This window comes from Tessaracoccus sp. MC1627 (genome assembly GCF_014164725.1).
GTDB lineage: Bacteria > Actinomycetota > Actinomycetes > Propionibacteriales > Propionibacteriaceae > Arachnia.
Genome location: NZ_JACJGA010000007.1, coordinates 229398 through 276581 on the forward strand (window position 1 = coordinate 229398; position 47184 = coordinate 276581).

General features: G+C 69.4%; 51 protein-coding genes and 2 tRNA genes (1 of these 53 cut by a window edge). 39 read left to right on the top strand and 14 right to left on the bottom strand.

From position 1 onward, the window contains the following. The 6 genes in view from H5399_RS14650 to H5399_RS14675 are tightly spaced (at most 32 nt apart) and all read left to right on the top strand, a layout consistent with a single transcriptional unit that may run on beyond the window. Positions 1-172, top strand: the 3' end of a protein-coding gene (locus H5399_RS14650) for a ParA family protein (RefSeq protein WP_370585788.1). 752 nt of this gene lie to the left of the window's left edge; 172 of the gene's 924 nt are visible here — the last part of the coding sequence; its start codon lies beyond the left edge, outside the window; it ends in the stop codon at positions 170-172. Then, positions 169-516, top strand: a complete 348-nt coding sequence (locus H5399_RS14655; RefSeq protein ID WP_182784042.1) for a hypothetical protein — start codon at positions 169-171, stop codon at positions 514-516. Before H5399_RS14650 ends, H5399_RS14655 begins: the two co-directional genes overlap by 4 nt. Next, positions 513-1340, top strand: a complete 828-nt coding sequence (locus tag H5399_RS14660) for a ScpA family protein (protein WP_370585789.1) — start codon at positions 513-515, stop codon at positions 1338-1340. Before H5399_RS14655 ends, H5399_RS14660 begins: the two co-directional genes overlap by 4 nt. After that, entirely contained in the window at positions 1337-1930 is a 594-nt protein-coding gene (scpB, locus tag H5399_RS14665) for an SMC-Scp complex subunit ScpB (protein ID WP_182783916.1), read from the top strand. Before H5399_RS14660 ends, scpB begins: the two co-directional genes overlap by 4 nt. Next, complete coding sequence (locus H5399_RS14670) at positions 1923-2660, top strand: pseudouridine synthase (protein WP_182783918.1); 738 nt, start codon at positions 1923-1925, stop codon at positions 2658-2660. Before scpB ends, H5399_RS14670 begins: the two co-directional genes overlap by 8 nt. Before the next feature lie 32 nt (positions 2661-2692). Beyond that, positions 2693-3694, top strand: a complete 1002-nt coding sequence (locus H5399_RS14675) for an FKBP-type peptidyl-prolyl cis-trans isomerase (RefSeq protein WP_182783920.1) — start codon at positions 2693-2695, stop codon at positions 3692-3694. Here H5399_RS14675 and gluQRS read toward each other — a convergent pair. Next, positions 3678-4592: a tRNA glutamyl-Q(34) synthetase GluQRS gene (gene gluQRS / locus H5399_RS14680; protein ID WP_182783922.1), complete on the bottom strand. Its 915-nt coding sequence runs from the start codon at positions 4590-4592 to the stop codon at positions 3678-3680. The two genes, H5399_RS14675 and gluQRS, sit on opposite strands and share 17 nt — an antisense overlap. Before the next feature lie 68 nt (positions 4593-4660). On the opposite strand from gluQRS, the gene H5399_RS14685 reads away from it, so the two are divergent. The 15 genes from H5399_RS14685 to H5399_RS14755 all read left to right on the top strand — a co-directional run bounded on the left by H5399_RS14685 (position 4661) and on the right by H5399_RS14755 (position 20307). After that, entirely contained in the window at positions 4661-5593 is a 933-nt protein-coding gene (locus tag H5399_RS14685) for a YafY family protein (protein WP_182783925.1), read from the top strand. Continuing rightward, positions 5590-6522 (top strand): WYL domain-containing protein, encoded by a 933-nt coding sequence (locus H5399_RS18645; protein WP_182783927.1) that lies wholly within the window; start codon positions 5590-5592, stop codon positions 6520-6522. Before H5399_RS14685 ends, H5399_RS18645 begins: the two co-directional genes overlap by 4 nt. 10 nt (positions 6523-6532) lie before the next feature. Further along, positions 6533-6718: a hypothetical protein gene (locus tag H5399_RS14695; RefSeq protein ID WP_182783929.1), complete on the top strand. Its 186-nt coding sequence runs from the start codon at positions 6533-6535 to the stop codon at positions 6716-6718. A 64-nt stretch (positions 6719-6782) separates the two neighbouring features. Continuing rightward, positions 6783-6989, top strand: coding sequence for a twin-arginine translocase TatA/TatE family subunit (gene tatA, locus H5399_RS14700; RefSeq protein ID WP_255422341.1), 207 nt, complete (start codon positions 6783-6785; stop codon positions 6987-6989). A 2-nt stretch (positions 6990-6991) separates the two neighbouring features. Further along, positions 6992-7864 (top strand): twin-arginine translocase subunit TatC, encoded by an 873-nt coding sequence (gene tatC, locus H5399_RS14705; protein ID WP_370585790.1) that lies wholly within the window; start codon positions 6992-6994, stop codon positions 7862-7864. Next, a complete protein-coding gene (locus tag H5399_RS14710; protein WP_182783932.1) occupies positions 7861-8775 on the top strand; it encodes a diacylglycerol kinase family protein in 915 nt (304 codons plus the stop codon). The genes tatC and H5399_RS14710 overlap by 4 nt, the downstream gene beginning before the upstream one ends. 211 nt (positions 8776-8986) lie before the next feature. Beyond that, positions 8987-11734, top strand: a complete 2748-nt coding sequence (locus H5399_RS14715; RefSeq protein WP_182784048.1) for an RNA helicase — start codon at positions 8987-8989, stop codon at positions 11732-11734. A gap of 10 nt (positions 11735-11744) precedes the next feature. Next, a complete protein-coding gene (gene hisF / locus H5399_RS14720; RefSeq protein WP_182783934.1) occupies positions 11745-12506 on the top strand; it encodes an imidazole glycerol phosphate synthase subunit HisF in 762 nt (253 codons plus the stop codon). A 15-nt stretch (positions 12507-12521) separates the two neighbouring features. Further along, the gene (locus H5399_RS14725) at positions 12522-12920 is read left to right on the top strand and encodes an HIT family protein (RefSeq protein WP_182783936.1); all 399 of its coding nucleotides are present in this window, start codon (positions 12522-12524) and stop codon (positions 12918-12920) included. Positions 12921-13036: 116 nt separating this feature from the next. After that, the gene (locus tag H5399_RS14730) at positions 13037-13528 is read left to right on the top strand and encodes an aromatic ring-opening dioxygenase LigA (RefSeq protein ID WP_182783939.1); all 492 of its coding nucleotides are present in this window, start codon (positions 13037-13039) and stop codon (positions 13526-13528) included. A gap of 258 nt (positions 13529-13786) precedes the next feature. Beyond that, positions 13787-15529: an acetolactate synthase large subunit gene (locus H5399_RS14735; protein WP_182783940.1), complete on the top strand. Its 1743-nt coding sequence runs from the start codon at positions 13787-13789 to the stop codon at positions 15527-15529. Next, positions 15526-16032, top strand: a complete 507-nt coding sequence (ilvN, locus tag H5399_RS14740) for an acetolactate synthase small subunit (protein WP_182783941.1) — start codon at positions 15526-15528, stop codon at positions 16030-16032. Before H5399_RS14735 ends, ilvN begins: the two co-directional genes overlap by 4 nt. A 20-nt stretch (positions 16033-16052) precedes the next feature. After that, a complete protein-coding gene (gene ilvC, locus H5399_RS14745; protein ID WP_182783943.1) occupies positions 16053-17081 on the top strand; it encodes a ketol-acid reductoisomerase in 1029 nt (342 codons plus the stop codon). 194 nt (positions 17082-17275) lie between these two features. Next, positions 17276-19252: a PTS mannitol transporter subunit IICBA gene (locus H5399_RS14750; protein WP_255422342.1), complete on the top strand. Its 1977-nt coding sequence runs from the start codon at positions 17276-17278 to the stop codon at positions 19250-19252. Positions 19253-19260: 8 nt separating this feature from the next. After that, positions 19261-20307: a zinc-dependent dehydrogenase gene (locus H5399_RS14755; RefSeq protein ID WP_182783945.1), complete on the top strand. Its 1047-nt coding sequence runs from the start codon at positions 19261-19263 to the stop codon at positions 20305-20307. Between the two features lie 62 nt (positions 20308-20369). On the opposite strand, the gene ptsP is transcribed toward H5399_RS14755, so the two are convergent. Next, positions 20370-22034 carry a phosphoenolpyruvate--protein phosphotransferase gene (gene ptsP, locus H5399_RS14760; RefSeq protein ID WP_182783947.1) on the bottom strand — a complete coding sequence of 555 codons (1665 nt, stop codon included), beginning with the start codon at positions 22032-22034 and terminating at the stop codon, positions 20370-20372. A gap of 124 nt (positions 22035-22158) precedes the next feature. Here ptsP and H5399_RS14765 point away from each other — a divergent pair, with 124 nt between their 5' ends. From H5399_RS14765 to H5399_RS14775, 3 genes are all read left to right on the top strand, one after another. Then, positions 22159-22929, top strand: coding sequence for a DeoR/GlpR family DNA-binding transcription regulator (locus tag H5399_RS14765; protein WP_182783949.1), 771 nt, complete (start codon positions 22159-22161; stop codon positions 22927-22929). 85 nt (positions 22930-23014) lie between these two features. After that, positions 23015-24001 carry a 1-phosphofructokinase family hexose kinase gene (locus H5399_RS14770; RefSeq protein ID WP_182783951.1) on the top strand — a complete coding sequence of 329 codons (987 nt, stop codon included), beginning with the start codon at positions 23015-23017 and terminating at the stop codon, positions 23999-24001. A gap of 37 nt (positions 24002-24038) precedes the next feature. Beyond that, on the top strand, positions 24039-24305 hold the full coding sequence (locus tag H5399_RS14775; protein WP_182783952.1) for an HPr family phosphocarrier protein: 267 nt from the start codon (positions 24039-24041) through the stop codon (positions 24303-24305). Between the two features lie 18 nt (positions 24306-24323). Here H5399_RS14775 and H5399_RS14780 read toward each other — a convergent pair whose 3' ends face one another. After that, entirely contained in the window at positions 24324-25379 is a 1056-nt protein-coding gene (locus tag H5399_RS14780) for a 3-isopropylmalate dehydrogenase (protein ID WP_182783954.1), read from the bottom strand. Positions 25380-25509: 130 nt separating this feature from the next. On the opposite strand from H5399_RS14780, the gene cimA reads away from it, so the two are divergent. Genes cimA through H5399_RS18650 form a run of 3 tightly spaced genes read left to right on the top strand, consistent with a single transcriptional unit; the run spans position 25510 to position 28859 of the window. After that, positions 25510-27093 (top strand): citramalate synthase, encoded by a 1584-nt coding sequence (cimA, locus tag H5399_RS14785; RefSeq protein ID WP_182783956.1) that lies wholly within the window; start codon positions 25510-25512, stop codon positions 27091-27093. Positions 27094-27132: 39 nt separating this feature from the next. Continuing rightward, positions 27133-27936: a fumarylacetoacetate hydrolase family protein gene (locus tag H5399_RS14790; protein WP_182783958.1), complete on the top strand. Its 804-nt coding sequence runs from the start codon at positions 27133-27135 to the stop codon at positions 27934-27936. Then, the gene (locus H5399_RS18650) at positions 27933-28859 is read left to right on the top strand and encodes a type II CAAX endopeptidase family protein (protein ID WP_182783961.1); all 927 of its coding nucleotides are present in this window, start codon (positions 27933-27935) and stop codon (positions 28857-28859) included. Before H5399_RS14790 ends, H5399_RS18650 begins: the two co-directional genes overlap by 4 nt. A gap of 226 nt (positions 28860-29085) precedes the next feature. Here H5399_RS18650 and H5399_RS14800 read toward each other — a convergent pair whose 3' ends face one another. Next, positions 29086-29937 carry an endonuclease domain-containing protein gene (locus tag H5399_RS14800; protein ID WP_182783963.1) on the bottom strand — a complete coding sequence of 284 codons (852 nt, stop codon included), beginning with the start codon at positions 29935-29937 and terminating at the stop codon, positions 29086-29088. A gap of 503 nt (positions 29938-30440) precedes the next feature. On the opposite strand from H5399_RS14800, the gene H5399_RS14805 reads away from it, so the two are divergent. Both H5399_RS14805 and H5399_RS14810 read left to right on the top strand, forming a co-directional pair. Next, positions 30441-30512 (top strand) — tRNA-Gln (locus tag H5399_RS14805). A 28-nt stretch (positions 30513-30540) separates the two neighbouring features. Next, a tRNA-Glu gene (locus tag H5399_RS14810) sits at positions 30541-30613 on the top strand. A gap of 127 nt (positions 30614-30740) precedes the next feature. Here the strand turns inward: H5399_RS14810 and H5399_RS14815 are convergent. Together H5399_RS14815 and H5399_RS14820 are read right to left on the bottom strand one after the other, a co-directional pair. Then, positions 30741-31628: a carbohydrate kinase family protein gene (locus tag H5399_RS14815; RefSeq protein ID WP_182783965.1), complete on the bottom strand. Its 888-nt coding sequence runs from the start codon at positions 31626-31628 to the stop codon at positions 30741-30743. Between the two features lie 5 nt (positions 31629-31633). Further along, positions 31634-32359 carry an IclR family transcriptional regulator gene (locus H5399_RS14820; protein ID WP_182783967.1) on the bottom strand — a complete coding sequence of 242 codons (726 nt, stop codon included), beginning with the start codon at positions 32357-32359 and terminating at the stop codon, positions 31634-31636. Positions 32360-32466: 107 nt separating this feature from the next. On the opposite strand from H5399_RS14820, the gene leuC reads away from it, so the two are divergent. The 3 genes from leuC to H5399_RS14835 all read left to right on the top strand — a co-directional run bounded on the left by leuC (position 32467) and on the right by H5399_RS14835 (position 35767). Then, positions 32467-33873: a 3-isopropylmalate dehydratase large subunit gene (gene leuC / locus H5399_RS14825; protein WP_182783969.1), complete on the top strand. Its 1407-nt coding sequence runs from the start codon at positions 32467-32469 to the stop codon at positions 33871-33873. Between the two features lie 2 nt (positions 33874-33875). Next, positions 33876-34490, top strand: coding sequence for a 3-isopropylmalate dehydratase small subunit (gene leuD / locus H5399_RS14830; protein WP_182783971.1), 615 nt, complete (start codon positions 33876-33878; stop codon positions 34488-34490). Between the two features lie 137 nt (positions 34491-34627). Continuing rightward, positions 34628-35767: a N(5)-(carboxyethyl)ornithine synthase gene (locus H5399_RS14835; protein ID WP_182783973.1), complete on the top strand. Its 1140-nt coding sequence runs from the start codon at positions 34628-34630 to the stop codon at positions 35765-35767. Between the two features lie 26 nt (positions 35768-35793). On the opposite strand, the gene H5399_RS14840 is transcribed toward H5399_RS14835, so the two are convergent. Next, positions 35794-37266 (bottom strand): serine hydrolase, encoded by a 1473-nt coding sequence (locus H5399_RS14840; protein ID WP_182783975.1) that lies wholly within the window; start codon positions 37264-37266, stop codon positions 35794-35796. A gap of 9 nt (positions 37267-37275) precedes the next feature. Further along, positions 37276-38520: an MFS transporter gene (locus H5399_RS14845; RefSeq protein WP_255422343.1), complete on the bottom strand. Its 1245-nt coding sequence runs from the start codon at positions 38518-38520 to the stop codon at positions 37276-37278. 37 nt (positions 38521-38557) lie between these two features. Here H5399_RS14845 and H5399_RS14850 point away from each other — a divergent pair, with 37 nt between their 5' ends. Then, a complete protein-coding gene (locus H5399_RS14850; RefSeq protein ID WP_182783977.1) occupies positions 38558-39142 on the top strand; it encodes a sugar O-acetyltransferase in 585 nt (194 codons plus the stop codon). A gap of 5 nt (positions 39143-39147) precedes the next feature. Then, positions 39148-39723 carry a TetR family transcriptional regulator gene (locus tag H5399_RS14855; protein WP_182783979.1) on the top strand — a complete coding sequence of 192 codons (576 nt, stop codon included), beginning with the start codon at positions 39148-39150 and terminating at the stop codon, positions 39721-39723. A 36-nt stretch (positions 39724-39759) separates the two neighbouring features. On the opposite strand, the gene H5399_RS14860 is transcribed toward H5399_RS14855, so the two are convergent. Together H5399_RS14860 and H5399_RS14865 are read right to left on the bottom strand one after the other, a co-directional pair. Continuing rightward, positions 39760-40152, bottom strand: a complete 393-nt coding sequence (locus tag H5399_RS14860) for a nuclear transport factor 2 family protein (protein ID WP_182783981.1) — start codon at positions 40150-40152, stop codon at positions 39760-39762. Positions 40153-40402: 250 nt separating this feature from the next. Further along, entirely contained in the window at positions 40403-41401 is a 999-nt protein-coding gene (locus H5399_RS14865) for a putative sulfate exporter family transporter (protein WP_220491032.1), read from the bottom strand. Positions 41402-41471: 70 nt separating this feature from the next. On the opposite strand from H5399_RS14865, the gene H5399_RS14870 reads away from it, so the two are divergent. The 4 genes from H5399_RS14870 to H5399_RS14885 all read left to right on the top strand — a co-directional run bounded on the left by H5399_RS14870 (position 41472) and on the right by H5399_RS14885 (position 44649). Then, positions 41472-42404 carry a LysR family transcriptional regulator gene (locus H5399_RS14870; RefSeq protein ID WP_182783985.1) on the top strand — a complete coding sequence of 311 codons (933 nt, stop codon included), beginning with the start codon at positions 41472-41474 and terminating at the stop codon, positions 42402-42404. A 315-nt stretch (positions 42405-42719) separates the two neighbouring features. Further along, positions 42720-43352, top strand: coding sequence for an NAD(P)-dependent oxidoreductase (locus tag H5399_RS14875; RefSeq protein ID WP_182783987.1), 633 nt, complete (start codon positions 42720-42722; stop codon positions 43350-43352). After that, positions 43352-43792 carry a MarR family winged helix-turn-helix transcriptional regulator gene (locus tag H5399_RS14880; RefSeq protein ID WP_182783989.1) on the top strand — a complete coding sequence of 147 codons (441 nt, stop codon included), beginning with the start codon at positions 43352-43354 and terminating at the stop codon, positions 43790-43792. Before H5399_RS14875 ends, H5399_RS14880 begins: the two co-directional genes overlap by 1 nt. Next, positions 43789-44649 (top strand): SDR family oxidoreductase, encoded by an 861-nt coding sequence (locus H5399_RS14885; RefSeq protein ID WP_182783991.1) that lies wholly within the window; start codon positions 43789-43791, stop codon positions 44647-44649. Before H5399_RS14880 ends, H5399_RS14885 begins: the two co-directional genes overlap by 4 nt. Positions 44650-44657: 8 nt before the next feature. Here the strand turns inward: H5399_RS14885 and H5399_RS18350 are convergent, their stop codons facing one another. The 4 genes from H5399_RS18350 to H5399_RS14905 all read right to left on the bottom strand — a co-directional run bounded on the left by H5399_RS18350 (position 44658) and on the right by H5399_RS14905 (position 46293). Beyond that, a complete protein-coding gene (locus H5399_RS18350) occupies positions 44658-45236 on the bottom strand; it encodes a sugar O-acetyltransferase (protein ID WP_182783993.1) in 579 nt (192 codons plus the stop codon). 15 nt (positions 45237-45251) lie between these two features. Beyond that, on the bottom strand, positions 45252-45647 hold the full coding sequence (locus tag H5399_RS14895) for a cupin domain-containing protein (RefSeq protein ID WP_182783995.1): 396 nt from the start codon (positions 45645-45647) through the stop codon (positions 45252-45254). Positions 45648-45730: 83 nt separating this feature from the next. Further along, positions 45731-46045 carry a CopG family transcriptional regulator gene (locus H5399_RS14900; RefSeq protein ID WP_182783997.1) on the bottom strand — a complete coding sequence of 105 codons (315 nt, stop codon included), beginning with the start codon at positions 46043-46045 and terminating at the stop codon, positions 45731-45733. Positions 46046-46050: 5 nt separating this feature from the next. Further along, the gene (locus tag H5399_RS14905; protein WP_182783999.1) at positions 46051-46293 is read right to left on the bottom strand and encodes a hypothetical protein; all 243 of its coding nucleotides are present in this window, start codon (positions 46291-46293) and stop codon (positions 46051-46053) included. A 90-nt stretch (positions 46294-46383) separates the two neighbouring features. Between H5399_RS14905 and H5399_RS14910 the strand changes: the two genes are divergently transcribed. After that, positions 46384-46914: a hypothetical protein gene (locus H5399_RS14910; RefSeq protein ID WP_220491033.1), complete on the top strand. Its 531-nt coding sequence runs from the start codon at positions 46384-46386 to the stop codon at positions 46912-46914. Positions 46915-47184 lie beyond the last annotated feature (270 nt).

A 47184-nucleotide genomic window follows, 5' to 3' on the forward strand; every position in this document is an offset into this window, starting at 1 on the left:
GGTGCAGGCGTTCGGCGACGAGGTGTTCCACACGGTCATCCGCCGCACCATCAAGTTCCCCGAGACCACCGTCGCGGGAGAGCCCATCACCACCTATGCGACGGCCTCGCCGGGAGCGGAAGCCTACCGCCAACTCGCCCGGGAGGTGCTGCTGCGATGCCAGGACCAGTGAAGCGACGCGCCTCACTGCCCGGAGCATCCGAGCTGTTCCGACCCACCCGCGAGCCAGTGCAGGCGGAGACGCAGCAGAACGCCGCTGCCGAGCCTGAGGCCCGGGACGACGGCGAGGCCACGCCCCGTGCCACTGGACGGGTCCGGCACTCGCAGAAGATCACGGTTTACTTCAGCGATGATGAACTCATCGCCCTGGAGGACGCCAACGGGCAGCTACGCCGCGAGCACGGTATCCGGGTGGACCGGGGGCGGATCGTCAGGCTGGCGGTCTCGCGGGCCATCGCGGACCTGACTGCCAACGGCGGCGACAGCTTCCTGGTGAGCGAGCTCACACAGCAGTGAGCCGCGCCACTGCGATGGAGCGCCACGATGGGGTGGACGGCTTCGAGGTGCACCTGAGGAACTTCGAAGGGCCCTTCGACCTGCTCCTGCACCTGATCTCGCGCCGTGAGCTGGACGTCACCGAGGTGGCGCTGTCACAGGTGACCGACGAGTTCATCTCCCACGTGAAGCTGGGGGGCGCAGTGTGGGACCTGGAGAAGACCAGCGCATTCCTCGTCGTGGCCTCGACGCTGTTGGACCTCAAGGCGGCTCGGCTCCTGCCCGGCGGCGAGGTGACCGACCCGGAGGACTACGCGGCGCTCGAGGCCCGGGACCTCCTGTTCGCCCGGCTCCTGCAGTATCGGGCGTTCAAACAGATCGCGACGTGGCTGGCCGAAACCATGACGGCCGCCGACTCCATCCACTGGCGCCCGGGAGGCCTCGAAGACAAGTTCCGCGGCGTGATGCCCGAGGTTGAGCTGGGCCTCAGCCCCGCCGACGTGGCACGGCTGGCCGCGGCGGCCATGGCGCCCAGGCCAGAGCCCGTGGTGGAGCTGGCCCACCTCCACGGCTCCACGGTGAGCCTGGCCGAGCAGGCCAACCTCCTCGCCGACCGGCTCCGCCGCGACGGTTCCGCCTCGTTCCGGGTGCTCGTCGGCGGCTGCGACCGACTCACCGTCGTGGTCCGCTTCCTGGCGATCCTCGAGCTGTTCCGGGCCCAGCAGGTGTCCCTGGACCAGATGTCACCGCTGGGCGAACTGACCGTCCGGTGGACAGCCGGCGATCAGGCCGCCGTCGAGGTTACCGACGACTACGGCCCACAACCCGAACTGGAGGACGCATGAGTATCGCAGCCGCGCTGGAGGCCATGTTGCTGATGGCCACCGAACCCGTGCCGGCCGACGAACTGGCAGCCGCGCTGGAGGCGCCGTCGGCGGAGGTGCAGGGCGAGTTGGAGGCCATCGCGCGGTTCTACGAGCTGCACGGTCGCGGGATCCAGCTGCGTGCCGTCGCCGGGGGCTGGCGGTTCGCCACCAGGGAGGACCTCTCCGATGTGCTGGAGGCATGGCTGGTCTCGGATCAGCGGGCGCGCCTCACGCAGGCCGCGCTGGAGACGCTGTCGGTCATCGCCTATCTGCAGCCCGTCTCCAGGGGTCGGATCTCGGCTGTGCGGGGCGTCAACGTCGACGGCGTCGTGAAGACGCTGCTCGTGCGCGGCCTCATCCGCGAGTCGGGCGAGGACCACCTGACCGGAGCCATGACCTTCGCTACCACGCCGCTGTTCCTGCAGAAGTTGGGGCTCAACTCGCTGAAAGAACTGCCCGACTTGGCGCCGCTGCTGCCGGACGCCGTAGCCTTGGAGGCTGAGCTTGGTCAGCTGGCCGCCGTTGAGGCCGCCGGGGCCGGGCCTGAGAGCGAGGGCAGCGATGACTGAGGAGACCGAGGGCACGCGGTTGCAGAAGGTGCTGGCGGCGGCGGGAATCGCGTCGCGCCGCGCCAGTGAGATTCTCATCGACGAGGGCCGCGTCGAAGTCAACGGCAAGGTGGTCACCGAACAGGGCCGTCGGGTCAACCCGGAAACAGACCAGATCCGCGTCGACGGCTCCCGGATCCCCCCGCCCCGCAGGCACCTCTACCTCGTCCTGAACAAGCCCAGAGGCGTGGTCTCCACGCTGGAGGACCCCGAAGGTCGCCCCACGCTGAGCGACTACCTGCCGGCCACCAAGGAACGGCTGTTCCACGTGGGCCGCCTCGACACCGACACCGAAGGGCTGATCGTCCTCACCAACGACGGCGACTTCGCGCACCGCCTGGCCCACCCGAGCTACCAGGTCCCCAAGACCTACACGGTGCAGGCCGCGGGCGTGATGGACAACAGGATCATCCGGCGCCTCGAGAAGGGCGTCACCCTCGAGGACGGCCCGGTCCGCCCGGACAAGGTCAAACTCATCTCCCGTGGCCAGGACCGCACCCTCCTGGCCATCACGTTGCACGAGGGCCGCAACCGCATCGTCCGCCGCATGATGGACACCGTCGGCCACCCGGTCGACAGGCTCTCACGCACCGAGATCGGCCCGATTAGGCTCGGCAACCTGCGCCCGGGGGAGACCCGCGACGTCACCCGCGAGGAGCTGGGGGCGCTGCTCGACCTGGTGGGGATGTGAACAGGTTTGGGGCGCTGGGTTAACATTCCGGCGTGACATTCTCCGCCCGCACGCTGCGCCGCGCCGTCCTGGCCACGGCCACGGCGTCCCTGATCGCCCTCACCGCCTGCACCAGCCCGGAGGGCACAGACTCGCCCTCGGCTTCGCCGTCGGTGGCTTCCGCAAGCGCTTCTCCGAGCGCAAGCGCCAGCCCGGCCGTGTCGGTGAGCCCGTCGGCTGATCTCAGCCTGATCGAGGTCAGCGACGGGGACGTCCCGGAGATCACCGTGCCGGCCCCGTGGGGCATCTCCTCCACCCAGTCGCAGGTACTGCGGGAGGGCGGCGCGCAGAAGCTGTCCGCCAGCTCGGTGGTCACGCTGAACTATGTGGGCGTCAACGGCACCACGGGTGAGGTCTTCGACAGCTCCTACGAGCGCGGCGAGGCCGCCACCTTCTCCCTCGAGGGGGTCGTGGCGGGCTTCCAGAAGGGACTCGAGGGACAGGCGGTGGGTTCGCGAGTGCTCATCGCGATGCCCAGCGAGGACGGCTACCCCGACGGCACCCAGGACGGCAGCATCTCCGCCGGTGATTCGATCGTCTTCGTCGTGGACATCCTCTCGGCCAACTTCGACGACGCCACCGGCGAGGCTGTCACCCCGGCCGCTGGTCTGCCCACCGTCACCATGACCGACGGCAAGCCGGAGCTGACAGTGGTGGACGGGGTCGCGGCCCCGGCTGAGCTGACCGTCGCGCCCCTGATCAAGGGTCCCGGGGCGGCCATCACCGAGGCCTCCACCATCCAGGTGCGCTACCGCGCCTGGACCTACGCGGACGGACAGCTCTGGCAGGATGCCTGGCAGCCACAGGAGGGCCCCCTGGCCAATCTGATCCCCGGCTGGACCGAGGGCCTGCTGGGTCAGACCGGCGGCTCCCGCGTCATGCTGGTGGTGCCCCCGGCCATGGCCTACCCGGACGGACTGCCGCAGGCGACGCCCACACTCGCACCCGCTCAGACGCTGGTCTACGTGATCGACATCCTCAACGTGCAGGGCTGAGTGGGCGGAGCATCCCGCCTCCCCACACAGCGGACGAGAAGAAGCGCTGGTCGCCTGGCATGGCGGCCAGCGCTTCCTGCGCCGTGCGGCAGCCGTCCAGCCCCAGCGATGTGCACAGAAGGGCCATCACGTCGGCCGGGGTGTGGTCTCCCAGGTCTGCCAACGACACCGCACCGTCGCGTTTGGCGAGACGGCGGCCCTGCTCGTTGGTCACCAACCCCACGTGCGCGTACCGTGCGGGGCGCGCACCCAGGCGTTCGGTGAGCCAGGCCTGACGTGGCGCGGACGCCAGCAGGTCCTCGCCGCGGGTGATGTGCGTGACGGCAGAGCCGATGTCGTCGACCACCGAGGCGAGGTTGTACGCGAACTGCCCGTCGTTGCGGACCAGGACGAAGTCGTCGACCAGGCCGGTGACAGATCCGGCCGTGGCGTCCTCGACGGTGTAGCTCTCCCCGCGCGAGTCCAGCCGGATGGCAGGCGGGCGGGCTCTCCTTCGCTCGGCCCGCTCAGCGGCGGTGAGCCCCCTGCAGGTGCCGGGATATGGTCGATGGGCCCCGTGCGGCGCCGAGGACGCCTCCGCGATCTCGCGGCGAGTGCAGTAGCACTCGTAGGTGGGCAGCGACGCCACCGCGTCCCGGTACAGGTCCAGGCGCTCCGACTGGCGGAGCACCTCTCCGTCCCAGGTGAGCCCCAGGACACGGAGGTCGGCAAGCTGCCGGGCCTCCACGCCGTCGGCGGCCCGCACCCGCTGTGCGTCGAGGTCCTCGATCCGCATCAGCCATGACCCGCCCGCGTGACGGGCCAGCAGCCATCCAGCCAGAGCTGTGCGCAGGTTGCCGACGTGCAGGTCCGAGGTGGGGCTGGGCGCGTAGCGGTCGACGTGGGGCACGTCGTCCATGCTGCCACCCCTAGGCGGGTTGACGCCTCCGAGACCCCGGTGCAGATAGCCTGGGTGGCGGAGGTGTCATGTCGGCGAGGAAATCCGAGCGGTTGCTGAACCTGCTCATCGCGCTGCTCAGCACCCGCCGTTACCTGACCAAACGCGAGTTGCGTCACATGGTGGAGGGCTACCGCGGCGGGACGGTGGTGGGCTTCGAGCGCCAGTTCGAACGCGACAAGGAGGACCTGCGCGGATTGGGCGTGCCCATCGAGACGGGCTCGAACAACCCCGACTCCGACGAGGAGAGCGGCTACCGGATCATCCGCAGCGAGTTCGAGCTCCCCCCGCTGACGTTCACCCCGGAGGAACTGGCGTCCCTGGGGGTGGCGGGGCAGGTCTGGCAGGACTCCGTCGCCGCGGAGCACACCGCGCAGGCGTTCGAGACTCTCCAGGCCGGCGGGGCGGCCCCGGACCCGGCTCTGGTCCCCACTGTGGCGCCGCGCGTGGCGGTCCGCGACCCCAACTTCGACGAGGTCTACGAGGCGGTCCTCACCCGTACCGAGGTGAGTTTCGGGTACGGCGGGGCGCCGCGGCGGCTCCAACCCTGGAAGCTGATCCAGCGGCGCGGACAGTGGTACGTCTTCGGCTTGGACCCGGATCGGCAGGCTGACCGCTTCTTCAAGCTGGGCCGGATGACGGCCCCGGCCGGCCGCACGGGGAAACCCGGCTCCTTCGTCGTGCCCGACGACGTCGACGACAGGGCGGCCCGCCTCGAACCCACCTTTGAGGTGACCGCGGTGATCGGCCTCCGGAATGACGCCGCGCACGCCTGGCAGGCGATCGAGCCGGTCGAGTGGCCTGCCGAACTGCCGCCGGGTTTCAGCGCCCACCGGATTCGACTGAGCAGTGAGAGCGCCATCGTCGACGAGGTGGCGGCCTCCGGGACAGATGCGATCGTGCTCGCGCCCCCGGACCTGCGCCGCCAGGTCATCGAGCGGCTGAGGAGGATGGCGTCGTGAGGGCCGAGGAGCAGGTTGCGCGGATGCTGCGGATGGTGCCCTACCTGTCCGCCCACCAGGGCGTGGCCGTGGCGGAGGTGGCACGGGTCTTCGGCACGACACCCGCCCAGGTGGTCAGGGACCTGGAGGTGTTGCAGTTCTGCGGGCTGCCGGGGGGCTACTACGACGACCTGTTCGACGTCGACATCGAGGCCGCTCGGGAGGAGGGGCACGTCTACTTCCGCAACGCCGAGGTCCTCCGTCGACCACTGCGCCTCCGGCCCGTCGAGGCAGCGGGCCTGCTTGCCGCGCTGCGCCTCGTGGTGGAGGTGGCGGGGGAATCGGACGCCGCCCGTTCCGCCCTGGCCAAGCTCGAGGCCGCAGTCGGAAGGGAGGGGCAGCGGGTCCAGGTGGCCGTGGCCGCGACCGACCCGGGCCGGCGCTCCGAGTTGGCCGCCGCCATCGCGGCGCGCCGTGCGGTGCGCCTGACCTACCGCACCCCGGGGCGCACCGGGCCATCGGAGGCCGTCGTCGAACCGGCCCGGCTCCACTTCGTCGCAGGCTTCACCTACCTCGACGCGTGGAGCAGGCCCCGCGAAGCCTGGAGGTCCTTCCGGCTGGACCGCATCGAGGGTGTGGACGTGCTCGACGACAAGGCGGACGATCGAGGCGAGCCCCCGTCGGCCTGGTTCGACGACGTGGCGAGGCGGCTGACGATCACGGTGGCCCCGAGCGCCCGCTGGATCACCGAGTACTTTCCGACCACGTCGGTCCAGGAATCGGAGGACGGGATCGAGGTCACCTTCCCCGTGGCATCGACCCAATGGGCGGTCTCGCTGCTCCTGCGCCTCGGCGACAAGGTCCGATCCGTCTCGGACGACGCGATGAGCGCGGCGGCGAGGGCCACGGCCGTTGAGGCCCTTGCCCTCTACCCCGACGCGGTCGGGTAGCATCGGCCCGGTGATCTGGGTAGCGGTAGTGGGCGGAATCGCCGTGCTGGGGTTCGTCGCCGTCGCGGTGTACGCCGTGATGCTGAGGCACAAGATGGACGACGTGATGGCCGAGGTCGCAGTCGTCAGGAAGCGCGTCGAGGAGATCGGCGTCCTCATCGGGCAGCTCGATCTGCCCTCGAGATCACTGAAGTAGACTGAACACCATCACTCGCAGTGGCGCGCCGCTGCAGACAGGAGAATCATTCATGCCCGGAGGGATGGAATGGCTCATCATTCTGGCCGTTGCCCTGCTGCTGTTCGGAGGCTCGCGTCTGGCGGGCCTGGGCAAGGGAGTCGGCCGTTCGATCCGCGAGTTCAAGGAAGAGGTCAAGAGCGTCGAGGAGCCCAAGACCACCACGGATGAGGTCGTCGACGCCGAGATCGTTCAGCCCGAGATCGATCGCAAGCCCCCCGCCGAAAGCTGATCGTGTCCGCCGCACCCACTGAGCCGGCGACGAAGCCGCGTCGGCTCGCCTGGCTGCGGCCCCCGGACGGCGGCCCCGGCGGCACGATGTCGCTGACGGACCATCTGCGGGAGCTGCGCTACCGCGTGACCGTCTCCGCGTTGGCCATCACCATCGCCGCCCTCTCCTGCATCCTGTTCTACACCGAACTGATCGCCATCATCATGGCCCCGTACTACTCGGCGGTCGACGAGCTCAAGAACCTGCGGCCGGACGCGCAGACCATGATCGTCAACGACGGCGTGGTGTCACCGTTCACGCTCGCGGTCATCGCCTGTGTCGCCGGTGGCATCGTGCTGTCCAGCCCCGTGTGGCTCTACCAGGTGTGGAGCTTCGTCGCACCTGGACTGGTATCCAAGGAGAAGAAGTACGCTCTCGGCTTCGTCGGCACGGCCCTGCCGCTGTTCCTCAGCGGCGCGGCTCTGGGCTACTTCGTGTGGCCCAAGGGCATCACGGTGCTCCTCAGCTTCACGCCCCAGGACATGGACATCGTCAACCTGCTCGAGATGAGCAGCTTCCTTGCCATGGAGCTCAAGGTCATCCTGGTCTTCGGCCTGTCCTTCCTGCTCCCCGTCATCCTGGTGGGGCTCAACATGGCCGGCGTCGTGCGCGGCTACCAGCTGCGGCAGGCCAGGAAGTTCGTGATGTTCGGCAGCGTGGTCTTCGCCGCCATCGCGACCCCGTCAACAGACCCGTTCTCCATGCTTGCGCTGGCGGTGCCGCTGTCGGTGATGTTCCTGATCGCCGAGATGATCTGCCGTGTCTGGGACCGCAGGCGGGGCATCTCCGAGGAGACGGCCGGCGAGTTCGCAGTGGACCTGGACGACGGGAAGTGAGCCGCGAGCTCGCCAAGCGACGGCTGGTCACCGTCGTGTGCAACCAACAATCCGGCGGCGGACGCGCCGGACGGGCCCTCCCCAAGGTGGTCCGTCGCCTCCAGGCGGGCGTCACCGACGCAGAGCTGCACGTCGTCACGTCGACGTCCTACGAGCAGGCCCGGGACCTCACCAGGTCGGCCGCGCTGATCGCGCGCGAGGGTGACGTGGTGGCCGTCATGGGCGGAGACGGCATGGCCCATCTTGGTCTCAACGCCTGCGCAGACACCGACGCCACCCTGGCCGTCATCCCGGCCGGGACGGGCAACGACTTCGCCCGGGGCGCCGGTGTGCCCGGCTCGATCAAGGAATCAGTGGAGGCACTGGTGCGGGGAAAGGTGCGCGTGATGGACCTGTCCCTGCTCACCAACTCCAGCGGCTCCCGCTACGTGGGCGCCGTGGTCTCCAGCGGCTACGACGCGCGCGTCAACCGGGCCACCAACGACATCCGTCTCCGCCTGGGCCCCCTCAGCTACGGCTACATCGCGCTGCGTGAGCTGGTGCACTTCTCCCCGCTCACCTACCGGCTCGTCATCGACGGCGAGCCCCGCGAGGTCGAGGCCATGCTGGTGGCCGTGTGCAACACCGGCGTTTTCGGCGGCGGGATGCAGATCTCCCCGGACGCGGACGCGGCCGATGGGCTGCTCGACGTGACCATCATCCACAAGGCCTCACGCGGGAAGCTGCTGCGCCTGCTCCCGCTCACCTACAACGGCAGCTTCGTGAACTCACCTGTGGTGGAGCGCCTGAGGGCGCGCACCGTCGAGGTTGACGGGAACGACCTGTTCCTCATGGGCGACGGCGAGGAGATGGGCGACGTGCCCGCCAAGGTGGAATCGCATCCAGGGGTGCTGCGCCTCATCGTCGCCTGAACCGGGCCGGGAGGAAGCGCTGCTAGTGTCCTGCGTCAGGGGTTCGTTGATGAGTGCCGGTGTCCCAGCGGATGGGTCGCAAGGCCGACGAGCGAAGTAGCACTTGGTTGTTCGTCGAGCGACGAGAACGCGGCGAGGCGCCGCTGGGGCGCCGGAAATCGCACGAACTCTTGACGCAGGACACTAGGTTTGATGGGTGAGCACTGACGCCCTGCCAGACGAGGTGCGCGAGTTCGCCGCCCTCTATCCGTTCGGCCTGGACGAGTACCAGATCGACGGCTGCCGCGAGCTTGGGCTAGGCCGCGGGGTGCTGGTCGCCGCTCCCACTGGCGCAGGTAAGACCGTGGTGGGGGAGTTCGCCGTCCACCTCGCGCTCACCAGGTCCCGCAAGTGCTTCTACACCACCCCCATCAAGGCGCTTTCCAACCAGAAGTACCACGACCTGGTTGACCGCTACGGCCCGGAACGGGTCGGGCTGCTCACTGGAGACATCTCGGTCAACTCCGAGGCGCAGATCGTGGTGATGACCACCGAGGTGCTGCGGAACATGATCTACGCGGGCTCGCCCACGCTCGGGAACCTCGGCTTCGTGGTGATGGACGAGGTCCACTACCTGGCGGACCGGTTCCGTGGGCCGGTGTGGGAGGAGGTGATCCTCGGTCTGGCGGACTCGGTGCAGATCGTGGCCCTCTCGGCCACCGTCAGCAACGTCGAAGACTTCGGCGAGTGGCTGCGCACCGTGCGGGGTGAGTTCTCCGTGGTGGTCTCCGAACGCCGCCCCGTGCCGCTCTTCCAGCACGTCCTGGTGGGACGTCGCCTCCTGGACCTGTTCGACGGGGTGGCCCCCACCGCCACGGAACTGCCCGCCGAGCGGATGGCCAGGGTCAACCGCGAGCTGCTGCAGGTGAGCAGGAACGAGGCATCCCGGGTGCGCGACGACTCGCGGCGCCCCCGCGGCCGGAGCGGGCGCGGCAAGACCGGACAGGGCCAGGGCTCCGGACAGTACGGCGGCGCCACCCATCCGCGTTTCGCGGGGCGTCCCACGAGCCGCGGCGAGGTGGCGATCGCCCTGGAGGGCGGCTCCCTGCTGCCCGCCATCTACTTCATCTTCTCCCGGGTGGGCTGCGACGCCGCGGTGCGGCAGGTCCACGACGCCGGGATCAGGCTCACCAGCCGCGGGGAGGCCGCCCTTCTCGGGAGCATCGCGGACCGTCACGTGGCGGGGCTCAGCGCCCAGGACCTGGAGGCCTTGGAGTTCGAGGCCTTCAGGGACGCGCTGCAGGCGGGTGTCGCGGCGCACCACGCGGGGCAGCTGCCCGCCTTCAAGGCGATCGTCGAGGAGGCCTTTGCGACGGGGGCACTCAAGATCGTCTTCGCGACGGAGACGCTTGCGCTGGGCATCAACATGCCCGCCCGCACCGTCGTGCTGGAGAAGCTGGTCAAGTACAACGGCGAGAGCCACGCGGATATCACCCCGGGGGAGTACACGCAGCTGACCGGCCGCGCGGGGCGTCGTGGCATCGACGTCGAGGGGCATGCGGTGGTCCTGTGGCAGGCGGGCATGGACCCCCGCGCCGTGGCCGGCCTCGCCTCGCGGCGCACCTATCCGCTGCGCTCCAGCTTCGCCCCCACCTACAACATGGCCGTCAACCTGATGGCCACGCTAGGGCGCGAGCGTGCCCGGGACCTGCTCAACCAGTCGTTCGCGCAGTTCCAGACCGACAAGTCCGTGGTGACCGCGGCACGCGTCGGGAGGCGGCGCCAGGCCGAGCTGCGAGACGCGCAGGACGCAGCCCAGTGTCACCTGGGCGACTTCATGACCTACGCGCGGCTGCGCGACCAGATCTCCAGGCTGGAGGCGGCCTCGTCGAAGGCTCGGAGAGCCGAGCACGACGAGGCGGTGGCCGACAGCATCACCACCCTGTTCGCAGGGGATCTGGTCCACGTGCCGCGGCAAGGATGGTCCGTGGTGCTGAAGGTGGGGCAGAGGGCGCATCGGGGCGCGGACCCGTGGGTGCAGGTGATCAGCGCCGATCACACCGTCCTCAAGCTGGAGCCACACGATCTCCCCGGCCCGCTGCTCCCCGTGGGCCGCGTCCGGGTGCCGCGCGACTTCTCCCTGCGGGAGCGCAAGGACAGGCGTTCGTTGCTGACCGCGATGGAAACCAAGCTGGAGCAGCTCGACCCGAGCATCCCGGACACCGCCCTCCCGAGCGACGAGGCGGTGGCCCGGGAGATCAGGCAGCTGAGGGGCGAGCTGAAGGCGCATCCGTGCCATCAATGCCCGGAGCGGGAGGAGCACGCGGTGGAGGCGGCCCGGGTGCTGCGCCTTGAGCGCGAGGCCGAGCGCACGGATGCCGAGGTGACCGGCCGCGCGAACTCGCTGGGCACCCAGTTCGACAGGGTCACGGCGGTGCTCGAGGCGCTGGGTTACCTCGACGGCGATGAGCTGACCGACGCCGGCAGGATGCTGCGACGGATCTACAACGAGCTGGACCTGGTGGCCGCCGAGTGTGTCCGCCGCGACACCTTCGCCGGCCTCACCCCACCGCAGCTCGCGGCCGTGCTCTCGACGCTGCTGTACGAATCGCGCCCCACGCGCGACGCGGCGCCGCCCCGGATGCCCGACGCGGCGTCCGAAAGGGCCCAGTCCGAGCTGCGCGCCGTGTGGCTCGAGGTGGGACGGCTGGAGCGGGTCCACCACCGGGACCGCGGGCGGGAGCCGGACATCGGGTTCGCAGAGGCGGCCTGGAGGTGGGCCAGCGGGCAGGACCTGTCCAAGGTGCTCCGGCACACCGGCCTCTCGGCGGGAGACTTCGTCCGCTGGGTGCGCCAGGTGATCGACCTGGCCGGGCAGTTGGCCACCGCCACCGGGCCCGGCGATCTCCGGCGCACCTGCCGTGAGGCGGCCGACGCCATGCGTCGCGGCGTGGTGGCGGCGGACCTGACGGAGGATTAGGTTTGCCCCCATGGCCGTAGCTCTGCGCGTGATCCCCTGCCTCGACGTCCACGACGGTCGCGTGGTCAAGGGTGTGAACTTCCGTCAGTTGCGCGACGCGGGGGACCCCGTCGAGCTGGCCGCGCGCTACTCGGCCGAGGGAGCCGACGAGCTGACCTTCCTCGACATCTCGGCCTCCTCCGATGGCCGGGCCACCACCCGCGACATGGTGGCGCGCTGCGCGGAGACCGTGTTCATCCCCCTGACGGTCGGAGGCGGGGTGCGGGAGGTGGCGGATGTGGATCTCCTGCTGCGCAGCGGGGCGGACAAGGTGGGCATCAACACCGGCGCGCTGGCGCGGCCGGGGGTCATCGACGAGATCTCGCGCACCTTCGGCAACCAGGTCCTGGTCCTGTCCGTGGACGCCCGGCGCGAGGAAGGGATGCCCTCGGGATTCGGCGTCACCACCCACGGCGGGCGTCGCTCGGCGGGCGTCGACGCCCTGGCTTGGGCGAAAGAGGCCTGCGCGCGCGGCGTGGGGGAGGTGCTCCTCAACTCGATGGACGCCGACGGCACCACCGACGGCTTCGACCTCGAGATGATCCGGGCCGTGCGGGCCGTGGTGGACGTGCCGCTGATCGCCTCAGGCGGCGCCGGGACGATCGAGCACTTCGTGCGGGCGGCCGAGGCCGGCGCCGACGCCGTGCTGGCCGCCAGCGTGTTCCACTACCAACGACTCACCGTCGATCAGGTCAAGGCCGGCCTGCGCGAGGCAGGCTTCGAGGTCCGATAGAGAAGGAGGAGAGCCATGGAGTGTCTGTTCTGCGCCATCGTCGCCGGTGACATCCCGGCCCGGATGATCTACGAGGACGACGTCGCTGTCGCGTTCCTGGACATCCAGCCCTGGCAGGAGGGCCATACCCTGGTGGTGCCCCGCCGCCACACCGCCGATGCCCTAGCTGATGACATGGTGCTCGCCGAGATCGGCCCCGCGGTGGCCCGCGTCGGCAGACTCCTCAAGGAGCGGCTCGGCGCCGACGCGTGCAACATCCTGTCCAACGCTGGGCCGGTCTCCGGTCAGGAGGTCCTCCACACGCACGTCCACGTGCTGCCTCGCTATGCGCATAATCCTGGCATCGCGGGCCTCCGGGGGCCGGTGACCTCAGACCTGGACGGGGTATGGGCCAGGGTGGGTGGGGCACCCTAACGGATCAACGTCCCCTGGCAATACCACCCCCCGGTTAGGGTCTAGACAGGCTGGTCTACATTGATGTGTATCAAGGGACGTGGACGCGTCCCGTAAAGAAAGAGAAAGGGACTTTCATGAAGGCCACCAAGATCGCCGGGATCCTCTCCATTGTCGCCGGAATCGTCATGATCGTCGCTGGCGCCCTCACCTGGGGCACCGTCAGCTCGCAGCTGGCCGCGGAGAACATCACCGTTCCGGGTGACTCCACATTCATGGGCGGCGCCTACGCAGGCAAGCCCGTCGCCGGCCCCCTCAGCGCCTTCGCGCAGGCCGACATCATCAACCACCACGCCCTCGACGGCGCCGGCGGCAAGACCTACGCCGAGCTCGGCGCGCTGGCCCGCGAGGCCAACGAAGCCGGCGACACCGCCGCCGCTGAGGAATACACCGCGCAGCGCACCACCGCCATGAACGCCTCGTTCCTGCGCGCGTCGCTGTTCACCTCTGTGGTGTCCTACGGCATCGCGGCGCTCGTCATCGGCCTCGGCCTCCTGTTCGCCATCATCGGCTGGGCCCTGACCACCATCAAGTACCCCTCCGCGAAGTCGGCCACCGTCACCGAGTGACACCGCCCACTGGGCTCAGACGGCGGGCAGGACTCAGGTCCTGCCCGCCGTCTTACATTTCGGACCACGCGGCACCAATGCTTGACAGCCGGCCACGTCACCGGCAAGCATGTACCCATGCCCACTAGCTGGCTCGTAATTCCCTAAGCGTTTCGGCTCATCAACGAACCGAAGCGCTCCCTCGTGTGCCCGATACGGGCAGCGGGGGTTTTTTCTTGGGATGACAACAGTGCGAGCGATCAACGAAGGGAGAGGCGCATGACACAGACGGACGGTCAGGTCATGACGGGGGCGCAGGCCCTCGTCGAGTCACTGGAACGAATGGGTGTCGATGTAGCCTTCGGGATTCCCGGCGGCGCCATTCTCCCCGCCTACGATCCGCTGTTCGACTCGAAGATCCGCCACATCCTGGTGCGTCACGAGCAGGGCGCGGGCCACGCCGCTGAGGGCTACGCGATGAGCTCAGGCCGGGTCGGTGTCTGCATCGCCACCTCGGGCCCGGGCGCCACCAACCTCGTCACGCCGATCGCCAACGCCTACATGGACTCGACCCCGCTCGTTGCCATCACCGGCCAGGTCAACAGCCACTCCATCGGCACGGACGCCTTCCAGGAGGCCGACATCCGAGGCATCACGATGCCTATCACGAAGCACAGCTTCCTGATCAAGCGCGTCGAGGACATCCCGCTGGCCATCAAGGAGGCGTTCCACATCGCCGCGACGGGCCGGCCGGGTCCGGTGTTGGTGGACATCGCCAAGGACGCGATGGTGCACACCGCTCCCTTCGTGTGGCCGCTGGAGCTGGACCTCCCCGGCTACCGACCCACGGTGAAGCCGCACGCGCGGCAGGTGCGGGCGGCCGCCAAGCTGATCTCGGAGTCGAAGCGCCCCGTGCTGTACGTCGGCGGTGGCGTCGGCCTGGCCAAGGCCGCGCCGGAGTTGGCCGAGTTCGTGGCCAAGACCAGGATCCCCGTCGTCACCACGCTCATGGCACGGGGCCAGTTCCCGGACAGCCACGAGCTGAACATGGGCATGCCGGGCATGCACGGCACCGTCGCCGCCGTCGGTGCGCTGCAGAAGTCCGATCTGCTCATCGCGCTGGGCACCCGCTTCGACGACCGCGTCACGGGCAAGCTGGACAGCTTCGCCCCCCACGCCAAGGTCATCCACGCCGATGTGGACCCGGCCGAGATCGGCAAGAACAAGGCGGTGGACATCCCCATCGTGGGCGATGTCAGGGAGACGCTCAAGGAACTCAACGAGGCGATCGAGGCCTACCCGGCTCCGGAGGCCGACGCCTGGCGCCGTCAGCTGGGCCTCATGAAGGCCCGCTACCAGCCCCGCTGGGAGGAGGCGCCCGACGGGCGGCTGTCGCCCCAGGAGGTCATCAAACGCATCGGCGAGCTGAGCCCGGCGGACACCATCTACGCCTCCGGCGTGGGGCAGCACCAGATGTGGTGCGCCCACTTCCTGCCCCACGAGAAACCAGGCACCTGGATCAACTCCGGGGGAGCGGGCACTATGGGCTTCTGCGTGCCGGCCGCGATGGGCGCGAAGGTGGCCAACCCGGACACCACGGTGTGGGGCATCGACGGGGACGGCTGCTTCCAGATGACCAACCAGGAGCTGGTCACCTGCGCGCTGAACAACATCCCCATCAAGATCGCCATCATCAACAACCACGCGCTGGGCATGGTCCGCCAATGGCAGTCGCTGTTCTACGAGGGCCGGTACTCGAACACGGACCTGATGACCGAGTCGCTGCCCAACTTCCCCATGCTCGCCGAGGCGATGGGGTGCGTGGGGCTCCGCGCCACCAATGAGGTGGAGATGGATGCGGTGATCCAGCAGGCGCTCGAGATCAACGACAAGCCGGTGGTTGTGGAGTTCGTCGTGCACAAGGACGCCATGGTGTGGCCGATGGTGCCCGCCGGTGTCAGCAACGACGAGATCCGCGTGGCCCGCGACATGGCCCCCGAATGGGAAGAGGAAGTGCTGTGAACAACCACACCCTGAGCATCCTGGTCGCAAACCGCCCAGGCGTGCTGACCCGGATCGCGGCGCTCTTCTCGCGCCGCGGGTTCAACATCCAGTCTCTCGCCGTGGGTCCCACGGAACGCGAGGAGGTCTCGCGGATGACGGTGGTGGCCCAGGTCGAGGACAGCGCCGCCCTCGAGCAGATCGTCAAGCAGCTCAACAAGCTCATCGAGGTGCGCAAGGTCCTCGAGCTCGGGGATTCGGCCGTGAGGCGCGAGATGATGCTGGTGAAGGTCCGTGCGGACGTGCAGAGCCGCAGCCAGGTCATCGACGTCGTGGGCCTGTTCCGGGGCAAGGCCGTGGATGTCTCGGCGGAGTCCATCACCGTCGAGGCCACCGGCAGCGACGAGAAGCTCGCCGCCCTGCTGGAGATGCTCGCGCCGCACGGCATCATCGAACTCGTCCAGTCCGGGCAGGTGGCGCTCACCCGAGGCGCCAGGAGCATGTCCGAACACAAGGCTAAGTAGAAACCGAAGAAGGAGAACCCATGGCAGAAATGTTCTACGACCAGGATGCCGACCTGTCGATCATCCAAGGTCGCCACGTCGCCGTCATCGGCTACGGCTCGCAGGGGCATGCGCACGCGCTGTCGCTGCGCGACTCGGGCGTCGATGTGCGCGTGGGCCTTCGCCCTGGCTCACCGTCGGCCGCCAAGGCCGAGGCCGAGGGCCTTCGGGTGCTCCCCGTCGCTGAGGCCGTCGAGGAGGCCGACCTCATCATGATCCTGGCCCCCGATCAGGTCCAGCGCACCGTGTACAAGGAGGAGATCGAGCCCCACCTCACCAAGGGTGACGCGCTGTTCTTCGCCCACGGCTTCAACATCCGCTTCGGCTACATCACCCCGCCTGAGGGCGTCGACGTGTGCATGGTGGCGCCCAAGGGCCCGGGGCACCTGGTGCGCCGCGAGTACACCAACGGACGCGGCGTGCCCGCGATCATCGCAGTGGAGAAGGACGAGACCGGCAATGCCTGGCCGCTGGCGCTCAGCTACGCCAAGGCGATCGGTGCGCTGCGCGCAGGCGGGATCAAGACCACCTTCACCGAGGAGACCGAGACGGACCTGTTCGGAGAGCAGGCCGTCCTGTGCGGCGGCGCGTCGGCGCTGGTCCAGGCCGGTTTCGAGACGTTGGTCGAGGCCGGCTACCAGCCAGAGGTGGCCTACTTCGAGTGCCTGCACGAGTTGAAGCTCATCGTGGACCTCATGTATGAGGGCGGCATCGCCAAGCAGCGCTGGAGCGTTTCGGACACCGCGGAGTACGGCGACTACGTCTCCGGCCCGCGAGTCATCGATGCCAGGGTGAAGGAGAACATGAAGGCGGTGCTCACCGACATCCAGACCGGCGCGTTCGCCCAGCGTTTCATCGACGATCAGGATGCGGGTGCGCCCGAGTTCAAGGAGCTGCGTGCCAAGGGTGAGGCGCACCCGATCGAAGAGACCGGCCGTCAGCTCCGTGGGCTGATGAGCTGGGTCAAGACCGACGACGCCGACTACGTCGAGGGTTCGGCTTCCCGCTGATCTGTTCCATGACCTGAGGGCCCGCGACGCGCGTCGCGGGCCCTTTTGGCTGCCCAGGCTCCAAAAACAACACGATCCAACATTGAAGTTCTCCGGTTTACTTGACTTCTGTTGGTTTTGCCTTCAAGATTGCGGTGTGGGCAACCCCCACCCGGCTGCGCATCGAGGCGCTGCCCGGCCGAGTACGGGAGTAGATGATGACCGCTCTTCCTGACGCACGCGTCAACAAGAACCTTGAAGGACCCGGCCTCCGCGCCCGGATTCAGAAATTTGGCGGCTACCTGGCCGGCATGATCATGCCGAACATCGGCGCCTTCATCGCCTGGGGCCTGATCACGGCGATGTTCATCGAGACAGGCTGGCTGCCGAACGCCACGCTGGCCGGCCTGGTCGGCCCCATGCTGTACTTTCTCCTGCCCATCCTGATCGGCCACACCGGCGGCAAGATGGTGCACGGGAACCGCGGCGCGGTCGTCGGTGCCATCGCCACCGCCGGCGTGATCATCGGCGGCATCACGGAGTTCGCCACCCTGAGCGGGACGCCGATGTTCCTCGGCGCGATGATCATGGGTCCCCTCGCCGGCTGGGCGCTGAAGCAGTTCGACCGGGCTGTCGAGGGCAAGGTCCGCGCCGGCTTCGAGATGGTGGTGGACAACTTCTCGCTCGGCATCATCGGCATGCTGCTGGCGATCGTCGGCACCCTGGGCGTCGGCCCCGTGGTGGCGGCCATCGTCGGCGTGCTGTCGGCCGGCGTGAACTGGCTGGTGGCCGCGAACCTGCTGCCGCTGGCGTCACTGTTCGTCGAGCCCGGCAAGGTGCTGTTCCTCAACAACGCCATCAACCACGGCATCTTCACGCCGCTGGCCGCGCTCGACGTGGCGGAGACGGGCAAGTCGATCCTGTACATGGTGGAGTCCAACCCGGGTGCGGGCCTCGGCCTGCTGACCGCCTTCATGCTGTTCGGACCCCGGTCTCTGCGCGCCTCCACCTCCGGCGCCATCGTCATCCACTTCCTGGGCGGGATCCACGAGATCTACTTCCCCTACATCCTCATGCGCCCGGTGATGCTCCTGGGCATGATCGCCGGCTCCATGTCCGGCCTGTTCGTCGCCACCGCCACCGGTGCCGGGCTGGCCGGCCCGCCGTCGCCCGGATCGATCCTGGCCTACTTCGCGGTGACGCCTCCCGGTGGTCATCTCCCGATGATCCTCACCGTGCTGACCGCCGCCGTCGTCTCATTCCTGGTGACCTCCGCCCTCCTGAAGTTCGGACGGGGCTCCGACGACTCGGTCGAGGCCGAAGCGGCGGCCCTGGCGTCCTCCGGCTCGCTCGGCGACGGCGTGAGCATCCTCGGTTCTGACGTCCGCAAGGTGGTCATCGCGTGCGACGCAGGCATGGGCTCCTCGGTCATGGTGGCCAGCCAGATGCGCAAGCGCCTTGCCCCCTACGGCGTCGAGGTTGTCCACACGCCGGTCGATCAGATCCCCACCGACGCGCAGGTCGTGCTGACCCACGAGGGCCTCGCGGACCGGGCCGGCAAGCGTGTCCCCGGCACCGTCGTCGTCCCCTTCGCCTCGTACCTCGGGGACCCGGCCTTCGACCGCGTCGAGCTCGCGATCCGTGAGGGACGCACCCTCACCGCGACCGGTGTCGGCGACGCCGAGGGGGAGCCGATCTCGTCGGCAGCGGCACCCGCCGCGACCACCGCGACTCTCGCCCGCCCCAAGAAGCGGCTCGCCCCCGGCATCCTGCCGCGACAGAACATCCGGCTAGGGCTGACCGCGACCCGCAAGGACGACGCCATCCGCCAGGCGGGTCAGGTCCTCGTGACCTCCGGCGCCGCGGAACCCGCCTACATCGACGGGATGCTCGCCCGTGAGCTGCAGACCACGACCTTCCTGGGCCAGGGCGTCGCGATTCCCCACGGCACCAACGAGGCACGAGCCCACATCAACTCGGCCGCCCTGGGCTTCCTCCAGTACCCCGAGGGCATCGACTGGGACGGGAACACCGTCAATGTCGTGATCCCGATCGCCTCGAACAGCGACGAGCACGTCAAGCTCCTGGCGGCGCTTGCCACCACGCTGTCCGACAAGGAGCGGGCCGCGCGACTGCGCTCGGCCACCTCCGTTGACGAGGTCATCGACCTCCTGACCCCCACCGAGGAGTGAACGAAGTTATGAAGGCACTGAGATTCCATGCCCCCGGCGATGTGCGGCTCGAGGACGTCCCTGAGCCGCAGTGCGGCCCGGAGGAGGTCAAGATCCGGGTCCGCAACTGCTCGACCTGCGGCACCGACGTGAAGATCCGCAACAACGGTCACGTCAACATCACCCGCGTCACGACGATGGGCCACGAGATCGCCGGCGAGGTGGTGGAGGTTGGCCCCGAGGCGCTCGGCGGCTTCGCCGTCGGCGACCGTGTGCAGGTGATCGCGGCCGTGCCGTGCGGCGACTGCCACGAGTGCCGCAAGGGCTGGATGGCTGTCTGTCAGAACCAGACCTCCGTCGGGTACCAGTACGACGGCGGGTTCGCCGAGTACATGATCGTGCCCAAGGAGGTGCTGAAGGTCGACGGCCTGAACCGCATCCCGGACGAGGTGGGCTTCGACGAGGCCTCCGCCGTCGAGCCGTTCGCCTGCGCGATCAACGCCCAGGAGCAGCTCGGCATCGAGGAGGGCGACTTCGTGGTGGTCTTCGGTGCCGGTCCGATCGGCTGCATGCACATCCGGATCGCGCGGGGCGTGCACAAGGTGGGCACCATCGTCCTGGTCGACATCAACGCCGAGAGGTTGGCGATGTCAGCCGAGGCGGTCCATCCGGACGCGACGATCGACGCCTCCAGCACCGACGTCGTGGCCGAGATCATGCGCATGACAGACGGGCGCGGCGCGGACGTGGTGATCACCGCCACCCCGGCCAACATCAACCAGGAGCAGGCCATCTCGATGGCCGCGCGCAACGGCCGGATCTCGTTCTTCGGCGGCCTGCCGAAGACCAACCCGACCATCACCTGCGACAGCAACCTGGTGCACTACCGCCAGCTGCACATCCACGGCGCCAACGGGTCTGCGCCGAAGCACCACAAGGATGCGCTGTCCTACATCGCGTCGGGCCAGATCCCGGTGAAGGATCTGATCACCCGGCGGGTGCCGCTCGTCGACGCGCTCACAGCGTTCGACATCGTCGCCCGCGGCGAGGCCATCAAGGTCACCGTCGAGCCGTAGCACCATGATCTGAACGCCGAAAGGGCCGGGAACCTCAGGTTCCCGGCCCTTTCTGTGCGCCCTCAGCCCAGCAGCGCGAGCGCCAGCTCCTTCGCGTCGCGTGCGTTGCGGGTGCCGACGATGCGCTCGGCGGCCTCGCGGCACTGGTCCAGCGTGACGCTGCCGAGGCGCACCCCCACCGACGGGATCGCCGTGGCGGCCATCGACAGAGACGTGACTCCCAGCCCCACCAGAACGCAGGCGAGCAGCGGATCCGCAGCTGCCTCCCCGCACACCCCCACCGGCTTGCCGACGGCCAGCCCGGCCTCGGCGGCGAACTGGACGAGCCGCAGCACGGCGGGCTGCCAGGGGTCGGTGAGCTGGGCCAGGGCGCTGGCCATCCGGTCCGCGGCCATCGCGTACTGGGTCAGGTCGTTGGTGCCGATGGAGAAGAAGTCCACCTCGGCGAGGAAGCGGTCCGCCAGGAGCGCTACCGAGGGGACCTCCACCATGATGCCCGGCTTCAGGCCGCGGGCCCGGCAGAGGGCTGAGAACTCGAAGGCCTCGTCGACGGTGGCCACCATGGGGGCCATCACCCACGCCTCCGCCACACCGGCCCCGGCGGCGGCGAGCGCGATCGCGTCCAGTTGGCGTTCCACCAGCCCCGGGTTGGTCCAGCCGAGGCGGATGCCCCGCACGCCGAGCGAGGGATTGGCTTCATCCTCGTGGTTGGCGAACGGCACCGGCTTGTCGGAACCGGCGTCGAGCGTGCGCACCACTACCTTGCGGCCTGCGAACGCGGCGAAGACCTCTCCGTAGATGCGGGCCTGCTCCTCGACGCTGGGCTCGGTCTGGGCGGTGAGGAAGCACAGCTCGGTCCTGAACAGGCCCACGCCCTCCGCCTCCGAGCCGGCGGCCGTGCGCGCGGCGGCGCCGTCCTGCACGTTGGCGAGCAGTTGCACGCTGACGCCGTCGGAGGTCCGGGCGGGGCCCTGCCAGGTGGCCGTGAGTGCCCGGAGCTCCCGGTCCCGGTTCATCAGCTCGGTGGCCTCGTCCGGGTCGGGGTGCACGGTGATGAACCCCGAGGTGCCGTCTACCAGCAGGGGGGCCCCCTCGGGGACCGAGTCAAGCTCCGCCGCGGCGACGATGCAGGGGATGCCGAGCTGCCTGGCGATGATCGCGGTGTGGCTGGTGGGGCCACCGAGCCGGGTGACGAGCGCGGTGATGAGCGCTGGGTCGAGGCCGGCGGTGTCCGCGGGGGCGAGATCCTCCGCGCACAGGATGACGGGCGACGAGGGGGTGGGGATGCCCGGCTCGGGGAGCCCCAACAGCTCGGCGAGCACGCGGTTGCGGATGTCGCGCAGATCCGTCGCCCGTTCGGCCATCAGGCCGCCCAGCTGGACGAGTTGGGTCACGAACCCCTCGATCGCGGTGCCGGCGGCCTCCTCGGCCGGGGTCCCGGCGGTGATGAGCTTGCGCGCGGCGCGCACCCATCCGCGGTCCCGGACCAGTGCGGCCGTGGCGGTGAGGACCTCGGACGAGACACCGGTGACCGCGCTGGCGCGCTCGTCGAACCGTTGGGCGACGGCGGCCACCGCCGCGGCGAAGCGCTCGGCCTCCTGCTCCCGAGCATCCTCGGGGAGGGTGCCGCGGGGTGGGGGCGCTGGGATGGCGGGGCGGGGCCAGAGGGCGGGCGCGTAGGCGATGCCGCCGACGACACCGGTGCCGCGAAGGGACTTCGATTCCATGGTTCCTCCACAATGAGGGGGTAGTTATGACTATCGTCGCCTGCAGGGACCATGAAGTCAACATAAACACAGGTTCGGCCCCGTTTGATCATGTGGGAAACGGGGCGAGCCCCGAGGAGGTCGGATGTACGCCGAAGAGCGCCAGCACGACATCGTGACGCTTGCGAGGGGCCTGGGCCGGGTGGCCGTGGCCGACCTGGCCGTGCGCTTCGGTGTGACGCCCGAGACGATCAGGCGCGACCTCGACGCCCTGGCCGCGCGTGGGCTGCTGAGCCGCGTCCACGGTGGGGCCGTGCCCTCGGACAAGCTGTGGCTGGCCGAGGCCCCGGTGGGCCAACGGGAGGCGACGTCGCAGGACGAGAAGCTCGCCATCGCCGCCCATGCCGTCTCGCTGCTCCCGCAGCGCGACGAGCTGACCGTCCTGCTGGACGCCGGCACCACCACGGCCAAGCTGAGCGCGCTCCTACCGGCGTGGGTCTCCACCGTAGTCACCAACTCCGTGCCCACTGCCGGGGCGCTCGCGGACCGCGGGGACGTGGAGGTGCTGCTGCTCGGGGGGCAGGTGCGCGGACTCACCCAGGCCACCGTCGGGGCGGAGGCCCACGCCGCGCTGGCCCGGCTGCGGGTGGACGTCGCCTTCCTCGGGGCCAACGGGTTCTCCGCCGAGCACGGGTTCTCGACGCCCGATCCGGCCGAGGCCGCCGTCAAGCAGGCCATGGTGCGGGCTGCCCGCGAGGTGTACGTGCTGGCCGACGCCACCAAGTTCGGGGCTGACTATCTGGTCCGGTTCGCGGAGCTCGGGGACGTCGACGCGCTGGTGACGGATACCCGTCTGGCCCCGGCATCGCGGACTGCTCTGGAGGCGCTCGAACTCCGGGTCGACGTGGCGGGTTAATGTTTGTTTATGTCGGTTTACCTTGCTTTGTGAGTCAAATTGGGATATAAACGGAGGTAAGCAGAGCCTCGAGGGAGCGGACAGCATGGTCGACGACGTCGCACGCAGAGTGGTCACATTCACGGCCAACCCCAGTATCGACCGCACGCTGACCCTCGACGGCCCCCTGCTGCGGGGCCAGCTGCTCCGGGCCAGCGGCGTGACGGAGCAGGCGGCGGGCAAGGGCGTCAACGTTGCGCGGGTGTTGAGTGCAGCAGGGCTGCCGGTGACCGTCGTGGCCGCGGCACTGGATCGCGGATTCCGCATGCTGGCAGAACACGCCGAGCCGCCGCTGACCGTGCTCGGGCAGTCGCTCGACGACGGACGTCGGGTGCGGATGAACACCACAGTCACCGAGCCTGACGGCACCACCACGAAACTCAACGAGCCCGGGCCACTGCTGACCGCGGCACACCTGGAGGTGGCGGCGGACTCGCTGGTCGACGTCGCACGGGGCGCGGCCTGGGTGGCGCTGGCCGGGTCGCTCCCGCCCGGAGCCCCGGACCACTGGTACGCGAGCCTGGTGGGGAGGCTCTCCGGGCTCGGCTGCCGAATCGCCGTCGACACCTCAGGCCCAGCGCTCGACGCGCTGGTGGCGTCGCTCGACGCACCGATCGATCTCATCAAGCCCAACGCCGAAGAGCTGGCCCAGCTGACCGGTGGCAGCCCGCAGGAGTTCGAGGCGGCCGCGGAGCGTGGAGAGCTGGACGGGATTGTCGCGGCGGCCCGCAGTCTGCAGGAGCGCGGGATCCGCGCCGTCCTGGTCACCCTCGGCGGGTCGGGTGCCGTGCTGGTCACCGGCGGCGGCGCCTGGTTCGCGCGTGCGCCGCGGATCAGTGTGCGGAGCACGGTGGGGGCCGGCGACTCGTCAGTGGCCGGCTTCATTCTGGCCGACATCCGCGGGGCCGACCCCGCCCAGTGCCTCGCCACCTCCGTCGCCTACGGCTCGGCAGCCGCTGCGCTCCCGGGAACCACCCTGCCCACCCCTGCAGATCTGACGACCGGTCAGGTCGACGTCATCGCCCTCGGCTGACCGGCCGCGGGCTCACCCACACCAGAAGGACACCATCATGGCAAGCAAGACCGTCACCGTCGGCTCCTCCGTCGGCCTCCATGCCCGCCCCGCAGCCCTCGTCGCCCAGGCGGCCGGGGCCTACGACGACGACATCCTCATCAGGCTCGCCGGAACACCCGCCGACGATGGGGTGGACGCCGCCTCCAGCCTCATGATCATGACCCTGGGTGCCGGCGCAGGCGCGGAGGTCACCGTCGAGTCCGACAACGCTGAGGCGGTCGAGAAGATCGCAGCGCTGATCGAGCAGGACCTCGACGCCTGAGACCCCGTCGGGTGAGCCTCAGGAGAGGCGTGCCGCGATCCGGTCGCCGATCTCGGTGGTGCGCAGCCTCGCGGAGCCCCGCTCGGTGATGTCGGCGCTGACCGCCTCGTCGATCCGTGCCGACAGCTCCGGCCTGCCCAGGTGGTCCAGAAGGAGCGCCATCGACGAGATGGCTGCGGTGGGATCCGCGATGCCCTGACCGGCGATGTCGGGGGCCGATCCGTGCACTGGCTCGAACATCGACGGGAACTCGCCGCTGGGGTTGATGTTGGCCGACGCAGCCAGCCCGATGCCCCCGGTGACCGCGGCAGCCAGGTCCGTGACGATGTCGCCGAACAGGTTGTCGGTGACGATGACGTCGAACTGACTGGGGTCCACCACCATGGCGATCATCGCCGCATCGATGTGCAGGTACCTGCGCTCCACGTCCGGGAACTCCTCGCCGACCTCGGTGAAGATGCGGTTCCACAGGGTGCCGGCGTTGACAAGCACGTTGTGCTTGTGCAGCAGCGTGAGCTGGCCCCGACGCGCCTGGGCGCGGCGGTAGGCGTCGCGGACGACCCGCTCCACGCCGTAGGCCGTGTTGACGGAGACCTCCGTGGCCAGTTCGTGCGGGGTGCCGACGCGCACCGCCCCGCCGTTGCCGCAGTACAGACCCTCGGTTCCCTCGCGTACGACGACAAAGTCAACGGTTTTGCCCTCGACGATGCGGGGGGCCAGGGGAGTGGGCACTCCCGGGTAGAGCTTGGAGGGGCGGAGGTTGATCGCGTGATCGAACGCGAACCGCAGCTTGAGCAGCAGGCCGCGCTCGAGAAGCCCGCTCGGGATCGCCTTCGACCCCGGTGCCGCCCCGACCGCACCCAGCACGATCGCGTCCACACCCTTGAGCTCCTCCAACACGGAGTCCGGTAGCACCTCGCCGGTGCGCTGCCAGCGCTCGGCGCCCAGGTCGTAGTGGACGAAGTCGAAGGCGTCTGCGCCGGCGACGGCGGTGAGGGCCTTGAGCGCCTCGGCGGTCACCTCGGGGCCGATGCCGTCGCCGCCGATGACGGCGATGGTGCTGGTCTGAGTCATGGGCAGGACCCTACGGCTTGGCGCTTTCGGGCGGGAAGGGGTGGGGCGTGCCCGTCCACTGGCTGAGACGGGGCGGGTCCGCCCGCTCGGGGTATCCTTCGCTCTGACTGACCACCCCTGGGAGAGATCAATGCCGATGCTGCCGACCCGACCGGCCGAGTTCCACGTCTTCGACACCTCACTGCGCGACGGCGCGCAGCAGGAGGGCCTGCACCTGTCGGTGCAGGACAAGCTGAAGATCGCGGGCTACCTCGACGAGCTGGGCGTCACCTTCATCGAGGGGGGTTGGCCGGGCGCCAACCCCAACGACACCGAGTTCTTCGTCCGCGCCAAGGAGCTCAACCTGAAGCGCTCCCAGCTGGTGGCGTTCGGCGCCACCCGCAAGGCCGGGGCGAAGGCGGCCGAGGACGCGCTGACCCGGGCGCTGGTCGACGCGGACACGGACTTCATCTGCATCGTCGCCAAGTCGCACGACGAACATGTGTACCGGGCCTTGCGCACCACGCTCGAGGAGAACCTCGAGATGGTCACCGACACCGTGCAGTACCTCCGCTCGCAGGGCAAGCGGGTGTTCGTGGACTGCGAACACTTCTTCGACGGCTACCGCGCCAATCCCGAGTACGCCATCCAGGTGGTCCAGACGGCCCACGACGCCGGCGCCGAGGTGGTGGTGCTCTGCGACACCAACGGAGGCATGTTGCCCAGCTGGATGGGGGAGATCATCGAGGCCGCAGCCGCCACCGGGGCCAACCTGGGTGTCCACTGCCACAACGACACCGCCTGCGCCGTCGCCAACACCCTGGCCGCCGTCGAGGCTGGTGTCATGCACGTGCAGGGCACCTTCAACGGGTACGGGGAGCGCACCGGCAACGCGGACCTGTCCGCGCTCATCCCCAACCTGCAGCTGAAGTACGGATGGGACGTGCTGCCCCCCGAGCAGCTCGCCGAGCTGACCCGGGTGGCCCACGCCATCGCGCTGGTGGCGCACCAGCCGCTTGTGGGTCGCCAGCCCTACGTGGGGCATTCGAGCTTCGCCCATAAGGCGGGGCTGCACGCCTCCGCCATCAGGGTGGACGAGAACCTGTACCAGCACATCGATCCGTCGCTGGTGGGCAACGACATGCGGATGCTGATCTCGGACATGGCCGGCCGCGCCAACATCCAGATCAAGGGCGAGCAGCTGGGCTTCGACCTGGAGGATCGCGCATTGGCTGCCTCCATCACCGAGCGCGTCAAGGCCAGGGAGAACGAGGGCTATTCCTACGAGTCCGCCGACGCGTCCTTCGAGATGCTGCTGCGCGACGAGCTCGGCATCCTCGCGCTGCCCTTCCAGGTCCAGTCGTGGCGTGTGTTCACCGAGGAGCGAGACGGGGTCAACATCTCCGAGGCCACCGTCAAGCTCACCGCCAAGGGCGAGCGGCACATGGTGGTGGGCGAGGGCAACGGCCCCGTCAACGCGCTCGACGGCGCGCTGCGTCAGGCGCTCGCGATGCCCTTCCCGGCAGTGGCCGAGTTCGAGCTGACCGACTACCGGGTGCGGATCCTCGACGAGGGGCACGGCACCGACGCTTCGGTGCGCACCCTGATCGACACCTCCTACAACGGCTTCACCTGGACGACGGTGGGGGTGGGCACCAACGTCATCGAGGCCTCCTGGGAGGCGCTGATGGACTCCCTGGCCTACGGCATCCTCACGCATCTGCCACCGGCCTAGGGAATCAGTGGTTCCCTCGCCTCCACTACGCTGGGAACCATGCGCATCGCACGTTTCGTCAAGGATGGCCAGGACCCCACCTACGGGATCATCGAACTCGCTGTTGACGGGGGAGATCACCCCGACACCATCGCCGCGTTGACCAACGATCCCCTCGCGGGGCTCGCGGTCAACTACACAGGGGAGCGCCACGACCTCGTCGACGTGCGCCTGCTCGCGCCGGTCATCCCGCGCAGCAAGATCGTCGGGGTGGGCAAGAACTACGCGGACCACGCCAAGGAGATGGGCGGCGAGGTGCCCGAATCGCCGCTGCTGTTCTTCAAGCCCAACACGTCCGTGATCGGGCCCGATGACACCATCATCCGCCCCGCGGGCTGCGAGAATCTCCACTTCGAGGGCGAGCTGGCGATCGTGATCGGGCGGATCTGCAAGGAGGTGCCCGCCGAGCGCGTGCCGGAGGTCATCTTCGGCTACACCATCGCCAACGACGTCACCGCGCGGGACTGGCAGGCCACCGATGGTCAGTGGGCCCGGGCGAAGGGTTCGGACACGTTCCTCCCGCTCGGCCCCTGGGTCAACACGCACCTCACCGTCGAGGAGGCCGAACACCTCACCATCGAGACCCGCCTCGGCGACGAGGTGCGCCAGCAGGGCTCCACAGCGCAGATGGTGCGTGGCATCGTCGAGCTCGTCAGCTACATCACGTCGTTCACCACGCTCCTTCCGGGCGACCTGATCCTCACCGGCACGCCGGCCGGCGTGGGTTCGATGGAGCCGGGAGACCGGGTCAGCGTGGAGATCGACGGCCTGGGCGTGCTGAGCAACCCCGTCGCGGACGCGTGACCCAGCCCCCGCTGCTGTTGCTGGCCGGCGAGCCGCAGGACCCGCCGTCGGGATTGAGCTACCCGCTGGCGCTGCGGCGCCGGGGATTCACGGTCCCGATCACAGTGTTTGGTGCGCTGCTCGCGTTCAGCGCGTTCGCGCTGGTGGTGCCTGCTGTGTCCGCCGTCGTGCTTCGCCTGGGCTTCCTGCTGCGGGGCGGTGGGGACTACGCGGCCTACGAGCGGGCGGCCACGGCGTATGAGCTGCCGGAGGGACCGGCTGCGGGTCACCTGGCGTTGGCTGCGCTCATCCCGTTGTCGATCCTGCTGGTGCGCTACGTCCACGGCGTGCGGCCCCGCTGGCTGGCGTCGGTGCAGCCAGGACTCAGATGGCGGTATCTCGCGATGTCGCTGGTGGTGGCGGCGGTGATCCTCAACGCGTTCACGTGGGCCTCGTTCCTCGTGGGAGACATGCCGGTCTTTCACGACGGCCAGGACGGCTGGGTGTGGTTCCTGCTGGTGGTCGCGATCACCTCGCCGCTGCAGGCGGCGGCGGAAGAGGTGTTCTTCCGGGGCTACCTGCTGCAGGTGATCGGGTCGGCCACCGGCCGGACCTGGGCGGGCGTCGTCGGATCCGCACTGATCTTCGCGCTGCTGCACGGGGTGCAGAGCCCGGCGCTGTTCGCGCACCGGCTGGCGTTCGGGCTGGTGGCGGGGACGTTGGTGGTGGTCACCGGGGGGCTGGAGGCGGGGATCGCGGCGCACGTGGTCAACAATGTCGCGGCGTACGGGTATGCGATGTTCACCATGTCGGTGGCGGAGTTGCGCGGCGTGACCACCATCACGTGGGCTGAGGCGGGCTGGAATGTCGCGGCGTTCGCGGCTTTCGGTGTCGCGGCGTGGTGGTTGGGGCGTCGGCTGCGAGTCGCCACCGTCACCCCTTGACGCCACTGTCACCCCTTGGCGCCACGGTCGCCCCCTGGCGCCGCCGTCGCGGTGGCCGGCGCCTCCTTGCAGATGTGGCTTGTGGCTGGGCTGGTGGCGAGTTGAGCAAATGGCACGGGTCACGGCGCCGCCCGCGCTCAGCCTGAGCGTGCGGGGTTCCGTGACCCCTGCCATTTGCTCAACGCAAGAGCCGGGGAGCGCGTCGCCCCGAGACGGACGCGCGCTATCAGGTGGACCGCAGAGCGATCAGACTCAGGGTGGTCTCAACGAGCGTCGGGAGGCTCTTCTCCGTGAAGTGGACCACGAGCCAGCCCGCCTTGATCAGGGCGATGTCGCGAAGACGGTCGGCGTGGAAGGCGTCCTGAGAGCTGTGGAAGGCGTAGCCGTCGAACTCCAACGCGATCTTCTTCTCGCGGAACCCGGCATCGACGTAGTACTTCCGCCCGCCAACGAAGACGGGCAGATTTGACCGCCATCCCGTGATGCCGGCGCCGCGTAGCGCGGCGTGCGCTGACAACTCAAGTGGGGACCAGGGCGAGTCTGCAGATTGTGCGAGGAGATCGCGTCTGAGCTTGTTGCCGCGACGGTGGGGGGTCAGTGACAGCGCGTGCTTCATCTGTTTCAGGGTGCACGCCCGACGTCGGAGTGCCTCCTGGATTGGCTCCGCTTCCAGATCGGGTATGAGATCCAGAACCGTCAGCGCCGGCACGGTGCACAGAACGCCGTCACGTCGCGTCAGGAGTTCAACGGGGATGAGCCGTTGTTCCATGCGAAGACCGTAGCCCGGGGTGATGGCCCGAGCACAGGCGACCTCCAATGAACCCTCCTGCTCGATCTCCGGCCAGAACGTGAGTGCGGCGGCGCTTCGCCCGACGACGACCATGTCGTCGCCATATGCCTTGATTGCCCGCAGCCGACCCTCCGTCGTCTCGCCGGCCCCGGGACGGCCGTAGACGCCCGGAAGCAGACGCTCGAGCTGACCGCGGAAGGCGTAGGAGTTCAGCGCGCGAGCCTTGCGCGGGGCGAGGCGTGCGGTCACGACGCCGTCGCTCAGAGACCTCATCACATCGGGATCCACGCCCCAAGTCTGTGCACTGCGACCCTCGCAGCCAAGGGGCGAGCGCCGGCCTGTGGATAACTCGTCGAGCCGTGGAGGGGGTCCTCGGGAGAGGTAGGGGGAGGGAGTTGAGCAAATGGCAGGGTTCGCGGTGCGCGCCACGCGTGGGCTGAGCGTGGAGGTCCTCGCGATCCTTGCCATTTGCTCAACTCCCTCCCCGGTGGGGGACATGAGCCTCCCCAGAGTCACAGGTGACTGGGCACAGCGGCGAGGGGCCGCCGGGGCGGCCACGGGAGCCGGGGGTGGGGCGGCCGGGTCGGCCACGGAGCCGGTAACCCAGCGGCCGGGGGGTGGAACGGCCGGGGGTGGGGCGACCGGGGGTGGGGCGACCGGGGGGGCGACCGGGGGTGGAGCGGCCGGGGGTGGGGCGACCGGAGGCGGAGCGACGGGGGGGGGGAGTCGGTTTGCGGGGCGCCGAAGCCCTGGTGTAGGGTTCATCTTCGTGCCCGGGTGACCGGGCGCACAGGGGTATGGGGTAATTGGCAGCCCGCCGGATTCTGGTTCCGTCAGTCTAGGTTCGAGTCCTAGTACCCCTGCGGAAGGTGTTAAACTCCTTCTCGCTAGGGCCCCGTTGTGTAGCGGCCTAGCACGCCGCCCTCTCAAGGCGGTAGCGCGGGTTCGAATCCCGTCGGGGCTACGAGTTGAATCCCTTGCCGGAGAGATCCGGCAAGGGATTTTTCCGTGTCAGGCCCATCGCGGGACCCGCCCAGCTCCTTCCGGGTATGCCTGGCGACTGCCGCTGTGGCGCTGTCCGACTCCTGCCCTCAGTCGCGGCCTCGGGTCGCTGCCGTCGTCGGCTCACGGGGCGCAAGAGCAGGGCTCTGGATGCACAGGGAAGCCTGGCGCGCCGCGGCCAGGAGGCAGATGTCGACGGGGGATCCCGCCAGATGGGCGGCAAGGAACCCTGCGAAGAAGGCGTCTCCGGCGCCGTTGGTGTCCACCACCTCCTCGACGGGGAGGGCCTCGACGTGCCTGAGCACCCCGTCGGTCGCCATCGCGATCGCTCCGGCCGCGCCGCGGGTCACCACTGCCAGCTGGGCGCCGGCGCTGATGCGGTCGGCGACGAAGCCAGCAGGATCCGGGAGGGCGTCGTCGTTGCAGAAGACGAAGGAGGCTTCGTGGACGAACTGCTGGTGCCACGGTGAGGTGCCGTCGTAGTCGTGCAGGTCGCACCAGGCTGGGCGGCCCAGCTCGCGCGCCTGGCCCAGGAGCGCTCGGCCGGGGTCCGACAGGTCGATCACCACGGCGTCGGCGGACTGCATCGCCCGGCGCGCTTCATCTGCCAAGCGGACGTCTGCCTCCTCCAGCGTGGGCGAGCGCAGGTACAGCGACACCCGCCCACCAACGGGGTTCATCAGGTTGAGGTGCTGTTCGGTGACCCGGTTCGAGGCCTCCTCGGCGAGCACGTCGATGCCGGACTCGCGGAGCGCCATCAACACCTGTCGCCCCTCGGGGTCATCACCCACCACCGTCCGCAGAGTCACGTCGACCCCGAGAGAGCGCAGATTGAGCGCCTTCCCGGCGGACGTCCCGCCCAGGGCCCATCGGTGCGAGCGCGCGAACGCCATGTGCGAAACGGGCTGCGGCAGCGCGTCCAGCATGACGATCTGGTTCCACGACGCCGGTCCCGCGACGAACACGTGACCGGACATGGCCACTACTCCGGGGCGCCGCTGCGCCGCAGCACCTCACTCAGCCGCTCGGCCGCGGCCAGCACCGCAGGAGCATGCAGGCGCCCGGGGGAGCGGGTCAGCCTCTCGATGGGGCCGGACACCGACACGGCCGCGATCAGCTTGCCCGACGGTGCCAGCACCGGGGCGGACACGGACGCCACCCCCGCCTCCCGCTCGGCCACTGACTGGGCCCAGCCCCGCCGTCGGACGGACTGCAGCGTGGTCAGGGTGAAGGAGGCGCCGTCGAGCAGCTTCTCGAGCTTCTCCGGCTCCTCCCAGGCCAGCAGGACCTGCGCCGCGGATCCGGCCGTCATGGACAGCTGCGAGCCGACGGCGACAGTGTCGCGGAGGCCGGTGGGGCGCTCGACGGAGGCCACGCAGATGCGCATGTCCCCCTGGCGGCGGAACATCTGTACCGACTCGCCCGTGATGTCGCGCAGCCTGGTCAGGATGGGGCCCGCGGTGGCCAGCAGGGGATCCTCACCGGCGGACTCGGCCAGCTCGATCAGCCGCGGCCCGAGGACGAAGCGCCCCTGAAGGTCGCGTCCGACGAGCCGGTGATGTTCGAGTGCCACCGCCAGCCGGTGCGCCGTCGGGCGCGCCAGGCCGGTGGCCGTCACGAGGCCTGCCAGGGTGAGGGGATTGCGCTCCAGGGCTGCGAGAACCGAGGCCGCCTTGTCGAGTACGCCAACGCCACTTGTGTCGTCCATATGGTGAGATTATCAATCCACTATGTGGACATGCAAACCGGTGGCGGGCGTGTTGCGGGTCATACTTGGCGACAGATTTCCACGTCGAATGTTTGAGAAGAGGAGCTATGGGCAAGACCCTGAGCGAGAAGGTATGGGACGCGCACGTCGTCCGCGCGGTGGAGGGAGAGCCGGATCTGCTCTACATCGACCTGCACCTCGTCCATGAGGTGACCAGCCCCCAGGCCTTCGACGGCCTGCGCCTGGCCGGCCGCCCCGTCCGCCGCCCGGACCTCACCCTGGCCACCGAGGACCACAACACGCCCACGCTCAACATCAACCTGCCGATCGCGGACCCCGTCTCGCGCACGCAGGTGGACACGCTGCGCAAGAACGCGGCGGAGTTCGGCATCCGGATCCACTCGCTGGGTGACCGCGACCAGGGCGTGGTGCACATCATCGGCCCCCAGCTGGGCGTCACCCAACCCGGCATGACCATCGTCTGCGGCGACTCCCACACCTCCACCCACGGCGCTTTCGGTGCGCTGGCCTTCGGCATCGGCACCTCCGAGGTGGAGCATGTGCTGGCCACCCAGACGCTGCCGCAGAAGAGGCCGCAGACCATGGCGGTCAACATCAACGGCGAGCTGCCCGACGGCGTCACCGCCAAGGACGTCGTGCTGGCGCTGATCGCCAAGGTGGGCACCGGCGGCGGCCAGGGCTACATCGTCGAGTACCGCGGCTCCACCGTCGAGGCGCTCTCGATGGAGGGCCGGATGACCATCTGCAACATGTCCATCGAGTGGGGCGCGAAGGCGGGCATGATGGCCCCCGATGAGACCACCTTCGCCTACCTCAAGGGACGCCCCCACGCGCCCGAGGGCGAGGACTGGGACGCCGCCGTCGAGTACTGGAAGACGCTGCGCACCGACGACGACGCCACGTTCGACGTGGAGGTGGACATCGACGCCACCCAGCTCAGCCCCTTCGTCACCTGGGGCACCAACCCGGGCCACGGCGTCCCGCTGGGCGGCGTGGTGCCGGCACCCGAGGACTTCGAGTCCGAGGTGGAGCAGGCCACCGCGAAGCGCGCGCTGGAGTACATGGCGCTGACGCCCGGCACGCCCATGCGCGACATCACCGTCGACACCGTCTTCCTGGGCTCCTGCACCAACGGCCGCATCGAGGACCTGCGCCTGGCCGCCTCGATCCTCGAGGGCGAGCACATCGCCGACGGGGTGCGCATGCTGGTGGTGCCCGGCTCGGCCCGGGTGCGCCTGCAGGCCGAGGCCGAGGGCCTGGACAAGATCTTCCTGGACTTCGGGGCCGAGTGGCGCGCCGCCGGCTGCTCGATGTGCCTGGGCATGAACCCGGATCAGCTGGCGCCGGGAGAGCGGGCGGCGTCGACGTCGAACCGCAACTTCGAGGGCCGCCAGGGCAAGGGTGGCCGCACGCACCTCGTGTCGCCGCCAGTTGCCGCCGCCACCGCCATCGTCGGCCACCTGGCCGCCCCCGCCGACCTGATTGGACGCTGATCATGGAACCCTTCGTCACCCACACCGGCGTCGCCGTCCCGCTGCGCCGCTCCAACGTCGACACCGACCAGATCATCCCGGCGGTGTACCTCAAGCGCATCACCCGCACCGGTTTCGAGGACGGGCTGTTCGCCGCGTGGCGCAACGACCCGGAGTTCGTGCTCAACAAGGAGCCCTTCAAGGCGGGCACGATCCTCATCCCCGGCCCGGACTTCGGCACCGGCTCTTCACGCGAGCACGCCGTGTGGGCGCTGCAGAACTACGGCTTCAAGGTGGTCATCGGGAGCCGCTTCGGCGACATTTTCCGCTCCAACTCCGGCAAGGCCGGGCTGCTCGTGGCACTGATCTCCGACGAGGACGTCGATCGGCTCTGGGATGCCATCGACGCGGACCCGAACGTGCCCACGACGGTGGACCTGCCGAGCCAGACCATCACCCGCGGCGCCCTGGTGGTCAGCTTCGAGATGGACGAATACACCAAGCACCGGCTGCTCAACGGACTCGACGACATCTCGCTGACCCTGATGCAGGCGGATTCCATCTCGGCCTACGAGGCCACGCGGCCGTCGTTCAAGCCGAAGACTCTTCCCGTGCGGACGGCAGACTCGGTGGCCTGAGCCAGCCGAACACCGACCCCCAGCCCGGGCATCAGAGGACCTCTGGTGCCCGGGCTGCACTCTGTCGGAACCGGGTGCGGCGCGCCGAGTCAGCTAGCCTGACATGAACTGATCCTCTACCGGACGCGGGGCCGCGCATGAACCAACTCACTCTCGGGGTGCTGGCGCGCTCCCTGAAGGAGAACGAGCGCCGTCTGCCGCTCCATCCGGACCACCTCTCCCGGATTCCCGAGGAGCTGCGGGCGAGCATCTTCCTCGAGCACGGCTACGGAATCCCCTTCGGGAAGTCCGACGACGAGCTGATGGGCTGGGTGGCGGGTTTCAGGACGCACGCGCAGCTCATCGCCGAGTGCGACATCATCCTTCAACCCAAACCGGTCCTCAGCGACATCGCCGAGCTGCGCGAAGGGCAGATCCTGTGGGGGTGGCCGCACTGTGTGCAGGACGACAAGCTCACCCAGGTCGCGATCGACCACAAGCTCACGCTGATCGCGTTCGAGGCCATGAACCACTGGCACCGCGACGGGTCGTTCAACCTTCACGTGTTCCACATGAACAACGAACTGGCCGGCTACTGCTCGGTGCTCCACGCCATGCAGATCGCGGGCTCCAGCGGGGATTACGGGCGACGGCTACGTGCCGTGGTCATCGGTTTCGGCGCGACAGCTCGAGGGGCGGTCACGGCACTCAACGCGATGGGGGTCAGTGACGTCGACGTCCTGACCCACCGTGAGATCGCGGCCGTCGCCTCCCCGATCCACTCCGCGCGCATCGTCCATTTCGACTCCGACGGCGCCGCGCCCAATCTCAGCCACGCGATCACGCCCGAGGGCCGGGTGTCCATCGCGGCCTTCCTTTCCGAGCACGACATCATCGTCAACTGCGTGCTGCAGAACACCGACGCGCCGCTCACGTTCATGACCGACGAGGATCTTGAGGACGTGAAACCCGGAACCGTGATCGTCGACGTGTCCTGCGACGAGGCCATGGGGTTCAGCTGGGCTCGCCCGACCACCTTCAGCGCCCCCACGTTCGTGGTCGGCGACAACGTCCTCTACTACGCCGTCGACCACAGCCCGTCGTATCTGTGGAACTCGGCGACGTGGGAGATCAGCGAGGCGCTCCTGCCGTTCCTCCCCACGATCCTGGGCGGGGAAGAGACGTGGGACGCGAACCCGACGATCAGTCGCGCCATCGAGATCCGAAACGGTGTCATCCAGAACCCGGCCATCTGGTCCTTCCAGACGCGTGACCAGGACTATCCGCACGAGATCTGACAGCCTCATCCCCTGAGGTCCGGACTTCAGGGCCTGATCGTTGCCACCCACACCGCCAGCGTCACCATGGCGACCAGCCACGCGCTGCCCAGGGCCAGGACGATCAGCGTCCCGAGTCGCCAGCGCGTCGGCATCCAGGGCAGGTGCGCCCAGCGCCGGACAACCACGACGGTCGCGGCGACGGCGAGCCCGGCGGAGGCGCCGAAGATCCAAGGCGCCGACCAGTCCCACGGGGCGGCCAGCCACCACATCAGGAGCGTGCCCGCGGCGGCCAGCCCCTGTCCCATGAGGCGAGTCCTGCTCCGTCCGCGGACCGCGCCCACAGCGAACAGGAGGACGAGCGGGATGCCGAGGCCCACCCACGCGACGGTGTCGGTGTCGAACGGCGGTGGCGCGAGGGAGTCGTCGAGCACGACGCCCGCCAACGCCAGACCCGCACCGGTCACGTCCTGGGTGCTGTTGTTCAGGACGATCGCGGCCCGTTCGTGGGTGCGGTCGATGGCCAGCATGGTCCTGGTGCCTCCGGTGCCCCCGTTGTGGAATGCGACGGGGCCGTCGCCGATGTCGGTGACGATCCAGGCCAGGCCGATCTGCCAGCCCATCATCGCCGGCCAGCGGGCGTCGAGGGCCTCGATTCCCGGGGCCGTGCCGTCGAGGATCGCCTGGGCGTAGCGGGTGAGGTCCGCGGCGGTCGTGGTGACCCCGAGTCCGGCCGGGGCGTAGCCGCTGCCGGTCCACGCTTCGGTGGGGCTGCCCAGCCCCTGGTGCGGCTGCATGAGGTCGGGCGCTGGCCGTCCCGGCTCGGCGAACGCAGTGTCGTTCATGCCGAGTGGCGCCAGGAGGCGTTGATGCACGTAGGACGGCCAGTCCGGCATCCCAGCCGCGCGGGTCAGTGCAAAGCCGAGGAGGGAGGCGCCGAGGTTGGAGTACTGCATCGTCCCCCGACCCGACAAGGCGAGCGCGCCCGATTGACGGATCAGCTCATCCGGCGTGGTGGCGGTGTAGACGGACAGGGCAGCGCCGGCAAGGTCCTCGGCGACGACGCGCACCATGTTGAGACTGAGCAGGCTGGGCAGGCCTGCGCGGTGGCTGACCAACTCAGCCAGTGTCGCCGAGCCCACTTCCGTGCCCGCCAGCTCGGTCAGGTGGGTCTCGAGCGGGTCCTCGATGCCGACCTCCCCGCGCTGGGCGGCGTCGGCCAGGAGGAGTCCGTCGAAGGTCTTGGTGATCGAGCCGAGCTCGTATCTGCTGTCAGGGGTCACCTCGCCGAAACCGGCCCAGGAGGCAGCACCGTCGCGGATCCGCGCGACGCTGACCGTTTCCAGGTGCGTGGCCGTGGCGAGGGCCGCGGAGGCGTCCCCCGCGAGGGCGGTGTCGCCGGTGGGCGAGCCAAGCCCGGCGGGGTGGGGACCGAGCGCCAGGAGCGCCGCGGCGCCGATCAGGGCACCGACCAGCATGGTTGACCAGGGGTGGGAGGTGGTGTGCTGGGGGGTGGCCATGGTGCCAACCTAGGCGGACTGATCCGGTTCCCGCAGGTGTCCCGTCAGCGGGAGTGTCTTGGCCGAAGGCACGACGAGGAGCGCCAGCAGCGACACCGCACCGACGACGATCAGCGCCCGGAGGATTCCGTAGTGGTCTCCGAGGAAGCCGAGGAGCGGCGGGCCGGCCAGGAAGGCGGTGTAGCCGATGGTGGAGACGACGCTGAGCCGGGCGTGCGCGCGGGCCGGCTCGTCGGCCGCCGCCGACATGCCGACCGGGAAGCCGAGGCTGGCGCCGACCCCCCAGATCGCGGCGCCGACGAAGGCCAGCCAGGGCGTGCCGAAGACCACCAGGAGGCAGCCGATGATCGCGGAGACGAACAGGACGCGCAGCACCGGCACCCGTCCGTAGCGGTCCAGCAGCCGGGTGCCGAGGATCCGTCCGGCCGTCATGAAGGTGAGGAACACGGCCAGGGCCAGCACGCCGAAGGTCTTGTCCAGGCCGTGGCCGTCGACGAAGGCCACCGCCATCCAGTCGTTGGCCGTGCCCTCGGTGAACGCGGCGGCCAGCACCATGACCCCGATCAGGAGCGTGCGAGGCTCGGTCCAGGCCGAACGGGAGCGGACGGCGGGGGCGGGGGAGGCGTCGTCGCGTGCGCCGTCCTCGAAGGCAGGCAGGAACCTCGACGTGCCCCACAGCACCAGCGCTGCGGAGACCGCACCGACGGCGCCGATGTGCCAGATCATGGGCACCTCCAGCCACACCATGAGCGCTCCGACGAGGGCGCCGAGCACGGTCCCGCCGCTGAACGCCGCGTGGAACCACGGCATGATCGACCGGCCGAGGCCGCGCTCGATGATCGTCCCTTCGAGGTTCTGAGCGACATCCCACACCCCGGTTCCCAGGCCGAGCAGGAACAGGCTGGCCGCCACCGCCGCCATGGCGAGGCCCGCCTGCACGCTCACCGCAGCCAGCACGAGGCCGGGCAGGGCAACCGCCATCGCCAACCGCACGGCGCGGGTCGCTCCCAGGCGGCGGGTGACGAGCCCGGCGATCGGCAGCCCGCACAGCGCGCCGGCGGACACGGCCAGCAGCAGCAGTCCGAGCTGCCCCGGGCTGAGCGCCAACTGCTCCTTGACGTCGGGCACCCGCGACATCCAGGACGCGAACGCGAACCCGTTCACGGCGAACACCGCGAAGTCGCCGTTGCGGGCGCCCACCACAGTCGCCCGCCCACCTGCGGTGGTGGGCATCGACTCAACCTCATTCGTCATGTGTACGAGCGTACACTAGTGATGTACGATCGTACACATGACCACCATCGACCACTTCGCCAATGACCCCCGCACCAATCGGGAACGCATGCTGGCCGGCGACTACTACATCGCCGACGACCCCGAGCTCGCAGCGCGGAGCCAACGCGCCGTCGAGCTCGCGGACCGCTACCACCGCGCCGTCGTCAGCGGCGCCGACGATGCCCGCGCCCTCCTCGACGACCTGATCGGCGACCTCGGCCAGGACGCGGTGCTCAAACCCCCCTTGTTCGTCGACTACGGAGATCACATCACCGTCGGGGCGCGCACCTTCGTCAATGCCGGCCTGACCGCACTCGACGTGGCGCCGATCACCATCGGCGCCGACTGCCAGATCGGGCCCAACGTGCAGCTCCTGACCCCGATCCACCCGATCGAGCCCCAACCGCGTCGCGACAAGCTGGAGGCGGCCAAGCCGATCAGCATCGGGGACAACGTGTGGCTCGGCGGAGGCGTGATCGTCTGCCCCGGGGTCACCATCGGCGAGAACGCGGTGATCGGGGCCGGGTCGGTGGTCACCCGCGACATCCCCGCCAACGCCGTCGCAGTCGGCAACCCCGCCCGAGTCATCCGCAGCATCTGAGCGCCGTGCCCACCTCACCAACAGCGGCCCAGGGGCGAGCCCCGCACCGACGACCCGACCCCGGCCGCCGCGATCGGATCATCCAGAGCTGCCTCGACGTGATCGCCGAGCGCGGAGTGGCCGGCACCTCGCATCGGGCCGTCGCCGCCGCGGCGGGCGTCCCGCTGGGATCCATGACCTACCACTTCACAGGGATCGACGAGCTGCTGCACGAGGCATTCGCCAGCTTCACCCGCACCGTCATCGACCGGTTCAAACACCGGATGGGTGCCGCCACCAGCATCGACGAGGCCCGGCAGGCCGTCTTCGATCTCATCACCGCCGACCTCTTGGCCAGCCAGCGAGAGCTGGTCCTGACCCACGAGCTCTACACGCTCGCCGCGCGCGACCCTTCCTATCGCGCGCTGACCAACGCCTGGATGCGCAGCAGCCGCGCCGCGCTCGAGCAGCATTTCGACCCAGCCACCGCCCGCCTCCTCGACGCGCTCATCGAGGGGCTGACCATCCACCGCGCCCTCGACACCGAACCCCAGGACCCCGCGCTGGCCAGAACCGCCATCGCCCGCGTCACCGGATCCTGATCCGCAGGGGTCCCGCAGGCTCCCGTGGCGGCGTGCTCAGAACATGCCGTTGGAGTTCTCCGAATGGTCGGGCACCACCTGCAGCACGTCCCAGTGCTCCACGACCTTCCCGTTCGCGTCGAGGCGGAAGATGTCGATCCCGGCGTAGTCATGATCGCCGGGCCAGGTCTGGCGGCAGTGCAGCACCACGAAGTCGTCCTCGGCGATCGCCCGCACGAACTCGACCCGCTTGCCGGGGTACCCGGCGGCCATCCGCTCGAAGTAGTCGATGAAGGCCTCCTTGCCGTCGCCGACGTGGGGGTTGTGTTGGGTGTAGGTGTCGCCGGCGTACCGCTGGATGGCCTCCGCCGGCCGGCACTGGTTGAACATGAGGTCGTAGAACTCCTGCACGTTCCGCTTGTTGATCTGCTCGCGCTCGCTCCCGGACACCTGCGCACCTTTCGTGGTTGGGCTACACAGGGAACTCGTCGTCTCCTCGGCATATTCCGGGTCAGCGTCAGTCCTGCCCGAGCGGGCCCGGCTGTCCAAGGTGTTGCAGGATGCTATCCAGACAGCGGTATGTGTGGATATGCACAGATACCGCTGTCTGGATAGCAGGTTGCAGCCAGATCCCGAAGGCGCTGGACGCGTTGCTCCGGTGGCCGACGAGCGAGGGCTGATCTGATCGTCGACGGCGTCCCTAGCCGATCGCGACCGCCCCCGCGAGCCCGATGCCGGTGATGAGGAGGGTGGCGACTGCGCCCAACCGCAGCGGCTCGCGCCCAGCCGTCGCGAGGGCGCGCAGGTCCACACCGAGCCCGAGGGCGAACATCGCCGCCGCCAGCAGCAGTTGCTGCAGGTGGCCAAGCGCGGTGAGCAGCGGTTCGGGCACGAGCCCCGTGGTGCGCGCGGCCATCGCGACCAGGAAGCCGACGACGAACAGCGGGACCACCGGTGGCAGCCGCACAGCCTTGCCCTCAACTCCGTGCAGCCGCTGGATCCGCCGTCGCTCGAGTCCGGCGAGCACGGCCATGACCGGGGCGAGGAGCGCCACCCGGGCGAGCTTGACCGTGACGGCGACCCCGAGGGCCTCGTCGCCCACCAGGCCTGCCGCCGCCACCACCTGAGCCACCTCGTGGGTGGAGGCGCCGATCCAGAGTCCGGCGGAAGTCGGCGTCATGCCCAGGAGAGCGACGAGCACCGGAAGCGCCACGATCATCCCGGTCCCGAACACCACGACCAGCGCCACCGCCCTGGCCACCTCCTCTTCGTCCGCGTCGGTCACGCCCTCGGCGGCCGCGATGGCCGCCGCCCCGCAGATCGAGAAACCGGCGGCCACCAGTAGCGACTGCTCCGCGCCCAGCCCGAGCCGTCGGCCCAGCCAGGCGGTGGCGGCGAAGGTCACGCCTACCGCTGCCGCCACCAGCGTCAGGGTCGCGGGTCCGAGCGCCGCCACGGTCAGCAGCGACACCTGCAGCCCCAGCAGCACGATCCCCACGCGCAGGAGCTGTCGGCCGGCCAGCCCCACCCCCGGAGCCCAGGAAGCACTCGTGCCGCGCGCCGTCCGCCACGCGACGCCGGCGAGGATCGCCACTAGCAGAGGGCTGGCGATCGGCACCACCATGTTCACCGCGACCGATGCGACGGCGACCGCCAGGCAGGCGGCCAGCCCGGGGGCGACGGCGCGGAGGGAGTTCACTCCACTACCGTGCGCCGGATCCCGCCTGTGACGGTAACCCGATCGGGACAGCAACCCATATGATCGCGATATGACCACCCCTTCTCCAGACGAGCCGGGCCTGCCGGCCCTGCGGCTGCTCGTCGCCGTCGCCGAGCAGGGGTCGCTGGGAGCCGCGGCCCGGGAGATCGGCATGGCGCAGTCCAACGCGAGCCGCGCCCTGGCGGGGCTTGAGCGACGGCTCGGGTTCGCCGTCGTGCACCGCAGCGCCGCCGGCTCCGACGTCACGCCCGAGGGTGCGCTGGTGGTGGGCTGGGCGCGCGAGGTGGTCGAGGCCATGGACCGGCTCATGGCCGGCGCCGGTGCTGTCACGGCCACCGCCGGGGGAGCGGTGACGGTTGCGGCGAGCATGACGATCGCCGAGTACCTGGCGCCCGGGTGGCTCGCTGCGCTTCGTCGGGTGGAGCCCGACGCCGTCGTCTCCCTCGAGATCCTCAACTCCGACGCGGTGATCGAGGCGGTGCGGCACGCGCGCGTGTCCGTCGGGTTCGTCGAGTCCCCGGACGTCCCCGACGACGTGTCCAGCCGCCTCGTGGGCCGCGACCGACTCGTCGTGATCATCCCACCGGACCATCCGTGGGCCGAGCGTCGCGGGGCGGTGACGGTCTCGGAGCTGGCCGCCACTCCGCTGGTCGAGCGGGAGCCCGGCTCGGGGACGCGTCGCTTCCTTGACTGGGCGGCCGCGTCCGCGGGGGTGTCGACGCGGGCCACGCCGGTGGCGCAGCTGTCGAGTAATGCCGCCATCGTGGCTGCGGTTGCTGCCGGGCTCGGCCCCGCCGTGTTGAGCAACCACGCCGTCCGCGGCGCGCTGATGGACGGCCGGGTCCTCGCGGTCCCCGTCGAGGGTGGGTCGATCGAGCGGGAACTGCGCGCCGTCTGGCTGGGCGGCCCGGCCCCTCGCGGCGTCGCCGGCCGGCTCGTCGACGTGGCCGCGTCGAACCAGGCCGAGCCGTTCGCTACCTGAGATCCCCGCTCCCTGAAGATCCCCCGCTCCCTGAGGAGGGCCGTCCGCGTAGCGGCGTGGCCCGTCCTACCCGCTCCCTGAGGAGGGCCGTCCGCGTAGCGGCGTGGCCCGTCCTACCCGCTCCCTGAGGAGGGCCGTCCGCGTAGCGGCGTGGCCCGTCTCGAAGGGTCGTGACAGAAACCTCTTCGTGGGACTGCTTGTCAGGAGCGATTCGACCCTTCGAGACGCCCACGCGCCTTCGGCGGTGGGGCCCTCAGGGGGCGGGGATGGCCACGCGCCGCTCGCCGATCTAGTTAAGTGGCTAAACTACCTGCCATGGATGTGATTGCGTTGTTCGGTGCTACCGGCGGCACGGGCCGGAGGGTGTTGGATCGCCTGCTGGCCGAGGGCTACGGCGTTCGGGTGCTGGTCAGGGACAAATCGAAGCTGGGGGAGGTCGACCCGCGGGTGCACGTCGTCGTCGGCGATGTGCTCGACCCCGAGGCGGTGGGTGCGGCGGTCGAAGCGTCGTCCGCGGTGCTGGGCGTGTTCGGGCAGGTCAAAGGATCGCCACGCACGCTGCAGACCGACGGGACGCGAGCGATCGTGGAGGCGATGCAGCGCCATGGGGTCACCCGGCTTGTCACGCTCTCCGGCGGCGGCCTGAGGGCCGAGCAGGACCAGCCGAGGCTGGCCGACCGGGCCTTCCGAGGGCTGTTGAAGCTGATGGCGGGCCATGTCCTCGCCGACGCCGAGGGACACCTGGCGGTCCTGCAGGGCTCGGGCCTGGACTGGACGGTGGTGCGCGGCCCGCGCCTGACCGACCAACCCGGGCTCGGGCGATACCGCGTGGGATGGGTCGGCGTCGACGGGAGCACGCAGATCTCGCGGGATGACCTGGCCGACTTCATCGTCTCCCAGGTGGCGGATCGGCGCTTCGTCGGGCTGATGCCCTTCGTGAGCCGGTGATGGGCGCGCCGCACCGGATGGCGCTGGTGGGGAGCGCGGTCGAGGAGTTGGTGATGTGGTCGCGGACGCTGGACGGGCATCGCAGAGTGCCGTTCGGGGACCTGCAGCTGAGCCGGGCGCAGCTGGAGGTCCTGTTCCTCATCGTGCACAGCGATGGCCCGGCCACACCCGGCGCGGTGGCGGACCGGCTCGGGGTGACGCCCGCGGCGGTGACGCAGCTCGTGGCCGGACTGGTCGACCTGGGGTTGGTGCGGCAGGACCGCGATCCGGCCGACGGGCGTCGTCGGGTGCTGGTACTGGAGCCCGAGCGCCAGCTCGAGGTGGCGGGCTTCGAGCGCGAGGTCGTGGAACGGATGGCCCCCCACTTCGCAGGCCTCGATGACGACGAGCTGCGCACGCTCGTGGCGCTGCTCGGCCGCAGCTCGGGGTCGCCGTCGTGACCGGGGTGTTCGTCACCGGTGCCACCGGAACCGTCGGGGCTGGAGTGGTGTCCGAGCTGCTCGCGCGGGGGGAGCGGGTGGTCGCGGCGGTGCGCTCCGTCGAGGCCGCTGATCGGCTGCCGGCCGGCGTCGAGGCGCGGGAGTTCGATTTCGACACCCCGGCGAGCGCGATCCGGCGGGCGATGACTGGCGTGGACAGGCTGTTCCTCGTCCGGCCCCCGCAGGTCGCCGACGTGCAGCGCTACCTGTTCCCGGTGATCGACGCCGCCCGTGACCTGGGCGTCCGGCAGGTGGTGTTCCTGTCGCTGCAGGGGGTGCAGGCCAATCGCAGGACCCCGCACCACGCCGTCGAGGCGCGGCTGAAGGCAACCGGGGCGCCCTACACGATGCTGCGGCCCAACTTCTTCATGCAGAACCTGTCCGCAACCTACGCCGCAGAGATCCGTGAGCGGGGTGAAATCCGCGTCCCGGCGGGGAGGTCTCGGACGGCATTCATCGACGCCCGCGACATTGGACGCGTGGCCGCCACCGTCTTCACCGAGCCGGGGCACGAACGCAGGGCGTACACGCTCTCCGGGGAGGAGAGCCTCGGCTACCGTGACGTGGCCCGCACCATGACCGACGTCCTCGGCCGCGAGATCACCTACACCCGGCCGACGGAGCGGGAGTACCTTGCGCTGCTGGAGGCTGACGGTCGGCCGGCGGACTACATCGCGGTGCAGAAGATGATCTACCGGGTGGTGCGGCTCAACGTGTCTGCACTGCCGAACCGCTCCATCCGTCGGTTGACCGGGCGCCCGGCGACGAGCTTCCGGGAGTTCATCCGGGACCACAGGGCTGCCTGGGGCCACGGCTGAGGAACCGGTCAGGTGGTGCGGAATCCGGTGGGGCGGATGGGCCTCGCAGGAACGCCCGCGACAATCATGTCCGGCTCCACGTCCTTGGTGACGACCGAGCCGGCACCGATCACCGCACCGTCGCCGATGGTCACCCCCGGGACCACTGTGACGCTGGCGCCGAACCACACCTTGCGGCCGACGACGATGGGTGCGGGGATCATGTCACCGCGACGGTCCGGGTCCATCGCGTGGTTGATGGTGGTGAAGGTGCAGCCGTGCCCGATGAGGGTGTCGTCGCCGATGGTGATGCCGCCGGTGTCCTGGAATCGGCAACCCATGTTGATGAAGACGCGCTTGCCCACCGTGAGGTTCCGGCCGAACTCGCTGTAGAACGGCGGGAACACCGTCACCGACTCGTCCACGGTGCGGCCGGTCAGCCGCGACAGGAGCGCGCGCACCTCGTCGGCGGACCGGTACGCGTTGTTGAGCTCCGCGGTGATCCGCAGCGCCTCCTCCGAGGCTCCGATCATGAACCGGTGGAGCTCCGAGCCGCTCTCAATGAGCTGCCGGCGTTGGACGTGGGCGAGGAAGTCCTGCATCTCCATGGGGTCATCGTCCCGTCAGGCGCGGTACTCGTCGTCGGTGACGTGCTCCAGCCAGGTCACGGTCTCGCCCTGATCGTCGGCCTCGTGGATGGCGACGTGCGCCATGAACCGGTCCGACGTGGCGCCGTGCCAATGCTCCTCGTTCGGCTCGATGTAGACCACGTCGCCGGGGCGGATCTCCTGCACCTCGCCGCCGCGCCGCGCGATGTACCCGATTCCGTCGGTGACGTACAGGGTTTGACCCTTGGGGTGCTTGTGCCAGGCCGTCCTCGCGCCGGGGGTGAACCTGACGTGGGCGGAGCCGACGGCCGACTGCTCGTCCGGGGTGCGGATGGCGTCGAGGAACACGGTGCCGGTGAACCAGTCCGCGGGTCCTTGGGTTGTCTGGCCGCTGCTGTGGGTGATCTTCATGGAGTGACGTCCTTTCGTGTGTCGGGATTCAGGACGAGCCGGAGCAGCGATCCTTCGAGACGTTGCCTAGCGCCGGAAGGGTGTCACGCGCCCTTGGCCAGGTAGTGGTTGATAGCTTCGCGGGCGAGTTCGGACTCGCTCACTCCTGCGGCGTCCGCGGCCGACTTGAGCCGGTCGTGCAGTTCGCGGGGAAGGCGGACTCCGATCCGGCTCGTCTCGGTGGACAGTCGGGGGCGCCCGCCCTTGCGGCCGTGGCGGGCAGCGATGTCGCGGGCAATAGCGGCGGCGCGGGCCTCCGTGAGCCGCTCACCTTCGAAGTAGACGACCTCGTCGTCCAGGTTGATGTTCTCGATGCTGGTGATCTCGGCGCTGGTGCCGTCACCGAGCTGGATCCGCATGGCGCTCATTTCCTCCTCAGTGCCGTCGGCATGGCATGGATGATCAGCATCGTCGGCTCGCCGTCCGTCTTGACGAGGACCCCGACGATCTCCAGTTCCAGTCCACGGTCATCCTCGCCGATCCAGCAATACTCAGGTTCCCCGCTGGTTCTGACCCCTACTGTGGGCTGACTAGTGCTGACCACGTGGGTGATCCGGGCTGCACCGATGCGATGCTTGCGAGCCGCTTGAGTCAGCTTCAACCTCACTCTTCAATTGTGCAACGAAACCAGGATATGTTCAACAAGATCTCCATGGATTCCTCCTGCGCCCGGGCTCTTGGTGAATACTCTCGTCCCATGACCGACATGAGCCGATCCGGCGAGGGGCCTCGCCGCCGGCGGACCATCGTGGTTGCGGTGATCGGCACCGTCGTGGTGGTCGCGTACGCGCTGCTCGCGGTTGTCCAGATCCTGGTGCTGAACCCGCTTGCGGCGGTGCCCGGTGCCGAGCTCTCCCAGATCTACGCCGACGTCTCCGCGGCGGGGGAGTCCATGGGCGCGCCGCTGGTCCTGGCCGGCCTGGCGGTTGGTCCCGTCGTCGCGATCGGCCTGCTGGTCCGCACATGGAGGCGGCCCGACGTCGAGGCCCGGATCGTCGCGGTGCAGTACCTGGCGCTCGTGGCGCTGGGCGCGTTCGGCTACTTCTGGGCCAGCTTCGGCCCCGGGATGGCGCTGGCTGACACGTACGGAATCGGTGGGGGAGACCATTCGCCGTGGGCCACGCCCCTGCAGGCGGTCAGCGGCGTCGCGTTCGTGGTCTTCCTCATGCAGGCGCCCGGGGCCGTGTCGATGGCGCGCCGTACGCGTGGCGGCCCGCAGCGCCGCTGAAGCCATTCGTCGAATCCACGCCGGGGCGAGATCGTCTGCCGCCAGGCGGGCGCTCCTTTCGGGGCCCGTCGCTGTCTGCGAGCGGAATCCGGGTCCCTGCTAATTGTCACGCTCAGGGTCGTACTCGACACTCAGCCTGACATTTAGGGAAACGCTGATTAATCGGCGAGCCTGGGATTTGATGGGCCGGCCTGGTCTGTCGGGGTGGATGGTTGATCAGTGGGTGTTGAGCCGGGTCAATGACGTGTTGGCTAGGTAGAATGCTGGTTG

Excerpts from the sequence above, each read along its gene's own strand:
- scpB (WP_182783916.1), top strand. The coding sequence starts at position 1,337 with ATGAGTATCGCAGCCGCGCTGGAGGCCATGTTGCTGATGGCCACCGAA.
- H5399_RS14670 (WP_182783918.1), top strand. The coding sequence starts at position 1,923 with ATGACTGAGGAGACCGAGGGCACGCGGTTGCAGAAGGTGCTGGCGGCG.
- gluQRS (WP_182783922.1), bottom strand. The coding sequence starts at position 4,592 with ATGGACGACGTGCCCCACGTCGACCGCTACGCGCCCAGCCCCACCTCG.
- H5399_RS14685 (WP_182783925.1), top strand. The coding sequence starts at position 4,661 with ATGTCGGCGAGGAAATCCGAGCGGTTGCTGAACCTGCTCATCGCGCTG.
- tatA (WP_255422341.1), top strand. The coding sequence starts at position 6,783 with ATGGAATGGCTCATCATTCTGGCCGTTGCCCTGCTGCTGTTCGGAGGC.
- hisF (WP_182783934.1), top strand. The coding sequence starts at position 11,745 with ATGGCCGTAGCTCTGCGCGTGATCCCCTGCCTCGACGTCCACGACGGT.
- H5399_RS14725 (WP_182783936.1), top strand. The coding sequence starts at position 12,522 with ATGGAGTGTCTGTTCTGCGCCATCGTCGCCGGTGACATCCCGGCCCGG.
- H5399_RS14730 (WP_182783939.1), top strand. The coding sequence starts at position 13,037 with ATGAAGGCCACCAAGATCGCCGGGATCCTCTCCATTGTCGCCGGAATC.
- H5399_RS14735 (WP_182783940.1), top strand. The coding sequence starts at position 13,787 with ATGACACAGACGGACGGTCAGGTCATGACGGGGGCGCAGGCCCTCGTC.
- ilvC (WP_182783943.1), top strand. The coding sequence starts at position 16,053 with ATGGCAGAAATGTTCTACGACCAGGATGCCGACCTGTCGATCATCCAA.
- H5399_RS14750 (WP_255422342.1), top strand. The coding sequence starts at position 17,276 with ATGATGACCGCTCTTCCTGACGCACGCGTCAACAAGAACCTTGAAGGA.
- H5399_RS14755 (WP_182783945.1), top strand. The coding sequence starts at position 19,261 with ATGAAGGCACTGAGATTCCATGCCCCCGGCGATGTGCGGCTCGAGGAC.
- ptsP (WP_182783947.1), bottom strand. The coding sequence starts at position 22,034 with ATGGAATCGAAGTCCCTTCGCGGCACCGGTGTCGTCGGCGGCATCGCC.
- H5399_RS14765 (WP_182783949.1), top strand. The coding sequence starts at position 22,159 with ATGTACGCCGAAGAGCGCCAGCACGACATCGTGACGCTTGCGAGGGGC.
- H5399_RS14770 (WP_182783951.1), top strand. The coding sequence starts at position 23,015 with ATGGTCGACGACGTCGCACGCAGAGTGGTCACATTCACGGCCAACCCC.
- H5399_RS14775 (WP_182783952.1), top strand. The coding sequence starts at position 24,039 with ATGGCAAGCAAGACCGTCACCGTCGGCTCCTCCGTCGGCCTCCATGCC.
- H5399_RS14780 (WP_182783954.1), bottom strand. The coding sequence starts at position 25,379 with ATGACTCAGACCAGCACCATCGCCGTCATCGGCGGCGACGGCATCGGC.
- cimA (WP_182783956.1), top strand. The coding sequence starts at position 25,510 with ATGCCGATGCTGCCGACCCGACCGGCCGAGTTCCACGTCTTCGACACC.
- H5399_RS14790 (WP_182783958.1), top strand. The coding sequence starts at position 27,133 with ATGCGCATCGCACGTTTCGTCAAGGATGGCCAGGACCCCACCTACGGG.
- H5399_RS14815 (WP_182783965.1), bottom strand. The coding sequence starts at position 31,628 with ATGTCCGGTCACGTGTTCGTCGCGGGACCGGCGTCGTGGAACCAGATC.
- H5399_RS14820 (WP_182783967.1), bottom strand. The coding sequence starts at position 32,359 with ATGGACGACACAAGTGGCGTTGGCGTACTCGACAAGGCGGCCTCGGTT.
- leuC (WP_182783969.1), top strand. The coding sequence starts at position 32,467 with ATGGGCAAGACCCTGAGCGAGAAGGTATGGGACGCGCACGTCGTCCGC.
- leuD (WP_182783971.1), top strand. The coding sequence starts at position 33,876 with ATGGAACCCTTCGTCACCCACACCGGCGTCGCCGTCCCGCTGCGCCGC.
- H5399_RS14835 (WP_182783973.1), top strand. The coding sequence starts at position 34,628 with ATGAACCAACTCACTCTCGGGGTGCTGGCGCGCTCCCTGAAGGAGAAC.
- H5399_RS14840 (WP_182783975.1), bottom strand. The coding sequence starts at position 37,266 with ATGGCCACCCCCCAGCACACCACCTCCCACCCCTGGTCAACCATGCTG.
- H5399_RS14845 (WP_255422343.1), bottom strand. The coding sequence starts at position 38,520 with ATGACGAATGAGGTTGAGTCGATGCCCACCACCGCAGGTGGGCGGGCG.
- H5399_RS14850 (WP_182783977.1), top strand. The coding sequence starts at position 38,558 with ATGACCACCATCGACCACTTCGCCAATGACCCCCGCACCAATCGGGAA.
- H5399_RS14870 (WP_182783985.1), top strand. The coding sequence starts at position 41,472 with ATGACCACCCCTTCTCCAGACGAGCCGGGCCTGCCGGCCCTGCGGCTG.
- H5399_RS14875 (WP_182783987.1), top strand. The coding sequence starts at position 42,720 with ATGGATGTGATTGCGTTGTTCGGTGCTACCGGCGGCACGGGCCGGAGG.
- H5399_RS14880 (WP_182783989.1), top strand. The coding sequence starts at position 43,352 with ATGGGCGCGCCGCACCGGATGGCGCTGGTGGGGAGCGCGGTCGAGGAG.
- H5399_RS18350 (WP_182783993.1), bottom strand. The coding sequence starts at position 45,236 with ATGGAGATGCAGGACTTCCTCGCCCACGTCCAACGCCGGCAGCTCATT.
- H5399_RS14895 (WP_182783995.1), bottom strand. The coding sequence starts at position 45,647 with ATGAAGATCACCCACAGCAGCGGCCAGACAACCCAAGGACCCGCGGAC.
- H5399_RS14900 (WP_182783997.1), bottom strand. The coding sequence starts at position 46,045 with ATGCGGATCCAGCTCGGTGACGGCACCAGCGCCGAGATCACCAGCATC.
- H5399_RS14910 (WP_220491033.1), top strand. The coding sequence starts at position 46,384 with ATGACCGACATGAGCCGATCCGGCGAGGGGCCTCGCCGCCGGCGGACC.